This is a genomic window from Mycobacterium sp. IDUB_1, from assembly GCF_055419625.1.
Map to the genome: position 1 here is coordinate 170,777 of NZ_JBVAYA010000007.1, position 56,194 is coordinate 226,970.

Here is a 56,194-nt window from a genome sequence, read left to right on the forward strand (position 1 = left end):
TCGTTGATGATCGTCACGCCGTCGCTGCGGGTGGTGACGGCCATCCGCTGCCGCGACACCGGCCCGGCGGCGGCCAGCGCGTCCGCGATCTGTGCCAGCGTGGCTCCGCACTCCAGCGCCACCGCGGCCGCGCACAGCGCGTTGGAGACCTGGTGGTCACCGTGCACCGACAGCGAGACGCCGACCTCCCCGGCGGCGGTGTGCAACGTGAACTCCGGGCGCGCCAGCGCGTCCAGGCTCACGTCGTCGGCCCACACGTCGATCCCACTGGTGGCCGAGCCGGACCGTCCGACGCGCACGACGCGCGCCTCGGTCACCTCCGACATTTTTGCCACCACCGAGTCATCCGCGTTGAGGATCACCACACCGGACGCTGGAACTGATTGCGGCAGTTCGGATTTCGTTTCCGCGATTGCCTCCCGCGAGCCGAACTCGCCGAGGTGAGCGGTGCCGACGTTCAGCACGACGGCGATCGAGGGCCGCGCGATCCGCGCGAGCGCGGCGATGTTGCCGCGATGGCGCGCCGACATCTCCAGGACGAGGAAGTCGGTGTCGGCGGTCGCCCGCAGCACAGTCCACGGATGCCCGAGCTCGTTGTTGAACGACCCTGGAGGAGCGATCACCTCACCCAGCGGCGCGAGAACCGCGGCGATCAGATCCTTGGTGGAGGTCTTGCCCGAGGACCCGGTGATCCCGATGATCGTCAGGCCGCCGGCGGCCAGCTCGGCGGCGACCGCGGCCGCCAGTTTCGCCAGAGCGGCCAGCACCGCCGCACCCGAGCCGTCGGAGTCGTGTTCGAGCACACTGGCCGCGCCGTCCTCGGCGGTCACCGGGTCCACCACGACCGCGGGAACGCCGACAGGCCGAGCCGCGAGCACGCCGACCGCACCCGCATCGACCGCCGCCGCCGCGAAGTCATGGCCGTCGGACCTCGCGCCGGGTAGCGCGAGGAACAGGCTGCCCGGACCGATCGCGCGCGAGTCGAACTCGACGGTGCCGGTGACGCGCAGAGCGGCCGCCTCCTCGGCGGTGACATCGGCGAGCCGACCGCCCACGATGTCGGCGATCTGAGCCAGCGACAGGTCGATCATCGGCTCTCCGTCCCCGCGGTCAGCGCGTCGAGCGCCGCGCCGAGCTCGACGCGATCGTCGAACGGCCGGGTGACACCCTGGCTGGTCTGGCCCGCCTCGTGACCCTTACCGGCGATCAGCACCACATCGCCCTCGCGCGCCCACGCCACCGCATGGTCGATCGCGGCGCGGCGCTCACCGATCTCGACAACGTCGGCACGGGCGCCCTGCGCGGCCGCGACGATCGCGGCCCGGATCTGCGCGGGCTCCTCGTCGCGGGGATTGTCGTCGGTGACCACCACCAGGTCGGCCAGCTCCGCGGCCACCTCCCCCATAGGGCCCCGCTTGCCCGCGTCCCGGTTACCGCCCGCGCCGAACACCACGGCGATCCTCCCGGCGCACTGGCTGCGCAACGTCTCCAGCACCGCCTTGAGCGCACCCGGTTTGTGGGCGTAGTCGACGACCGCCAGGAACGGTTGTCCGCGGTCGACCTTCTCCAGCCGACCCGGCACCGTCGCCGTGCGCAGACCGGGCACCGCCTGCTCGGGTGACACCCCGACCGCGTCGAGCAACGCCAGCGCCAACGCGGCGTTGGCGATGTTGTACCGGCCGGGCAGGCCGATCTCGATGCCGTGGTGTACCCCGGCGGGGTCGACGACGACGAAATCCTGGATGCCGTCACCCTGAGAGCGGATCTGCTCGACCGCCCAGTCAGCGGTGCCCTCGACGGCGACCGTGACCGCGGTGTCGGCGCGGCGCGCCATCGCGCGGCCCCACTCGTCGTCGACGCAGATCACCGCCTCGGCGGCGCGTGTCGGCGAGGCAGGATCGAACAGCCTGGCCTTGGCCTCGAAGTAGTCCTCCATCGTGGGGTGGAAGTCGAGGTGGTCGCGGGACAGATTGGTGAATCCGCCGACAGCGAACTCGGTACCGTCGACCCGGCCCAGCGACAGCGCGTGACTGGACACCTCCATCACCACGGTGTCGACCCCGCGTTCGAGCATGACCGCGAACAGCGCCTGCAGGTCGGGAGCCTCGGGGGTGGTCAGTCCCCCCGTCTCGTCGCGACCGTCGATACGCACGCCCACGGTGCCGATCAGCCCGGCCACCCGCTCGGCCGCGCGCAGACCCGCCTCGATCAGATAGGTGGTGGTGGTCTTGCCGGATGTTCCGGTGACGCCGATGACCCGCAGACGCGTCGACGGATGCCCGTAGACGGCGGCCGCGGCCGCACCCAGCACCGTGCGCGGTTCGGCGTGCAGCAGCACCGGTACCCCGAGGTCGCCGGCTGCCGAGAGCTCGGCCAGCCCGTCGTGATCGGTCAGCACCGCGACCGCGCCGCGCGAAACCGCGTCGGCGGCGTAACGAGCCCCGTGGGACCGCGCGCCCGGCAATGCGGCGAACAGGTCACCCGGCTGCGCGTCCTGACCCCGCAGCGTCACACCCGTCAGGTGCACCTGCGGGAGCGGCTCGACCTGGGCGTGCACCGCGGAGATGAGACGGGCCACATCCTCGAGCGGCAGGCCAGCGGGATGGTCGGGGCGCAGATTCATGGCCATGCCACAGTACCCAGCCCCGCACCCGGCCCGTGCCCGCCCGCGAGCGTCACCCCGCCTGAAGGGTCAGCGGCGCACCGGGATCCTTGGACAGCGGCACGTTCTCCCGCTGCAGCAGCCACGACGCGATGTTGTGGAACAGCGGCGCGGCCGAGGAACCGGGTGAACCGTCGGCCGCCCGGTGCGGCGCGTCCATCATCACGCCCACCACGTAGCGGGGGTCATCAGCAGGCGCCATGCCCGCGAACGTGATCCAGTAGACGTCGTCGTAGTAGCAGCCGCAGGCGGGGTTGATCTGCTGCGCGGTACCCGTCTTGCCGGCGATCTGGTAGCCCTCGACGGCCGCCGCGGGGCCGGTGCCCTGCTGGATGCCCATCGGGTCGCGCTGCACCACCGCCCGGAACATGTCGCGCACTGTGCGCGCGGTCTCCGGCGACACCACCCGGATACCTTCCGGTCGGGGTTCGTCGGTGCGGGTGCCGTCGGCGGCGATCGTCGCCTTGAGGATCCGGGGCGGGATGCGCACACCGTCGTTGGCGATGGCCTGGTAGATGCCCGACATCTGCAACAGGGTCATCGAGAGACCCTGTCCGATCGGCAGATTGGAGAACGTGCTGCCTGACCACTGGTCGATGGGCGGAACCAGACCCGCGCTCTCGCCCGGCAAGCCGACGCCGGTGCGCTGACCGAGCCCGAACTTGCGCAGCATCTCGGCATACTTCTGCGGCCCCACGCGCTGGGCCAGCATCAACGTGCCGACGTTCGACGACTTCCCGAACACGCCGGTGGTGGTGTACGGCATCACTCCGTGGTTCCACGCGTCGCGGACCGTGACGCCGCCCATGTCGATCGAACCGGGCACCTGCAGCACCTCGTCCGGCGTGGACAGGTGGTTCTCGATGACCGACGCCGCGGTGATGATCTTGTTGACCGAGCCCGGCTCGAACGGCGAGGAGACCGACAGGTTGCCCAGTTCCCGGGTGGACTGCTTGCTGATGTCCTGGGAGGGGTTGAACGTATTGTCGTTCGACATCGCCAGCACCTCACCGGTTTTGGCATCGAGCACGACGGCGGAGACGTTCTTGGCCCCGGAGGCCTCCTTGGCCATCTGGACCTGCTGCTGGACGTAGAACTGGATGTCGTCGTCCAGCGTCAGCATCACCGTCGACCCGTTCACCGCATCGTGGCGGTTGCGCAGGCTGCCCGGGATCATCACGCCGTCGGAGCCGCGGTCGTAGGTGACCGAGCCGTCGGTACCCGCGAGGACGGAGTCCATCGAGTCCTCGAGGCCGAGAAGGCCGTGACCGTCCCAGTCGATGCCGCCGACGATGTTGGCCGCCAGCGATCCGCCCGGATACTGCCGCAGATCCTGCCGTTCGGCGCCGACCTCCGGGAAGTCGGTGGTGATCGCGTCGGCGATCGCGGGGTCGACGGCACGGGCCAGGTAGACGAACGTCTCGTTGCTGCGCAGCTTCTTGAGCACCGTGGCGCTGTCGGGGCTGTTGCCCAGCCGCTTCGCCACGCCATCGGCGATCTCCCGCAAGCGGGCGTCGGGTTTCGGCACCGCTGGTCCACCGTCGCTGCCGCCGTCCTCGCTCTCGGCGGCCTTCGCCTTGGCTGTGGCGTTTTCGTAGGCCTCCTGCAGTTGCTTGCGCACCCGCTGCGGCTGGAACGTCAGCGCGCGGGCCTCCGTGGTGAAGGCCAGCTTGTCGCTGTTGCGGTCCACGATCGAGCCGCGCAGCGCGGCGTCGATGTCGGTGACCTTGAGCTGGCTGGCGGCCTCGGCGCGCAACCCGTCGGCTCGCGGCACCTGAAGGGTGAACAGCTGGGCCGCGGCGAGCACGAGGAGCAGAAAGATCACCGCGTTGCCGGTGCGGTGCCGGAAGACGAAGGACGCGCTGCGCAGCCCGCTCGCGGCGGTGTGGCTGGGCTGACGCACCCGGCGCGACCGCGCCGAGCGTTCGGCACCGGCCGCGCGCGTCGTTCGGCGCGCGGGCTGCGCCTTGCGACTCATGCCGGCGGGCCCGGCACCGGTGCGGCGGGGTCGACGGGCGGGGCGGGCTGTGCGGGGACGGCCAAATCGACGGGTGCCGGGATCGGGCCCGGCAGCGCACCGGCGACCGCGTGCGGCACCTCGGCGCCGGGAGCGGCAACGGGAAGCGGCGGCACCTGGCCCGGAAGCAACGGCGCCTGGCCGGGCAGCGGCGCAGTGAGGGGCATGATTTGCGACGGTAGCCGGACCGGGACCTCAGATGGCGTTACGACGCGCGGGGCAGGCGGCGCGGGCGGAGCCGGCTCGGGCAGCGGGGCGTTGAGCGGCGGTGGCGGCACACCCTCGGCAGGCTTGGGAGTGCCGACGACGACCCAGTTGCCCGACGCGTCCTGCACCAGATGGGCGGTGTCGCGCGACGGGATCATCCCCAGATTGCGGGCCGCCTCGGCCAGCGCGGGCGCCGCCTGCGCCTGCAGCACATCGCGTTCCAGCGCCTCTTTCTGCTGCAGCAGAGCCTGATTGACCTGGCGCGCATGGCCCAGCTGGTACGACCGCTCGGCGGCGTCGGTGGACAGCCACAGCGTGACGCCCAGACCCAGGCCAAGGCAGCCGATGACGAGGACGACGAACGGAACCCGGGCGACGAGGCGGCGCGGGTTGAGATCGATCGAGGCGAGACGAACGAGGATGCGTTGCCGCAGTGGCGGCCGGACGATCTTGGGAGCCTTGGCCTTCCGCGCTTTCGCACGGGCCTTGGCCTGGCTCGCGGTCTTGGGCCGGGCCGGTGTGTCGGTGAGCCGTGTGATCGGCGTCGTGCGCGGCGCCGGCCGCTGCCGACGCGACTCGCGCTCCGCGGCACGTGCGCGCGGTGACGCGTCGACGGGCGCACGCCCGGCATCGCGGACCGGGCGGCGTCCGGCCTTCTTGGCCGTTCCCGATGCCTTGCCCGCGCCGCGGGAGGACGTACGGGCCTTGTCGGATTGGCTGGGCTTCGGGCCCGCCTTGGCTGTTCTCTGGGTCTTCATGAGTGTTACTGCCCCCCAACTTTCTCCAACGCGCGCAGCCGAACCGGAGCGCTTCTGGGATTGCGGTCGATCTCCTGCTCACTCGCGCGTTCGGCGCCCCGGGTCAGCGCGACGAATTCCGGTCCGTGGCCGGGTAATTCGATCGGCAGACCGGGAGGTGTCCGTGACGCCGTCGCCGCGGCGAACTCGCCCTTGACGATGCGGTCCTCCAGGGACTGGTAGGCCATCACGGCGATGCGTCCGCCGGACCGTAATGCGCGCAACGCTTTCGGGATGGCCAACCGCAGCGCGTCGAGCTCGGCGTTGACCGCGATGCGCAGCGCCTGGAAGGTCCGCTTACCGGGGTGCCCGCCGGTGCGGCGAGCAGGTGCCGGGATCGCCTGGTAGAGCAACTCGACCAATTCGCCGGTCGTCGTGAACGGGGTGACGGCGCGGCGACGCACGACGTGCGCGGCGATGCGCCCGGCGAAGCGCTCCTCGCCGTACTCGCGGAGAATCCGCGCGATCTGCTTCTCCTCGTAGGTGTTGAGGATGTCGGCGGCTGTCAGCGACGCATCGGAGTCCATCCGCATGTCCAGCGGCGCGTCGGTCGAATAGGAGAATCCGCGCTCGCGCTGGTCGAGCTGCATCGAGGACACCCCCAGGTCGAACAGGAACGCGTCGACCTCGGTCAGCGCGAACCCGTCGTAGCGGGTGCGCACCGCGGTGAACCGATCCCCGAACGGGGCGAGCCGCTCGCCGGCGATCCGGAGCGCCTCGGGGTCGCGGTCCAGTCCGACGACATGCAACGCGGGGAAGTCGGTCAGGAATCGTTCGGTGTGCCCTCCGGCACCCAGGGTGGCGTCGACGAGCGTCGCACCGGCGCCGTCGGCGCTGAGCCGGGTCAACGCCGGCGCGAGCAGCTCGACGCAGCGGTCGAGCAGAACCGGAACGTGCGGCTCGTCGGTCATCGCGGCACCCTCAGCGATCGGGGCGGCCCCTGCGGCGAGGTCCCTGTCCGAGAGCACGGACCTGACGTCGGGGAAGTACGTCAGGGCCGGTTCGGGCAGAGGCCGCGCCGCACGGGCCTGCGGGGCCAGGTCAAATAATGTCGCCGAGTGCTTCATCGCTGGCCGCGGAGAAGTTCTCTTCGTGGAGCTCCTGGTAGTCCTGCCATGCCTGGGCGTCCCAGATCTCGAGGAAGTCGATCGAGCCGATGACCACGCACTCCTTGCTGAGGTTCGCGTAGCGGCGATGATCGGCGGACAGCGTGATACGGCCCTGGGCGTCCGGATACTGCTCGTCGGTGCTGGCGGCCAGGTTGCGCAAGTACGCGCGTGCCTGCGGATTGCCCCGCTTGGCCCGGCCGGAGATCTCGGTGACCATCTCCTCGAACTCCGCCCGCGGATAGACAGCCAGGCTGTGATCTTGGCTCTTGGTGACCATCAACCCTCCTGCCAGTGCGTCGCGGAACTTGGCGGGCAACGTCAGTCGCCCCTTGTCGTCGAGCTTGGGCGTGTAGGTGCCGAAGAACATCTCGCCACCTCGCTCAGATCTCGCCCTGGCGGAACCCCGGTCGCTCCGTTGTCCGCCACTTTACCCCACATTCCCCCACTTTGCGCCGAACCGCGGACGACATGTCGCGCGCATCCCCACTCGTGCCAGGTCAGCATGGATGGACGAGAGCCTCAAGCGATACGACGGGCAGCTCGTCTGTGCATGAAAGCGCAGCTCAGCGCACTCGAAACCCAAGCCGAAGGGGCGCGGTGGGGGGTCGTGGGGCAAAAAAGAGGGGCAGCCCTGATGGGCTGCCCCTTGTAAGCGCGGAACGCTATTCGTCGAAACGACGGCGGAAGCGGTCTTCCATCCGACTGGTGAACGAACCGCCACCACCCTTGGCCCGCTTCTGCCGATTCACCGGGCCTGCGTCGGCCGCCGGACGTTCACCGGCGACGCCGACCCGCGGGCCGGTGATGGCGAACACGACACCACCGAACATCACGATGAACCCGATCACCGACAGGATCGGGAAGCTGCCGATCATCGTCGCCTTGAACGCCACACCCGACACCAGCATCGCGAGACCGACCACGAACAGAGCCGCGCCCTGCAGGCGGCGTCGCGTCGACGGCGCCCGCAAGGTCCCGCCACGAACGCTCGACGCGAACTTGGGGTCCTCGGCATAGAGCGCGCTCTCGATCTGATCGAGCATGCGCTGCTCATGATCGGAGAGTGGCATTCGTCCCTCCCTCTTGCCGTGGGGGCGTCTCAGTCGTTCAAACATCAGGGTGTGCCCGCATGGACGGGCACTCAACGTCAATGATACGAGCAGAATCTGAGCCGTACCACCTAGTTCGGTCCCTGATTCTATGACGAGGGACTGTCGACGTACGACGCGCGTCATGGTTCGCTGCGATCCATCCGATAATGGTGACGGCCACCGGGTCCTCGCAGGGAAAGGCAGATACTTGGCGACGCATCTGATCGAGCTGTCGCCCGTCGATATGCAGCGCCGTCTGCGCGACGCCCTGTCCATCTACGTCGACGCCATGCACTACCCCCGCGGCACCGAGGAACAGCGCGCCTCGATGTGGGTAGAGCACACCCGCAGGCACGGCTGGAAGGCGGTCGCCGCAGTCCAGACGAGCGATGATCCCGGCGAAACGGACCTGGCCGACGCCCCCATGGTCGGCGTCGCCTACGGCTACTGCGGCGCACCAGACCAGTGGTGGCAGCAGCAGGTGGTCGCGGGGCTGCGCCGCAGCGGAGCCAGCGCCGCGCACATCGCGACGCTGATGACCAGCTATTTCGAGTTGACCGAGCTGCACATCCTGCCGATGGCCCAGGGCCGTGGGTTGGGTGAGGCGCTGATCCGGCGGCTGCTCGACGACCGCGACGAGGACCACGTCTTGCTATCCACCCCCGAGATCAATGGCGAGGCGAACCGGGCCTGGCGGCTCTACCGCCGGTTGGGCTTCGGCGACGTCATCCGTGGCTACCACTTCTCCGGAGATCCGCGGGCGTTCGCGATCCTCGGCCGCGCTCTGCCGCTGTAGGGCACCTCCCCGTGGTCGTCTGGCACGATGACCGGGTGCGCAACCGCCGCCGGACCTCCAGGCGTGTCCTTTCCATGGTGCTCGTGCTACTGGTGCTGGCCCCCTCGCTGATCGGGTGCGTCCGGGTACGCACGTCGCTGACCGTCTCCCCCGACGACCGGGTGTCCGGTCAGATCGTCGCCGCCGCAAAACCGCGCGACGACAGCGACAGAGGTCCGCAACTGCTCAACAACCTGCCGTTCGCGCAGAAAGTCGCGGTGTCGGACTACGACCGCGACGACTACGTGGGCTCCGAGGCCGTCTTCTCCGACCTGACCTTCGCCGAGCTCCCGCAGCTGGCCGGGATGAACCGCGACGCCGCCGGCGTCGACATCTCGCTGCGTCGGGCCGGAGACCTCGTCATCCTCGAGGGCCGAGCGGACCTGACCTCGCTCAGTGACCCCGAGGCCGACGTGTCGCTGTCCGTGTCGTTCCCCGGCGAGGTCACCTCCACCAACGGCGACCAGGTGTCGTCGGAGGTGGTCGAGTGGAAACTGCGGCCCGGCGTCGTCAGCACCATGAACGCCCAGGCCCGCTACACCGATCCCAGTGCGCGCTCGTTCACCGGTGCCGCCATCTGGCTCGGCGTCGCCTCGGTGATCGTCGCCGGCATCATCGGCGCACTCGCCTACAACAGCCGGGACCGCTCGCCGAAGCCCGGGCAACCCGAAGAACAGCCCCGCTAGACGCTGCGGCGACCACCGACCGGTCGCAGGCTCTACGCTGAGCACTGCAGACGATCGCAAGAAAGGGGCGCCCGCTGAGCGTGGATGCTAATGCCACTACGGCACCGTCGGCCGTCGAGCTGGCCGCGGCCGTCACCGAACAGCTTCGCGGCTACCTGCAGGAACGGCGCCGCGATGCGGCCTACATCGGTGCCGACTACGCAGTACTGACCGAAGCCCTCGAAGAATTTGTGTTGCGCGGCGGCAAGCGGCTGCGCCCCGCGTTCGCCTACTGGGGGTGGCGCGCCGTTGCAGGCACCGAGCCCGATGCCGCGGTTCTGCGCCTCTTCTCGGCGCTGGAACTGCTCCACGCGTGCGCCCTGGTGCACGACGACGTGATCGATGCGTCGGCGACCCGGCGTGGCCTGCCGACCGTGCACCGCATCTTCACCGACCGGCACCGCGACCAGCGCTGGCACGGCTCCCCCGAGCAGTTCGGGCTGTCGGCAGCCATCCTGCTCGGCGACCTGTCTCTGGTGTGGGCTGACGACATCGTCGCCACCGCGCCCATCGGAGCCGACGCGCAGCGGCGAGTCCATCGGGTGTGGGCGGCGATCAGGACCGAGGTGCTCGGCGGGCAGTACCTCGACATCGTCAACGAGGCCAGCGGCGCCGACACGGTGGCCGCGGCCCTGACCGTCAACACCTACAAGACGGCCTCCTACACCATCTCCCGTCCGCTGCAGCTCGGCGCCGCAGCGGCCGCGGACCGCCCCGAGATCCAGGACGCCTTCCACGAGGTGGGCACCGGTCTCGGCATCGCGTTCCAGCTGCGCGACGACGTGCTCGGCGTGTTCGGCGATCCGGCGATCACCGGGAAACCGTCCGGGGACGACCTGCGCTCCGGCAAGCGCACCGTCCTGTTGGCCGAGGCCATCGCGCTGGCCGAGGAGCGGGACCCGGTCGCGGCCAAACTGTTACGCACCTCCATCGGCACCGATCTGTCCGACGACGCGGTCACCGAGCTGCGCGCGCTGATCGAATCCGTCGGGGCGCTGGCCGCCGTCGAGAACCGCATCGAGACCATGACCGCGACGGCGATCGGCATCCTCGACTCCGCGCCCATCGACGCGCAGGCCCGAGCGGGGCTGACCGAGCTCGCCAGATTGGCCGCGAACCGCACCGCGTAGGCATGACGACACCCGCGCTCTCCCCCGCACCGCCGCTACCGCGGTTCCGCGCCTTCGCGGCGTCGCAACAGGCCAAGCCCGCCTGGATCGGAGCACTCGGGGCACTGTTGGTCACCGCCGGTGGGCTCGGCGCCGGCAGCACCCGGCTGCACGATCCGGTGCTCGAGTCGATGCACCTGTCCTGGCTCAGATTCGGGCACGGCCTGGTGCTCTCGTCGCTGCTGCTGTGGAGCGGCGTGGTGCTGATGCTCCTGGCCTGGCTGTGGCTGGGCCGCGACGTGATCGCCCGTACCGCAACGCACTACACGATGGTGGTCACCACCGGCTTTTGGCTGGCCCCTCTGCTGCTGAGCGTGCCGCTGTTCAGCCGCGACACCTACTCCTACCTCGCCCAGGGCGCGCTGCTGCGCGACGGGTTCGACCCCTACCTCGTCGGCCCGATCGCAAACGCGAACTCGTTGCTGGACAACGTCAGTCCGATCTGGACGACGACGACGGCGCCGTACGGGCCCGCCTTCATCCTGATCGCCAAGTTCGTGACCCTGCTGGTCGGCAACGACGTCGTCGCCGGCACCATGCTGCTGCGGCTGTGCATGCTGCCCGGTCTGGCCCTGCTGATCTGGGCGGTCCCGCGGGTGGCCCGCCACGTCGGCGCGAACACGGCAGCGGCGCTGTGGATCTGCGTGCTCAACCCGCTGGTGATCATCCAGTTGATGGGCGGCGTGCACAACGAGATGCTCATGGTCGGCCTGATGATGGCCGGGATCGCGCTGTGCTTCGGCGGACGGTGCGTGGCAGGCGTGACGCTCATCGGGGTGGCCGTCGCAGTGAAAGCCACCGCGGGCCTGGCCCTTCCGTTCATGGTGTGGGTGTGGGCGCGCGCCCTGCAGCAGCGGCGCGGATTCTCGGCCGTCAAGGCGTTCCTGGTCGCCACCGCCTCCTGTGTCGTGGTGTTCGCGGCCGTGTTCGCCGTGCTCTCCCTGGCCGCCGGCGTGGGTCTGGGCTGGCTGACCGCGCTGGCAGGCTCGGTGAAGATCATCAACTGGCTGACCGTCCCCACGGCCATCGCGAACTTCGCCAACGCCGTGATCGGCCTTGTGATCCCCGTCAACTTCTATGCGGTGCTGGACATCCTGCGCATCATCGGCATCGGGATCATCGCCGTCTCGGCGCCCCTGCTGTGGTGGCGCTACCGGCGCACCGACCGCGACAACCTGATGGGCATCGCCACGCTGATGGTGATCGTGGTGCTGTTCGTCCCGGCGGCGCTGCCCTGGTACTACACCTGGCCGCTCGCGGTGATGGCCGCCCTGGCCCAGTCGCCGCGGGCGATCGCCCTGATCGCCGGCTTCTCGACGTGGATCACGGTGATCTGGCGGCCCGACGGGGCCCACGGCATGTACTCGTGGTTCCACGTCGCGCTCTCGACCGCGTGTGCGGTGGGCGCGTGGTACTGGCTGCACCGAGCGGCCGCAGGGCTCAGTACGCCATCGCCTGCGCCCGGCGAACCACCTCTCGAGCCTGATGCGAATGCAGCGCGTCCACCGGGCGCGCATTAGGCAGCCCCTCGGACGCCCCGTCACGCCGGATCGTCAGTGACGGATCCGGGGTGAACAGCCACCGCACGATCTCGGTCGCGTGATACCCGCCGTCGTGCAGCACGGAGAGCAACCCCGGCAGCAGCTTGACCACATTGCCCTTGTCGTCGAAGAACGCCGTCGGGATCACCACCTCACGCCCGCGGCGCACGGCGACCAGGTGACGCTCCCGCAGGTGCTGGTGCACCTTGCTCACCGGAACCTTCAACAGCCGCGCGACAGTGGGCACGTCGTAGACGTCCTCGTCGGGTGACAACACATCCTCGGCAGTCGGAATGCTGCTCATCGCACAGAGTCTAGGCCCACGACGGCACCTGATGATGCCGCTTGGCGGGTCGGCGGCGACGCGGCTCGTACCATGAGTCCGATGGAAACCTTCCAGCCGACCGGCGGGCTGACCGGGGCAGTGCTGGACGGCCGCTACCGGGTCGGCGCACTGATCGCCACCGGCGGCATGTCCGCGGTGTACCGCGGGGTCGATCTGCGGCTGGACCGCCCGGTCGCGTTGAAGGTCATGGACAGCCGCTACGCCGGCGACGAGCACTTCCTCACCCGGTTCCAGCGCGAGGCCCGTGCGGTGGCACGGCTGAAGGACCCCGGCCTGGTCGCGGTGTACGACCAGGGTGGCGGCACCCCGGGTGGTGAACCCCCCTACCTGGCGATGGAACTCGTCGAAGGCGGCACGCTGCGCGAACTGCTGCGAGAGCGCGGCCCGATGCCGCCGCATGCCGTCGCGGCGGTGCTGCGGCCGGTGCTGTCCGGCCTGGCCGCGGCCCACCGCGCCGGACTCGTGCATCGCGACGTCAAACCCGAGAACGTGCTCATCAGCGACGACGGCGAGGTCAAGATCGCCGACTTCGGCCTGGTGCGGGCACTGGCCGAGGCGAAGATCACCGCGACCAGCGTGATCCTGGGCACCGCCGCGTATCTCGCGCCCGAACAGGTGTCCGCCGGCGACACCGACGCCCGCGGCGACGTGTACGCCGCCGGCGTGCTCGTCTACGAATTGCTCACCGGCAGTACACCGTTCACCGGCGACAATCCGCTCGCGGTGGCCTACCAGCGGCTGGACCACGACGTACCCCCGCCGAGCAGCCGAATCGCCGGTGTGCCACGGCAATTCGATGAGCTCGTCACGTGCGCGACGTCTCGGGACCCGGCGGGCCGCTTCGCCGACGCTGCCGAGATGGCCGAGGAACTCGACGTCATCGCGACCGAACTGGGACTACCCCGATTCACGGTGCCCGCCCCGCGCAACTCCGCGATGCACCAGTCGGCGTCCGTCGTCGACGCACCGACGACGAACCTCGCAGGCCCGCGGCACACCCGGGTGATGGAACGCGACGATTCGATCGAACCCGACGACGAATCTGCGGACTACGAATCAGAGCTCGACTCGGATTTCGGTGACGAATACCGGCCCCTGACAGGGCGATTCGCCGGGATCGACCTCGAGGAGTTCTACTGGGCCCGCCAGCGCGCGAGGCGGACGCTGCTGTTCTGGGTCATCGCGGTGGTGACACTGGCGGGGCTGGCCGGCGCCGGCGCGTGGACGCTCGGCACCAACCTGCCCAACCTGCTCTAATCCCCTGCGCTAATCCCGGAGCATCTCCGCCCCTGCCTAATCGCGGAGCATCTCCGCCACCAAGAACGCGAGCTCCAGCGACTGCTGCGTGTTCAGTCGCGGATCGCACGCCGTCTCGTACCGGCCCGCGAGGTCCGTATCCGAGATGTCCTGCGCGCCACCGAGACACTCGGTGACGTTCTCGCCCGTGATCTCGACGTGGATGCCGCCCGGGTGGGTGCCCAGCGCGTGGTGCACCTCGAAAAAGCCCTGCACCTCGTCGACGATGCGGTCGAAGTGACGCGTCTTGTAGCCCGTCGAGGACTCGTGGGTGTTGCCGTGCATCGGGTCGCACTGCCAGATCACCTGGTGCCCCGACGCCTGCACCTTCTCGATGATCGCCGGCAGCACATCGCGGACCTTGTGATTGCCCATGCGGCTGACCAGCGTCAACCGGCCCGGCTCGTTGTTGGGGTCCAGCCGCTCGACGTACTCGACGGCGAGCTCGGGTGACGTCGACGGCCCGATCTTGATGCCGATCGGGTTGGCGATCACCTCGGCGAGCGCGACATGGGCACCGTCGAGCTGGCGCGTGCGCTCCCCGATCCACAGGTAGTGCGCGGACAGGTCGTACAGCTTGGGCCCGGTCGGTGACTCGGTGTCCATCCGCAGCATCGCGCGCTCGTAGTCGAGCACCAGCGCCTCGTGGCTGGCGAAGATCTCGGCCGTGTCGAGGTTGCGGTCGTCGACGCGGCAGGCGCTCATGAACCGCAGACCGCGATCGATCTCCCCGGCCAACGCCTCGTAGCGCGCGCCGGCGGGCGAGGTCCGCACGAACTCGCGGTTCCACTCGTGCACGTGATGCAGCGAGGCCATCCCCGACGACGTCAGCGCGCGGACCAGATTCATCGCGGCGCTGGCATTGGCGTAAGCCCGCACCAGCCGCGACGGATCGTGTTGGCGGACCGCGGCATCGGGGGCGAACCCGTTGACCATGTCGCCGCGGTAGGACTTCAGACCCAACGCGTCAGTGTCCGACGAGCGCGGTTTGGCGTACTGCCCGGCGATGCGGGCCACCTTGACCACCGGCATGCTCGCGCCGTAGGTCAGCACCACCGCCATCTGCAGCAGCGTGCGGATGTTGGCCCGGATGTGCGGTTCGGTGTTGTCGACGAACGTCTCCGCGCAGTCACCGCCCTGCAGCAGGAACGCCTTGCCCCGCGCCACGTCGGCCAGCTGCGCCTTGAGCTTCTCGACCTCCGACGGCACGGTGACCGGCGGCACGCTCTCGAGCACGGTGCGCATCGCGGCGGCCTGCCCGGCGTCCCAGCTCGGCTGCTGCAGTGCTTCGCGGGCCAGCGCCGCGTCCAGGCGCGCGCGGAGATCCTCGGGCAGCGGCGGCAGCGCAGGCAGCTGGTCGATGGGTACGTCGACGGTCCAGTTCACCCGTCCATCGTAACGACGGGTCAAAACCGCTTTTCGTCGGTGATCAGCCGGTAGCGGACCAGGTTGTGCTTCGCGTCGACCAGCGCGTCATGAGCGTCACGCGGCCGGGGCGGCATCCGCGGGCTGCCGGCGTCCTCCCAGTACTGACGCAACTCGCGGGTGAACCGCGGCATCGCCGGCGGCAGATCCGTCATCGGACCCCAGAGCTGGCACAGCACCACATGGTCGTAGGCGCCCACCCAGGCCCACAGCTCGATCGGCTCGTCGCCGTCGACGCCGAAGAAGTCCTCCAGCTCCGAACGGATCTGGCGCCGGGACCGCCACAGCTTCGACGCCGGGGACGGGAGCTTGGGCAGCACGTTCTTGCGTACCCACCGGCCGGCGCGCTCCGGGTCGAACTCGGTGGAAATCGCGTAGTACTCGCGGCCGTCCTCGGCGGCGACGCCGATCGAGATCAGCTCGATCGTGCGCCCGTTGTCGATGAACTCCGTGTCGTAGAAGTACCGCACTACGCGACGTCCCTGCTGGGCGCCGGCGCGGCGTGGATCTCGCGATCGAGCTCCTGGTCGACCTTGGCGTCGTCGGGGAACTTCGGCATGCCTGAGATCGCGTCCTGCAGCCACAGTTTGGCCTGGATGACCGGCCGGCGCAGCCAGCGCTCCCGCTCCAGCGCGCGGTGCATCTTGCGCGGCCTTTTGGTGTACCGCCACCGCGCCCACGGCGCGTGCGGACGCGAGAGCCGGATGGCCCCGACGATCAGCAGCGGGGTGATGAACATGCCGACCAACCCCGTCCACACCTTTCCCTTGAGCAACACGATCACCGCGAGCAGCAGCGTGAGCACCGCCGTGCCGATCACGATCGCACGGGCGGCGACGGACTGGTCGTCACGCCAGATCGTGACGTCGAAGAACGACAGCGGATTGAAGCCGAGGATCAGCAGACCCGCCACCGCGACGGCGACGAACACCGCATCCACCGACGCCCGGCCGTCTTCGGACCAGTACACGTCGGACAGGTGCAGGATCAGCGCGAACTCGTCGAGCACCAGCGCGGAGCCGATCCCGAAGACGATCGACGCGGCCGTGAACTCGGGTACTCCCCCGTCGACAGCCAGCGTGACCATCGCGACCCCGGAGACCATGACCAGGATCACACCGATCACCACGTGGTGGATGTGCAGCCCGCTGCCACCGGAGATGTTGCGCGGCTGCCACCACTTGCGGGGCGCATCGCTGTCGGCGTGGCTACGGATGTACCGCACGATCGTGCGGGTCACGAAGAACGTCAGGATGAACGCGACCAGGCAGCACACCAGCGGCAACCGGGAGTACGGAATGCCGTCGGGGAGCCCGAAGTCGAAGTCCAGCGTCGGGTGCACGTGGAGAACGTACGCCAAAAGTCCCGTCGACCTGCGCGTGTCGCGGCCCGGGGTCGCGCCGGTGCCGCGGTGCGCACCGATAGTCTGGTCGGCGATATGAGGACGTTGCGGGGGGGTTGGGTGCCGGCGCTGGCCTGGCGGCTGTTCTGCCTGCTGGCGGCGATCGCGCTGGTCGGAGTGGGCTGGCGGCTGCTGGGCCATGTCCCCTACCGGATCGACATCGACGTCTACCGCATGGGGGGGCGGGCCTGGCTGGACGGTCAGCCCCTCTACGCCGACGGCGCGATGTTCCACACCCGCGGCGGCATCGACCTGCCCTTCACTTATCCGCCGCTGGCCGCGGTCGTGTTTTCGCCGTTCGCGATGCTGAGTCTGGAGGCGGCAAGCGTCGCGATCACCGTGACGACGCTGATCCTGCTGCTGGTGTCGGCGGTGATCCTGCTGACCCGCCTGGACGTGTGGCCGACGACGCAGATCACCGCTCAGCCGGCCTGGCTGCGCCGGTGCTTTCTCGCCGCGGCGATCGTCGCGCCCGCCGTGGTCTACCTGGAGCCGATCCGTGCGAACTTCGACTTCGGGCAGATCAACGTCGTGTTGATGACGCTGGTGATCGCCGATTGCGTGCCGCGGCGCACACCGTGGCCCCGCGGGATGCTGCTGGGCCTGGCGATCGCGCTGAAGCTCACCCCCGCGGTGTTCCTGCTGTACTTCCTGCTGCGCCGCGACACCCGCGCGCTGCTCGTGACCGTGGCCTCGGCAGTCGGCGCGACACTGCTGGGTTTCGCGTTCGCGTGGCGCGACTCGTGGGAGTACTGGACAGAGACCGTGCGCAACACCGACCGGATCGGCACCGCGACGCTGAACACCAACCAGAACATCGCGGGCGCGCTGGCCCGGCTGGGTCTCGGTGAGGACGTCCGCTTCGTGCTGTGGACAGTGCTGTGCTTCGCGGTGCTGGCGCTGACGGTGTGGGCGGTGCGACGGGCCTTGCGCGCCGAGCAGCCGGTGCTCGCGCTGATGTGCGTGGCGATGTTCGGCCTGGTGGTGTCACCGGTGTCCTGGTCGCACCACTGGGTGTGGACGTTGCCGGCGATGGTGACGACGGCCGTGCTCGCGGTCCGGTTGCGGCATGCCGGCCTGGCGGCGGTGTTCGTGGTGGGGTTGGCGTTGATGGTGTGGACGCCGATCACGCTGCTGCCCGAGCACCGCGAGACCACCGCGTCGCTGTGGCGGCAGCTCGCCGGTTCGTCCTACCTGTGGTGGGCGCTGGCGGCGATCGCCGTCACCGGGACCGTCACGGCCGGGGCGGCCCGCGGCCGGGCGGCGACCTCGGTGCCTGCCGTCGACGCGGTGCAGGCCTAGGCCGCGTCCCCCAACCGCCCAAACCGACGATTGAGCGGGTGAGTACGAGAAGCGCACGCCATTGCGTCGATCTCGGCGCCACCGCGGCGCAGGTAGGCCTCGTACACGCGCGCGATCACCTCGCGGGGCGGGTCCTCGTTGACGACGGTGACCACCTCCCACTCGAGCTCCGTGAGCGTCGGCAGCCGCCGCCTGTCCTTCAGGTACTGGGCGCGTTCGGTCTGGTGCTGGGCACCGTCGTACTCGACAGCCAGTCGCAGGTCACGCCACCCCATGTCCAGCACCGCCGCGAAGCCGTCGGTTGAGACGGCGATCTGCGTCTCGGGCATGCGAAAACCGTTGTCGATGAGCAGGAGACGCAATCTGCTCTCCCGAAGCGACTCCGCACCCGCGTCGACCAGTGGCAACAGCTCCCGCAGCTGGCGAACTCCTCGCACCGGACCGTAACGGGCGATGAGGCGCTGCACGTCAGCGTGGGTGAAGGGGGCCGCGCGCATCAACGCGTCGAGCCTGCCCAGAGCAAGTGCGCGGGGCTGGTGACGGCCGAGGTCGAACGCCGTCCGCGCCGCGGTGGTGACGGGCAGACCCGCCACCGCCGTGATCTCGTCGGGACGGTATCGGTCCATCCGGATCACCAGGCCGGGTTGTCGACGGCGTTCGGACACCAGCAGCTCGATCGGCTCGCGCGCGTCGATCCACTGGGCCCCGTGCAGCGCTGAGGCGGCGACGCCGGCGATGACGCCGCGCCGGTCGGACGTCAACCAGGCACCGAGAATCCGGTCGTCCAGCGTGGGCACGGCATTCTTGGGCATGTAGACCCCGCGGAACATCTGCGTGTACCAGCGACGCAGATCGTGGCGGGGAACGCCGTCACCCAGTGCGTCGCGGCCGAGAAAGACCTCTGTCATGACGGCATCGTGGCCGCGAGGTCCGACACGGCGCGCCCGCCGGCGTCGAGATCGACGAAATGGCGGGAATCACTCGCACTTTCCCGCCCAAACGTCGGTTTGGGCGGAGGGGGCGCTGACGGTCAGCCCGCGGCGGCTTCCGGGAAGCGGGTCGGCGGCTTGGTGGCCGCCTCACCTTTTCCCTCTTTGATGTCGGCCGCGTAGAGGTCGACGTACTCCTGGCCGGACAACTGCATCAGTTCGTACATGACCTCGTCGATGACCGCACGCTCGATGAAGCGGTTTCCAGCAAGGCCCTCGAAGCGGGAGAAGTCCATCGGGGCGCCGAACCGCACCGTGACCCGACCGAAGCGCCACATCTTGCTGCCCGGCGGATTGACGACGTCGGTGCCGATCATCGCGACCGGGATCACGGGCACCTGTGTCTCGAGCGCGAGCCGGGCCAGACCCGTCTTGCCCTTGTAGAGACGGCCGTCCGGCGAGCGCGTGCCCTCCGGGTACATGCCCAGCAGTTTGCCCTCCCCGAGGATCCGCTGTGCGGTCGTGAGCGCGCTCTGCGCACTGTCGGCGTCGGTGCGATCGATCGGCACCTGCCCGGCCGCGGTGTAAAACCAGCGGGTTAACCACCCTTTGAGCCCGGTTCCGGTGAAGTACTCGGCCTTGGCCAGGAACGTGATACGCCTGCTCACCACCAGCGGGAGATAGAAACTGTCCGCCACTGCCAGATGGTTACTGGCGAGGATCACCGCGCCGTTGGCCGGAACATGCTCCAAGCCTTCGACTTTGGGTCGGCCGAGCATGGTCAGCAGCGGTCCCATGAAGACGAACTTGAACAGCCAGTACCACATGGACCCTCCAGTTCACCCGACCGCGACGCTCTGTGCCAACTTTACCCACGCCGTGTGCCGGCGACCACAGCTGAGGCCTACTCCTCGACCGTGACCGGGATGTGCTGGTACCGGCCGGGCGGTGGTGGCCCCTCCGGAGCACCGTCCGGTGGCAGCGTCGACTCGGGTGGCGCGGCAGGCGCAGCTGCCCCCGCGGCCTGATCGTTGACGATCGCACGGACCACCGTCAGCAGCGAGACGCTGTGCTCGGCGACCACCGAGAGCAGCGGATGCTGCTCCCCGGAGACCAGCGCCGCGAGCGCGCAGACCGGGCACCACACCTGCTGGCAGCGGCCGGGGCTGTCCGGCGCGCTGGCCGCACGCGCCGCGGCCAGCCGAATCGCCGGCTCTACGCGATCGAGGATCGACTGGGCCAGCGCCCGCAATTCCGGGCCCGGATCAGGGTGAGCGCCGCTCATGCTGGCCACACCTCCGGATTGGGTCGAAAACGGACTGTCAGCTCGGTGCCGCGGAGCTGGGCGTCGACGACGATGCATCGTCGCAGCACAGAGGCCAGTCGCACGCGGCGGCGCATCCCGCCGACGCCGATGATCAGGTCTTCGTCGACCCTACCCAACGACAGCGACGACGAGTCGACCTGAGGCAGATCCACCCGCAGTCGGTACACCGCCTCCACACCGCTTCCCGACTCGCGGTCGACGATCGGGCGCAACGGGCCCGGCGGCGGCGAGCCGTCGCGCCGGCGGGCGTTGTCGAGCAACTCGCCGAGCGCCTTGGGTCCGATCGGTTCACCGGCAAGATGCGGCACCAGAACCAGCGCGACGTCCCCGATCACCCGATCCAAGTCGTCGAGCACCGCCCGCTGCTCCCCGATGCGTTCGGAATACCAGTCGAACGCGGGATGCTCGGGCAGGTTGCGGTATTCGAACGAATCGTCTTGCACCAGAACCTGATTGACGATCAGCTCGGCGACCTGCACTCCCATCAGCGCCAGCGAACCCAGCGTGCGGGCCGCCTCGGCGGCCACCACCCGTTCCGGCGTCATCACGAGATGGGCACTGACACGCGCCGAATCGGTCAGCATCGTGGCGAGCCGGTCGGTGCCGCCCCCGATGCGCTCCAGCAGCTGCACCACCGCCACCGACCGCGGATCGTCGAAGGTAGACAGCCGGCGATGCCGGGGCCACGCCCGCTCCAGGTACAGCCCGAACGTGGCGGGCAGGGTGAGCATGCGCATCGCATCGGCGGTCGAGGCGCAGTCGACGACGACCAGATCCCAGCTGCCCGAGTCGGCCAGCTCCGCCACTTCGTGCAGGCCGAGCACCTCCTGCACCCCGGGTAGAGCCGAAAGTTCTTCTGGCGCAAGGTCACTGATGTCTGATTCCGGGAAACGCCCGGCGAGCAGCACCGACGTATCGCGCCAATGCGCCGCCAGCAGGGCCAACGTGTCCAGCGCCAGCGCGTCCAGCGACCCTCCGCCGCCGTCGGCAGTGTCGAGCTCGGCCAGCACGCGGGTCGGAGTCCGCTCGCCCGTCGGCGTGATCGTCACCCCGAGCACGTCACCGGTGGAGTGCGCCTGGTCTGTCGACACGATCAGCACGCGCAGCCCGGAGCGCGCCGCGCGCACAGCTGTCGCAGTCGCCAGCGTCGACTTCCCCACGCCACCCTTGCCGACGAACAGGCTGATCTTCGTCGTCCCGGACGACCGGGTGGCGTCCGTGCCCTCAGTCAGCCTCGACTCGTTTCTTCAGATCTTTCAACGCGGTGTCCGTCAGCCTGCGTTCGGCCTTGCGCTTGAGCAGACCGATCATCGGGATCATCAGATCGACGGACAGCTCATAGGTGACGTCGGTCCCGGATCCCTTCGGCGCCAACCGGTATGCCCCTTCGAGCGATTTGAGCAACGTGCTCGACACCAGCGACCACGTCACCGACCCATGATCGGCCGGCCACGTGTAGGCCAGCACCATGGCGTCCTTGAGCACCGCGGCGTCGAGCACCAACCGGGCCACCAGCGGATAACCCTCGTCGTCGGCCTCGAGGATCTCGGCCTCTTTGTACTCGGCCACCCAATCGGGATAGGAACCGATGTCGGCGATGACGTCCATCACCGTCGAGGGGTCGGCGTCGATGTATATCGTCTGTGCCGTCTTGTCCGCCACTGAAGTCTTCTCCAGTCCTTCCGGTGCTGAGCCGAGCCGCACATCCCCCGCCGTTGGCGGCGAATCTACCCTCCCGACGCCTGGTATAGCCGCTATCGCTCAGGCCAACCGCGACACGCCGACAGGGCGGCCCGCCTCCAGCGTCTGTTTCACTTCGAACGCCATCGCCTTGCCCGCCACCCGCCGCTGATGATTCATCTTCGCGAGGTTCATCTTTTCCAGCTCCCAGGCCGCAGCGCCCGACGGCTCGGCGTGCATGAAGTAGTGCAGCACCACCCCGTCGAGCACCTTCTCCAACCAGATCTCCATGGAACCCGTCAGTGCACCCGTCACCGTCCAGCGGTGACCCAGCTCGCCGCGGTCCTCGACCACGGTGAGCCGCAGATCCGGCCACCAGCGGGCCCAGCTCGCCGGGTCGGCGACAGCGGCACCCACCGCCGCGGGATCCGCGGCGACGAACGTCTCGTCCGCGATCTGGATGCTGTTCATGACTGTCCACCTTCACACATGCTCCGGTGCCGCCTCAGTGGGGCCGACTACTCTGTACACGGCATAGCGGCATGTCAAGCGAGAGGGCATTCATCGTGCGCGAGTACACCGAACCGGCATCGTTCACCGTCGGCGAACACGACAACGTGGCAGCTGCGGTGTACCAGCACGAGACCGCCGATCCCGACCACGTGATCTTCCAGCGACTGGTCGGCGGCCAGTGGACGGATGTGACGTGCCGACAGGCAGCTCAGCAGATCCGTTCGGCAGCAAGAGGTTTGATCGCCGAAGGGGTGCAGCCCGGGGACCGGGTGGCGGTGCTGTCGGCAACCCGCTACGAGTGGGTGATCCTCGACTACGCGATCCTGTCGATCGGCGCGGTCACCGTACCCATCTACGAGACGTCCTCGGCCGACCAGGTGCAGTGGGTGCTCCAGGACTCCGGCGCCGTGCTGGCGTTCGTGGAGACCGACGCGCACGCGCAGACGGTCAAGGAACTGCAGGCCACCCTCTCCCATGGCCTTCCCGACCTCCGTAAGGTCTTCACGATCGACTCCGCGCCCTCGGCGCTCGATCAGCTGGCCGACGCCGGCGCGGCCACCGATGCTGCGGAGGTCGACCGCCGCCGCGACGCCATCGTCTCCAGCGATCCCGCCACGCTGATCTACACCTCGGGCACCACCGGCAGGCCCAAGGGGTGCCAGCTCACCCACGCCAACCTGCTCTCCGAAAGCCGCGGCGCCGCCCATTGCTTCCCGAGCCTGCTGCGCAAGGGCGGGCGGCTGCTGGTGTTCCTGCCGCTGGCCCACGTGCTCGCCCGGGCCCTGTCGATGACCGCCTTTGCCAACGGTGTCACCGTCGGCTACACGAGCGACATCAAGAATCTCGTGCCGATGTTCGGCCAGTTCAAGCCGACGGTCATCGTGTCAGTGCCCCGCGTGTTCGAAAAGGTGTACAACACAGCCGAACTCAACGCTCGCGAGGGCGGCAAGGGGGCGATCTTCGCCCGCGCCGCCGAGACCGCGATCGAGTGGAGCACGGCGCAGGACACGGGCGGCGCCGGCCTGCTGTTGCGCGCCAAGCACGCGCTGTTCGACCGTCTGGTCTACGGCAAACTGCGGGCAGCCATGGGCGGGGACTGCACCGCATCGATCTCCGGTGGCGCACCGCTGGGCGCACGGCTCGGCCACTTCTACCGCGGGATCGGCCTGACCATCTACGAGGGCTACGGCCTCACCGAGACCAGCGCGGCGATCACCGCCAACCGCATCGGCCAGCTGAAGGTCGGCACCGTCGGAAAGTTGTTGCCCGGCAACAGCATGGCGATCGCCGAGGACGGCGAGCTGCTGGTGCGCGGCGGTGTGGTGTTCGACGGGTACTGGCGTAACGAGACCGCGACCGCCGAGGCGATCGTCGACGGCTGGTTCCACACCGGTGATCTCGGCAGCGTCGACGGTGACGGGTTCCTGTCGATCGTGGGCCGCAAGAAGGAGATCATCGTCACCGCGGGCGGCAAGAACGTCGCACCCGCAGTGCTCGAGGATCAATTGCGTGCGCACCCGCTGATCAGTCAGGCGATGGCCGTCGGCGATGCGAAGCCGTTCATCGCGGCGCTGATCGCGATCGATCCCGAAGCGTTCGAGGGGTGGAAGCAGAGTCACGGCAAGCCGGCCGGCGCGTCGGTGGGCGAGCTGGCCGAGGACCCCGACCTGACTGCCGAGATCGACGCCGCGGTGAAGAAGGCCAACCAGGCGGTGTCGAAGGCCGAAGCGATACGCAAGTTCCGCATCCTGCCGTTGGACTTCACCGTCGAGACCGGGGAGCTCACCCCGACGCTGAAGGTGAAGCGCAAGGTCGTCGCCGAGAAATTCGCCGCGGAGATCGAAGCGCTCTACGCCAAGAGTTAGAGCAGCCGCGCCAGCCGCGCGGCCTGCATCTGCCACTGCCAGTTCTCGACGGCCCAGGTGCGCCCGGCTGCGCCCATCGCCGCAGCCCGGGTGCGGTCGGCGAGCAGATCACCGACCGCCGCGGCGATAGCGCCGACGTCCCAGCCGTCGACCACCAACCCCGTCTCCCCGTCGACCACCGTCTCCGGCGCGCCGCCTGAGCGGCCTGCCACCACCGGCACGCCGGTCGCCGACGCCTCCAGGTACACGATGCCCAGGCCCTCGACGTCCAGCCCGGCGCCGCGGGTGCGGCACGGCATCGCGAACACGTCGGCCATCGCGTGGTGGTCCGGCAGTTCCTCTCCCGGCACCCCACCGGTGAACACCACGTGCTCGGCCACTCCGAAACTGTGGGCCAGCCGCTGCAGCGTGGTGCGATACGGCCCGCCGCCGACGATCACCAGTGCAGCGCCGGGCACCCGGTCACGGATCGTGGGCAACGCCCGGATCAGCATGTCCTGACCCTTGCGCGGCACCAGCCGCGAGACACACACGATCACGGGCCGATTTCCGAGGCGGTAGCGGGCGCGCAGTTCGGCGCGGGCCACCTCGTTAGGGGCGAACCGGTCGACGTCGACTCCGGGCGGTACGTGCTCGAGAGCCGCGTTGCGCCCGAACGCCGCGGCGAACCTGCGCCGTGTGTAGGCGCTGATGTAGGTCACCACATCAGTGTCGTTTCCGATGCGCCGCAATGCTGTTCGCGCAAGCGGGAGCATCGACCAGCCCACCTCGTGCCCATGTGTGCTGGCGATGACGCGGCGCGCACCGGCGGCGCGCGCCAGCGGCGCCAGCAGCGCGAGCGGCGCCGCGGCACCGAACCAGACAGTGTCGATGTCGTGCTCGGAGATCAACCGCCGCATCCGCCACGCGACGCTGGGCTCGGGCAGCATCAGCGTCGTGGGGTGACGCACGACCTGGTAGCCGGACACCGCGGCCACCGCGTCGTAGTCCTCGGCGCCCTTCCACGTCGGGGCGTACACCGTCAACGCCTCCACCGACGAGCCGGGCGAACCCACGAGATGGTCGACGAGCGCCTCCAGGTAGGACTGGATGCCTCCGCGACGCGGCGGATAGTCGTTGGTGACGAGCAGGACGCGGCTCATGCGGGCAGGTCGATCCCGAGCACCGTGCGCACCGCGGTCGCGGCGTCCGGATGGCCGGGGGCGCACGCCGCGACGTAGAGCTCCCGCAACCGGGGCGGACCGTAGGTCTGCGCGACAAAGGTGGCGAATGACCAAGCGCGGTCGTAGGCCTGCGACCGGTCGGGGCCCGGCGTGCTCAGCTCCGCGTCCGTGGGCAGCCGCGCGGGCGCGTCGACGCGGCCCGTGGGCGCCGGTCGGCCGACGTAATCGGCCACCCCCTCGGTCAGCCACACCGGGGCGTCCGCCGCCGTGGCGGAGCGTGCGGCGTAGTGAAAGAGCTCATGGCGCAGCACGATTCGCAGATCGTCGGCATTCATCGCGCTGGCTGCGGGCGAGAACGTGATGCGTTCGGCGGTGGTGGTCGCGGCGGTGTCCGGGCCCGCGCCGGCGAGTGCGGCGAACTGCTCCGGCGAGCCGGCCACGACGATCGGGATGTCCTTCGGCCACTGTGGGCCCCAGAAGATCGTGACGGCCTGTTCGGCCGCGGGAAGTTCAGCGGCGATCCGGTCGAGCAGCGGCGCCGCGCCGCCGCCGAGGTCGATCAGCTGGGCTCTGCGACCGTCCGGAGTGGTGAGGGTGCGTAGTGCGGGAGAATCCGCCGTCGATTCACCCGAGGCCGACGGCGGAGCCGCCAGAGCAGGTGCTGTGGGCGCCGTGGGGTAAGCGCCGCCGATCACCAGGACGGCGCACAGAGCTTCAGCACACAGGAGCGCCGCGAGACGGTGCCGCGAGCGGGCCCGATCAGTAGCGGCGGACGTTGTAGATCGGCGCATTGTCCACCGGAGCGACTCGCACCGGCGTGCCGTAGGTGGACGCATGCACCATCATGCCGTCACCGATGTAGATGCCGACGTGTGAGGCATCCGAGTAGTAGGTGACGAGATCGCCAGGCTGCATCTGATCGCGCGACACCGGCTGTCCGCCTGCAGCCAGCGCCTGGCTGGAGTGCGGCAGCGAGATGCCCGCCTGCTGGAAGGACCACATCACCAGACCGGAGCAGTCGAAGGCGCTCGGGCCGGCAGCGCCCCACGAGTACGGCGAGCCGATCCGGCTCAGTGCAGCCTGGATCACGGTGGTCGCTTCGGGAGACCCGGGCGGGGCGATATCGCCGGGGGGGACCGCTCCTGGCAACGGCGGCGCGGGCGGAGCGGCGAGCACTGCCGGGTCCTGACCAGGTGCAGGCGGGGCCGGTGGCGCCGCGGCAGGCGGGACGGGCGGGGCCGGCGGCATGGCGGCCAGCGCCTCGCGCTGAGGCGGAGTCAGCGCGTCGTACTGCGACTTGACGACGGCGATCTGCACCTGGAGCTGGCTCTGCTTGGACTGCAGGTCGGCACGCACGGCAGCGGCCTGTTCCGCGGCGGTCTTGGCCTCCGAGGCCGACACCGCCGACGCCTTCTCTGCGTCCTGGGTCTGCTTGCCCACCTCGAGATAGCGCGACATCTGCGCCGACATCTCGTGGGCCATCACGCGCTGGATCGACAGTTGGTCGATCAGGCCCTGCGGCGAGGACGCCGTCAGCATGGCCTGGAAACCGGACGGCCGCCCTCCCATGTACTGGGCGGCGGCCAGATCGTCGACCTTGCGCTGGAAGTCGGCCAGCTGCGCTTTGGCGGAGTCCACCGCCGCAACATCGTTGGCGTGCTTGACTTCTGCGGCCTGCTGGATCTCCAGCTTCTTGTTCAGGTCGAGCTGCGCGGAGTGCATGGCCTCCGTCGTCTGCTCGGCCTGGCGCGACAACTCGTTCAGTTTGGTCAGCGCGTCACTGGCCGGGTCGGCGTAGCCGGTACCCACAGCGAGCGCGCCGGCAACTGCCACCGAGGCCAGGGCACTGATTGCGGGTCGCCAGAAACGGCTCATGCTCCGATGCGCGCGGTCGAGCGTCAAGATTTATGCGTCCTTCAACTGGCGTTACGAGCCGTCTCGAACTCTCTTAGGTCTCAGACAGGTTACGAAACGGCATCGGCCTTGTCCAACAGGAGACGCAAATTTAACAGTTACTCCTGTGAAGGATGGGACGGCGGTGACGCCACGCACCGTCAGGCAACTCCCGGCGTCCCGTGCCGATGCAGCGGAACGAGCCTCAATCGCGGCGCCAGGCCCACGTCAGCGAGGACTTCCAGGGCGCGCTGCTCGTCCACCAGCAAATTTTCGGGAATTCCGAGAAGCACGCTGACGACGCAGTCCTGGCAGCCCGGTCCGCGCACCGCGCAGTCGTCGCAGTCGATGGTCACCGTGCCGGAATCGCCGGCGTCCTCGTCCTGTCGTGGCTGGTCATAACCCATGGCCTTGGTCCTCTCAGTCGCAGTCAGGGGCACGGTATCGACAGTGACCGACAAGTGAGGGCGACCGACAAGCGAGGGCGACCGACAAGTAAGGGCGACCGACTCCCGCGTGGCTGTCGACGACTTGTCGGCCCACCGTCCTACGGTCAGCGCATGGGTCAGCTGAGCTTCGCCGATGTCGATCCGGCGGCCGACCTGACGCTGCGCGAGACCACCTTCGTCGTCGTCGACCTGGAAACCACGGGAGGACGGTCCAGCGGCGAGCACCACGACCAGATCACCGAGATCGGTGCGGTCAAGGTGCGCGGGGGCGAGGTTCTCGGCGAGTTCGCCACCCTGGTCGACCCGGGCCGGGCCATCCCGCCGCAGATCGTCGCGCTGACCGGCATCACCACCGCTATGGTCTACGACGCGCCGCGCATCGACGAGGTGCTGCCCGCGTTCCTCGAATTCGCGCGCGGCGCGGTGCTGGTCGCCCACAACGCCGGTTTCGACGTCGGGTTCCTGCGCGCGGCCGCCGAGCGCAACAACGTCCCGTGGCCCAAGCCGCCGGTGCTGTGCACGGTGCGGCTGGCACGCCGGGTACTGACCCGCGACGAGGCGCCCAGCGTGCGCCTCTCAGCGCTCGCGCAGCTGTTCGGGGCGGACACCACGCCCAACCACCGCGCGCTGGCCGATGCCCGGGCCACGGTCGACGTCCTCCACGGCCTGATCGAGCGGGTGGGCAATCAGGGCATCCAGACCTACACCGAGCTGCGGTCCTACCTGCCCGACGTGACCCCGGCCCAACGCCGCAACCGCCGCCTGGCCACGTCTGTGCCGCACGCCCCAGGGGTGTACCTGTTCCGCGGGCCGTCGAACGAGGTGCTCTACGTCGGCACCGCCAAGGACCTGCGGCGCCGGGTGAATCAGTACTTCACCGGGGCGGACCCCCGCACCCGGATGAAGGAGATGGCGTCGCTGGCCACCGGCGTCGACCACGTCGAGTGCGCCCACGATCTGGAAGCCGGCGTGCGCGAACTCCGTCTGCTGGCCGCGCACGCACCCCCGTACAACCGCCGCTCCAAGTTCCCGCACCGCTGGTGGTGGGTGGCCCTCACCGACGAGGCGTTCCCCCGCTTCTCCGCGGTGCGCAGCCCGCGCACGGACACCGCGATCGGTCCGTTCCGCGCCCGCGCCGACGCCGTCGACGCGGGCGCACTGATCGCCCGGTTCACCGGCATCCGAACCTGCACCAAGCGGCTCTCCCGCAGCGCCACGCACGGGCCTGCGTGCCCCGACGTCGAGGTCTCCCCCTGCCCCGCCGAGCGCGGCATGAGCGCCGGAGACTACGCCGCCGCGGTCGAAGCAGCCCACGCGCTGATCGACGGACACAGCGGCGAGGTGATCGGCGACATCCTGGCCCACATCGACGATCTCGCGCAGCGGCACCGCTACGAGACCGCGGCCCGGATGCGGGACCGGGCGTCCGCTGCCATCGACGTGCTCTGGCGCGGCCAGCGGCTGCGCGCACTGTCGGCGATCAGCGAACTGATCGCGGCACGGCCCGACGGCGAGCGTGGATGGCATCTGGCCGTGATCCGGCACGGCCAACTCGCCGCCGCCGGCGTGGCACCTCGCGGAGTGCCACCGATGCCTGTGGTCGAGGCCCTCTGCGCGGCCGCCCAGACCGTACTGCCGAGCGCGGCCCCGCACGGCGGCGCACTGATCGAGGAGATCGCGCTCATCGCGCGCTGGCTGACCCACCCCGGTGTGCGGATCGTGCGCACCGACACCGGGTACTGCTCGCCGGTCGGCGCCGCCGGACGTTGGGCCGGGTGGGCGGCGTCGGCACGCTCGGCCCGGGTCGCTGCCGAGCAGCTCGCCGAGCAGTTCGACTCCTCAGAGCTCCTGAGTGAACCGAGCCCAACGCGCGAGCAGCTGTTCGGCCGCCCCGGAGTCGATCGCCTCCTTGGCGCGAGCGAGCCCGGACTCCCACGCCGGGACCCACTTGGCGTCGCTGGATAGGCCGGCGTGGGACACCAGAGCCCCGGCGGCGTTGAGCAGCACGGCGTCGCGCACCGGGCCGCTCGCCCCGCCCAGGACCGCGCGGGCCTCGGCGGCATTGGACTCGGCGTCCCCGCCGACCAGCTCGGAGATGTGCGCGCGGGCGAAGCCGAACGCGGCCGGGTCGAAGCGCAGCCTGTCCACGGTGCCCGCCTGCACCCGCCAGATGGTGCTCGTCGTCGTCGTGGTCAGCTCGTCGAGACCGTCGTCCCCGTGCACCACCAGCACGCTGGACCCGCGGGTCGCGAACACCTCGGCCATCACCTCCGCAAGCTCGGCCCACGCGCAGCCGATCAACCCGGCGCGCGGTCCGGCCGGGTTGGTCAGAGGCCCGAGCAGGTTGAACACCGTCGGCACCCCGATCTCGCGGCGGGCCACCCCGGCGTGCCGGTAGGACGGGTGGAACTGCGGGGCGAAGGCGAACCCGATGCCCACCTCGGCGACACAGCGTGCGACCTCGTCCGGTCCCAGATCGATGCGCACCCCGAGCGCCTCGAGCGTGTCCGCGCCTCCGGACAGCGATGTCGCCGCGCGGTTGCCGTGTTTGACCACTTTGACGCCGGCGGCGGCCACCACGATCGAGGCCATCGTCGACAAGTTGACGGTGTTCGCGCCGTCGCCTCCGGTGCCGACGACGTCGACGGTGTCGGTGCCGATCGTCTCGGTGGGCACGCGGTGGGCGTGCTTGAGCATGATGTCGGCGAGCTCGCCCACCTCGGCGGAGGTGGGTCGCTTCATCTTCATCGACACGCCGAAGGCGGCGATCTGCGCCGGCGTGGCGGCGCCGGTCATGATCTCGTCCATCGCCCAGGCCGCCTGCCCCGGCAGAAGGGACTGATCGGTGGTCAGTCGACCGAGGATCACCGACCACGTCGGGGCGGCCACAGACGAGTCGTGCGCAGCGGAAGCAGGAGTCACGACGCGATTATGACGAATTGCTCGACCCGGGTGGAGTTTGACAACTACAAAGCGTCATACTTGCACCTGTGACGAGCGCTGTAGGGACTTCGGGAACCGCCATCACGTCGCGTGTGCATTCGCTGAACCGTCCGAACATGGTCAGTGTTGGCACCATCGTGTGGCTTTCCAGCGAGTTGATGTTCTTTGCTGGCCTGTTCGCGATGTACTTCACGGCCCGCGCCCAGGCCGGCGGTGACTGGCCGCCCCATCCGACCGAGCTGAACCTCTATCTCGCCGTGCCGGTGACGCTGGTGCTGATCGCCTCGTCGTTCACCTGCCAGATGGGCGTTTTCGCCGCCGAGCGCGGCGACGTGTTCGGGCTGCGTCGGTGGTACCTGCTGACCTTCGCGATGGGCGCCTTCTTCGTCGCCGGTCAGGGCTACGAGTACTACCACCTGGTGCACGAGGGCACGACGATCCCCGGCAGCGCGTACGGCACCGTCTTCTATCTGGCCACCGGCTTCCACGGCCTGCACGTCATCGGCGGTCTGGTGGCATTCATCCTGCTGCTGCTGCGCACCAGGATGAGCAAGTTCACCCCGGCGCAGGCCACCGCCGCGATCGTGGTCTCGTACTACTGGCACTTCGTCGACATCGTCTGGATCGCCCTGTTCGCCGTCATCTACTTCGTCCGATGACGGATTCGACGAGCACGCCGGGCAGCCCGCAGAAAAGAAGGGGTTCGATGACAAGCAAGTCCAAGCGCCGGTTGCGCCGGCGCGTCTCGGCGGCACTGTTGCTGCTGATCGGACTGGCAGTGGCAGGTGGCCTGGCGGCCACGTTCACGCCGACGCCGCAGGTGGCTGTCGCCGACGAGTCCGCCTCGGCGATGCTGCGCACCGGCCAACAGCTCTACGAGACGTCGTGTGTGTCCTGCCACGGAGCGAACCTGCAGGGTGTGGCCGACCGCGGTCCGAGCCTGATCGGTGTCGGCGAGGCCGCCGTGTACTTCCAGGTGGCCACCGGCCGCATGCCCGCGATGCGCGGCGAGGCGCAGGCGATGCGCAAGGATCCCGCCTTCGACGAGGCGCAGATCGACGCGCTGGGTGCCTACGTCCAGGCCAACGGCGGCGGCCCCGTCGTCCCGCGCGACGAGAACGGCGCGATCGCTTCGCAGTCGCTGATCGGCAACGACGTCGCCCGCGGTGGCGACCTGTTCCGGCTGAACTGCGCCTCCTGCCACAACTTCACCGGCAAGGGCGGCGCCCTGTCGTCGGGCAAGTACGCGCCCGATCTGGGTGAAGCCGCAGCGGTGCCCGCACAGGTCTACACCGCGATGCTGACCGGCCCGCAGAACATGCCGAAGTTCTCGGACCGCCAGCTGTCCCCTGACGAGAAGCGCGACATCGTCGCCTACGTGAAGGAAGCGGCCGAGACGCCGACGCCCGGTGGTCTCGGGCTGGGCGGCTTCGGGCCCACCTCCGAGGGCATGGTCGCGTGGATCATCGGCATGGTGGCCATCATCGCGGCCGCCCTCTGGATCGGAGCACGGGCATGAGCGACGCCACCAGCACCCACGAGAACACCGGCAAGGGCACTGATTCGCCCGGTCAGCAGGGTGAAGCGGGACAGCCCACCGACGCGCAGCTCGCCGAGATGTCTCGCGAGGAGCTGCTCGAACTCGGCGGCAAGCTCGACGGCGTCGAGATCGTCTACAAGGAGCCGCGCTGGCCCGTCCCGGGCACCAAGGCCGAGAAGCGCGCCGAGCGCACCGTCGCCTATTGGCTTCTGTTCGCCGGCTTCTGCGGTCTGGCACTGCTGCTGATCTTCTTGTTCTGGCCGTGGGAATACAAGCCGTTCGGCTCCGAGGGCGAGTGGCTGTACGCCCTGACGACGCCGCTGTACGGCCTGACGTTCGGCCTGTCGGTCCTCGCGATCGGTGTCGGCGCAGTGCTGTTCCAGAAGAAGTTCATCCCCGAGGAGATCTCGATCCAGGAGCGCCACGACGGCGCCTCCCCCGAACTGCACCGCCGCACCGTCGCCGCCAACCTCGGTGACGCCCTGGAGGGCTCGACGCTGAAGCGGCGCAAGCTGATCGGGCTCTCCCTCGGCATCGGGTTCGGCGCGTTCGGGCTCGGCACCGCGGTGGCCTTCATCGGTGGTCTGATCAAGAACCCGTGGAAGCCCGTCGTGCCGACGGCCGAGGGCATGAAGGCCGTCCTGTGGACGTCGGGGTGGACGCCCCGCTACAAGGGCGAGACCATCTACCTGGCGCGCGCCACCGGTCAGCCCGGCGAGTCGCCGTTCGTCAAGATGCGCCCGGAGGACATCGACGCCGGCGGCATGGAAACCGTGTTCCCGTGGCGCGAATCCGACGGCGACGGCACCACCGTCGAGTCCGAGCATCACCTGTTCGAGATCGCGATGGGTGTGCGCAACCCGGTCATGCTCATCCGTATCCGACCCGGCGACATGTCGCGCGTGGTCAAGCGGCAGGGCCAGGAGAGCTTCAACTTCGGCGAGCTGTTCGCCTACACCAAGGTGTGCTCCCACCTGGGCTGCCCGTCGTCGCTGTACGAGCAGCAGACCTACCGGATTCTGTGCCCGTGCCACCAGTCGCAGTTCGACGCGCTGCACTTCGCACGGCCCATCTTCGGACCGGCGGCCCGCGCGTTGGCGCAGCTACCGATCACCATCGATCAAGAGGGCTACCTTGTAGCCAACGGTGATTTCATCGAACCCGTCGGACCGGCATTCTGGGAGCGCAAGTCATGAGCCCACGACCCAACATGGCCGAGATCGCCGCCAAGCAGGGCGAAGCGATCGACTCGCGATACCACCCGTCGGCTGCGGTCCGCCGCCAGCTCAACAAAGTGTTCCCGACCCACTGGTCGTTCCTGCTCGGTGAGATCGCGATGTACAGCTTCATCGTGCTGCTCCTCACCGGTGTGTGGCTCACGCTGTTCTTCGATCCGTCCATGGCACACGTCACCTACGACGGCGTCTATCAGCCGCTGCGCGGCGTCGGGATGTCGCGGGCGTACGAGACGGCGCTCGACATCAGCTTCGAGATCAGGGGCGGTCTGTTCGTCCGGCAGGTGCACCACTGGGCGGCGCTGCTGTTCGCCGCGTCGATCATGGTCCACCTGGCACGCATCTTCTTCACCGGCGCGTTCCGCCGGCCGCGCGAGGCCAACTGGGTGATCGGCTCGTTGCTGCTGATCCTGGCGATGTTCGAGGGCTTCTTCGGTTACTCGCTGCCCGACGACCTCCTCTCGGGTACCGGTATCCGCGCCGCGCTGTCGGGCATCACGATGGGCATCCCGGTCGTCGGTACCTGGATGCACTGGGCGCTGTTCGGCGGTGACTTCCCGGGTGAGATCCTGATCCCCCGCCTCTACGCGCTGCACATCCTGCTGATCCCAGGGATCATCCTGGCGCTGATCGGTGTGCACCTCGCCCTGGTGTGGTTCCAGAAGCACACGCAGTTCCCGGGCCCCGGCCGCACCGAGACCAACGTCGTCGGCGTTCGCGTCATGCCGGTGTTCGCGGTGAAGTCCGGCGCGTTCTTCGCCGTCACCGTCGGCATCCTCGGCCTGATGGGTGGCCTGCTGCAGATCAACCCGATCTGGGTGCTGGGGCCCTACAAGCCGTCGCAGGTGTCAGCGGGTAGCCAGCCGGACTTCTACATGATGTGGACCGACGGACTCATCCGACTCTGGCCGGCGTGGGAGTTCTACCCCTTCGGCCACACCATCCCGCAGGGCGTGTGGGTGGCGCTGGGCATGGGCCTGGTGTTCATGCTGCTGATCGCCTACCCGTTCCTGGAGAAGAAGTTCTCCGGCGACGACGCCCACCACAACCTGTTGCAGCGCCCGCGTGACGCACCGACGCGCACGGCGATCGGGTCGGCAGCGATCGCGCTGTACATCGTGCTGACCTTCGCCTGCATGAACGACATCATCGCGCTGAAGTTCCACATCTCGCTGAACGCGACGACGTGGATCGGCCGCATCGGCATGGTGGTGCTGCCGGCGATCGTGTACTACCTCGCCTACCGCTGGGCGGTGGCCTTGCAGCGCAGCGACCGCGCGGTGCTCGAGCACGGCATCGAGACGGGCATCATCAAGCGGCTGCCGCACGGTGCCTACATCGAGTTGCACCAGCCGCTGGGTCCGGTCGACGAGCACGGTCACGCCATCCCGCTCGAGTACCAGGGCGCGGCTCTGCCGAAGCGCATGAACAAGCTCGGCTCGGCGGGCGCTCCCGGCTCGGGCAGCTTTCTCAGCGCAGATCCCGCGTCCGAGCGCGATGCGCTCGCCGAGGCGGCCCACGCGGCCGAGCATCGGGCTCTCACGGCGCTGCGTGAGCGGGTCGGCCACAACGGCTCGAACGGTCACGGATCGAACGGCCACGGGTCGTCGAACGGCCACTCCAACGGGTCGTCCGACAACGGTCATCACTGATCAGACACCAACGACGATGCGCCCCGGCTCCGGCCGGGGCGCATCGTTTTGTGCGGGCGCGGATACAGGCTCGGATTCGGGCTGCGCTCCGGGGCTGATCCGAGGCGATCAGGCGTCGGTGTGGCTCCGTAGCTCGCGCAGGAAGTACACCGGGAGACCGACCATCGCGACGGTGACGACGCCGGCGGCCCCGTAGAACACCCAGGACGTCACGTCGTTGTCGACGGCCATCAGGTAGGTCGCGGTCCCGATCAGCACGTAGGCAACGCCCATCGCGCAGCCGATCGAGGCAGCGCAGCGCAGCGTCAGCTGTTCGACCAGCGGAGAGGATGCCGCACTGGGAGTGACGACGGGCGGGGCGACAGCGCGGATCTTCTCGGTGGGCGCTTCGGCAGCCCGTGGCGGTGCACTCCCCTGCCCGCCGGCGGCCGCCGTCGGACGCGGTGTCGACTCGTGGGGCTCCCGGTCGCCGCGCGCATCGCGGCGGGCCCGCAGCAGCAGCGGAACAGCGGCGAGGATCACCGCAGCGGACACGCCGATCACGACGTAGAGAAACCAGGGTGTCCCGGAGTCCCCTGTCGACGCGGTGCGGCCGCCGCCGAGGTTGACCAGCGCCACCGTCGCGGCGACGCCGGCCCCCAGGGCGGCGAGCCAGGCGGCCGCGCAGCCGCCGAGCAGGATGCGGTCGGTGCGGTCCGGGGTGTAAAGAGCAGCGGGGGTCGTCATACCGGCTAGCAGTTGGTCTGGGCGGTGTTGTTGGTGTTCGAGGACAACACCGTGCCGTCGCTTGTGGTGATCGAGCAGTTCAGCCGGCTGACCAGGAAAAGGCTGGACGCTTGCACGGAGCCCACCTCGGACTGTGAGATCGGGGTGACCGTCAGCGACCACGGGATGTAGACGTTGCGCTGGGTGCGGCTGCGGCCGGAGGCATCGGTGTAGGTCACCGTGATGATGTCGCCGGGCGCCTTGGTGCCTGTCACGGAGTACGTGACCTGGCGTGGGCCTGCCCGCGTCGTGGTGGGCGGCGGGGGCGGCGCTTCGGTCGTGGTCGGCGGCGGGGGCGGAGGCTCCTCGGTGCTCGGCGGTGGCGGCGGCGGTTCGGTGACCGTCACCGTCTCCGGCGGGGGTGGAGGCGGTTCCTCGGTGGTCGGCGGCGGAGGCGGCGGGGGTGGCGGCGTCGTGGTGGTGATCTCGTCCTGCACGGGCGGCGGCGGCGCACTGGTGGTGGTCTCTGGCGTCGCGAGGTTGTCCGTGTCGGTGCGCGTCACCAGGACCGACACCGACACCACCAGCGCGATGGCGGCGATGATCGCGACGACGCCGACGACCCAGGGCCACCGCGGCGGATCGGGGGTCTCCCCGGCATCGGCCGGCGCGTCGTAGCTGTCGTAGTCGTAGAGCGATGATTCGGCGGGAACGTAGGGCGCGCTGACGAACTGTTCGGATTCCGGCGCGGAGTACGCCTGCGAGTACTGGTCGGTCGCACCGGTGCCGGACGCGCCGGCGTCACTGTCCGGGGTGAGACCCGAGACGTCCTGTGTCGGTTCGTCGGCTGAAGACCGGTCGCCCGGCTCGTCGCCTCTAGGCCCGCTCATGTGCGTCAATCCTTCTCAGCCAGCTTCTCGGGCGCCGATCACCGCCGATGGCGGCTCGCGGTGCGCCGGCAACACTACCCAACCGGGATGGCGCGGTGCGGGACAGGAAGGCGGTCACTGGCCAACTCATGCCGGATTGTGACCTTGCCCCGGACAGCGGCACGCAACGCCGAGGATGGCTAGTGCTTCTCGGGCCCGGTGTGGTACTCGAAGACAAGACCGGACACCGTGGTGAGCACGAAGCAGACACCCGCGACGATGAGCCACGGCAGCCACAGCGCCATGCCCACGGCGGTGACCGAGGCCGACAGCGCGATCATGACCGGCCACCAGCTGTGCGGGCTGTAGAAGCCCAGTTCGCCTGCGCCGTCCGCGATCTCGGCATCTTCGTAGTCCTCGGGGCGGGTGTCCAGCCGGCGGGCGACGAAGCGGAAGAACGTGCCGGTGATCAGCGTCAGGCCCGTGGTCAGGGCCAGTGCCGTGGTACCGGCCCACTCCACGCCGCCGGTGGCGAACAGCGCGGTGAGCACCGCGTACACAACTGTCGCCAGCGCGAAGAACGCCGTGAGGAACTCGAACAACCGGGCTTCGATATGCATGTGCTGTCCTACCTGCTCGCCTGGGGCGCCTGCTCACCGCGGCGCGTGTCGAACGGCTTGGTGGTGGTCGCGACCGGCGACTGGTTGATCGCCTGCAGCGCCTCGGCGTTGGTCTTACCGGCGATGCGCTGATCCATGTAGGCCTTGAAGTCGTTGGGCTCCACGACACGCAGCTCGAAGTTCATCATCGAGTGGTAGGTGCCGCACATCTCGGTGCAGCGGCCCACGAACGCACCGGTTTGATTGATCTCGCTGACCTGGAAGATGTTGTCGGAGTTGTTCGCCTTGGGGTCCGGCAGTACGTCGCGCTTGAACAGGAACTCCGGCACCCAGAAGCCGTGGATGACGTCGGCCGAGGCGATCTGGAACTCGATGCGCTTACCGGCCGGCACCACCAGCACCGGGATCTCGGTCGACGAACCGAGCGTCTCGACCTTGTCGAAGTTCAGGTAGGTGCGGTCCTCCGGGTTGAGGCCCCGGATCGCGCCGACGCGCTCCTCGCCGTTCTCGTAGGTGCCCTCCGGCTTGGAGGTCATGGCCTCTTTACGGGCGTTGTCGACGCCGTCGTAGGTGAAGGTGCCGTCACCGAAGTTGATCTTCTGGTAGCCGAATTTCCAGTTCCACTGGAAGGCGGTGACGTCGACGACGACCTCGGGATTGGGGTCCTTGTGCAGCATCTTCTCCTGCACGACGACGGTGAAGTAGAACAGCACCGAGATGATGAGGAACGGGGTGACCGTCAGCGCGAGTTCGAGCGGCATGTTGTAGCCGAACTGGCGGGGCAGTTCCTGCTCGCCCTTCTTTTTGCGGTGGAACACCACGGTCCAGAACAGCATCACGTAGACGATCGCGCCGACGACGAGCGCGGCGATCATGGAACCGATCCACAGCTCACGATTCAGGTGAGCTTCCGGGGTGATGCCCTTGGGCCATCCCAGGGCGAGAGCATCGGACCAGCTGCACCCACTGAGCAGGACCGTCGTCCCCCCCAGGAGCAGGGACAATGCCACCAACTTCAGGCCACGAGCGGGCACGTTGGCGCCTCCTACCAAGTCGATCGACCGCCGGACGGTCAGACGGCTGCATTGAATACTACGCAGCGTAGACCACGCTTCCCGCGCAGTTCCATGCGACCGGACCAATGTCAGGAAGTGCCCACACACGCCTGTCCGAGAGCGCGCGCGACATTAGGCATACTGACGCCGTGTGCGGACTGTTGGCGTTGGTGACCGATCCTGGCCATGAGGTCTCCCCCAGCCTCGTCGAGGCCGTCTCCGGCGCCAGCCATCTGATGCGCCATCGGGGCCCCGACGAGCCGGGGACCTGGAACGACGACCGTGTGGTGCTGGGCTTCAACCGCCTGTCGATCATCGACATCGCCCACAGCCACCAGCCGTTGCGCTGGGGGCCGGCCGAGGCGCCGGAACGCTATGCGCTGGTGTTCAACGGCGAGATCTACAACTACCTCGAACTGAGGGAGGCGTTGCGCGCCGAGCACGGCGCGGTCTTCCACACCGACGGTGACGGCGAGGCCATCGTGGCCGCCTTCCACTACTGGGGCGCCGAGGCGCTCACGCGGTTGCGCGGCATGTTCGCGTTCGCGCTGTGGGACACCGTCACCGAGGAGCTCTTCTGCGCCCGCGACCCGTTCGGCATCAAGCCGCTCTACATGGCCACCGGCCCCGGCGGCACCGCCGTCGGCAGTGAGAAGAAGTGCCTGCTCGACATCGCCGGGCAGCTGGGCATCGATCTGAGCATCGACAAGCGGGCCGTGCAGCACTACACCGTGCTGCAGTACGTGCCGGAGCCCGAGACGCTGCAGCGCGGTGTACGCCGGCTGGAATCGGGCAGCTATGCGCGGGTGCGGCCCGGTGCCGCGCCGGAGGTGACGCGGTACTTCACCCCGCGTTTTGCCCCGGTGCCGTTCGCGGCGGGCAGCGAACAGACCCGCTACGACGAGATCACCGCGGTGCTCGAGGACTCGGTGGCCAAGCACATGCGTGCCGACGTGACGGTCGGGGCGTTCCTGTCGGGCGGCATCGACTCCACGGCGATCGCGGCGCTGGCGATGCGGCACAACCCGCGGCTGATCACGTTCACGACGGGCTTCGAACGTGCCGGCTTCTCCGAGGTCGACGTCGCCGTCGCCTCGGCGGAGGCGATCGGCGCCCGGCATGTGACGAAGGTGGTGAGCCAGGCCGAATTCGTCGAGGCACTGCCCGAGATCGTCTGGTACCTCGACGAGCCGGTGGCCGACCCCGCCTTGGTGCCGTTGTTCTTCATCGCCCGCGAGGCGCGCAAGCACGTCAAGGTGGTGCTCTCGGGTGAGGGTGCCGACGAGTTGTTCGGCGGCTACACGATCTACCGAGAACCGTTGTCGCTGAAGCCGTTCGACTATCTGCCACGCGGACTGCGCAAGTCCGTCGGCCGGATGGCCGGTCCGCTGCCCGAGGGCATGCGGGGCAAGAGTCTGCTGCACCGCGGGTCGCTGACGCTCGAGGAGCGCTACTACGGCAATGCGCGCAGCTTCTCCGACGCGCAGCTGCGGGCGGTCCTGGCGCGGTTCCGCCCCGAGTGGACGCACACCGACGTGACCGCGCCGGTGTATGCGCAGTCGGCCGGTTGGGATCCGGTGGCGCGGATGCAGCACATCGACCTGTTCACCTGGCTGCGCGGCGACATCCTGGTCAAGGCCGACAAGATGACGATGGCGAACTCACTGGAGCTGCGGGTGCCGTTCCTGGATCCCGAGGTGTTCGCGGTCGCGTCCCGGTTGCCGTATGACCAGAAGATCACCCGGTCGACGACGAAGTACGCCTTGCGCAGGGCGCTGGAGCCGGTCATTCCCGCGCATGTGCTGCACCGTCCGAAGCTGGGCTTCCCGGTGCCCATCAGGCACTGGCTGAGGGCCGGCGAGCTGCTGGACTGGGCGTACGCGATGATCGCGTCGTCGGGCGCGGGCGAGATGATCGACCTGGCGGCGGTGCGGGCGATGCTCGACGAGCACCGGATGGGCGGCGCCGATCACAGTCGCCGGCTGTGGACGGTGCTGATCTTCCTGCTGTGGCACGCGATCTTCATCGAGAACAGCGTGACGCCGACGATCAGCGAGCCGACCTACCCCGTACAGCTCTAGGCGAGCGCCTGAGCGATCTCGCGGCCCGCCTCGTCGCCGTAGGCATCGTTCAGCCGCGCGATCGCGTCGTCCCGGTCCCACGTCCACTCCTGCGGACCCGGCGCCTCGAGCACCAGCGTCGCGACCAGCGAGGCCAGCTGCGCGGCCCGCTCCAGCGACAACCCTGCGTCGCGGCCGGTGAGGAACCCCGCACGGAACGCGTCGCCGATGCCCGTCGGGTCTTCGCGGCGCCGCTCGGGCACGACGTCGACGTGGACGAACGTCCCGTCCCGACCGACCAGGTCGACACCCTTCTCGCCCAGCGTGGTGACCCGCAGCTGGATCTGCTGCATCACCTCGGCCTCCGACCAGCCGGACTTCTGCAGCAGCAGGTCCCACTCGTAGTCGTTGGTGAACAGGTACGTGGCGCCGTCGATCAGCCGCCGGATCTCGTCGCCGGAGAGGCGGGCCAGCTGCTGGCTCGGGTCAGCTGCGAACGCCAGGCCCAGCGCGCGGCATTCCTCGGTGTAGAGGAACATCGCCTCGGGGTCGTTCGCCCCGATGATCACCAGATCTGGTGTGCCGGTGCGGGATACGACATCGGCGAGCTTGATGTTGCGAGACTCCGACATGGCGCCGGGGTAGAACGACGCAATCTGCGCCATGTCTTCGTCGGTGGTGCAGACGAACCGGGCGGTGTAGGCGGAGTCCGACACCAGCACCGCATCGCAGTTGACGCCCGCCGCGGTCAGCCACTCGCGGTAGTCGTCGAAGTCGGCACCGACCGCACCGATCAGCGTCGGCCGGCCACCCAGGACGCCCATCGCGAAGGCCATGTTCCCGGCGACGCCACCCCGGTGCATCACCAGATCGTCGACGAGGAAGCTCAGCGACACCTTCTGCAGGTGGTCGGCCAGCAATTGCTCGGAGAAGCGGCCGGGAAAGCGCATCAGATGATCGGTGGCGATCGATCCGGTCACGGCAATGGTCACGCAGCTACACCCTTCGTGAAGTCGTCAGACACCCTAGTCGGGCCTCGTCGGCGGAGTCTTCGCCGGCCGGAGCAGCCTGCGCACGTGCGCTAACCTGCCTATGAGTGCCCCTACTGGGCCACTGTAGAGGCAACACAATCCCTGAACGCAATCCACAGACTGCAACCCACCGACCTGCCCGGGAGTTCATGTATGACTGGTCCCTACCCGCCCCACTACGGAGCCGGACCAGCAGGACCGCAGGACTACCCCGCAGGTTACGGCCAGCCGCACCCGCAGGCGCAGCCCCAGCCCTACCCCGATTCCGGCTTCGCCGCCGCCTATCCGGGCGCGCTGCCGCCGCCGGTGCCCTACCCTCCGCGCAGACGGCGCTGGGTCGCGATCGTGGCGGCTGTCATCGCGGTGCTCGCGGTCGCGGGCGTGGTGACAGCGGTCGTTCTCACCCGCGGTGGCAGTGACGACTCCCCCGGCGGCGCGTTGACCGAGGCGTCGGCGCGCTCGGCGATCCAGAACTATCTCGATGCGCTGTCGGGCGGCGACGCCGAGACGGTGGCGCGCCACAGCCTGTGCGGATTGTTCGACGCGGTCAAGGAGCGCCGTTCGGATCTGGCGCTGGCGAGCCTGTCGAGCGACGCGTTCCGCAAGCAGTACAGCAGCGCGCAGGTGAGCTCGATCGACAAGATGGTGCTGTCGTCCCCGACGCAGGCCCAGGTGTTGTTCACGATGAAGGTGACACCGGAGAGCCGCTCCTCGAGCACCAGGCCCGCCGATGCCGACGAGCAGGCGATCGCTCAGCTGGTCTCGGTCGACAACGACGTGCTGGTGTGCTCCTACCTGCCGCGCACGGCAGGCCAGTACTAGATCAGTTGAAGGAGTCGCCGCAGGCGCACGAGCCAGTGGCGTTGGGGTTGTCGATGGTGAACCCCTGCTTCTCGATCGTGTCGACGAAGTCGATGCTGGCACCCTGCACGTAGGGAGCGCTCATCCGGTCCACCGTGAGGTTCACCCCGCCAAACTCGACGGTGAGATCACCGTCGAGGGTGCGGTCGTCGAAGAACAGGTTGTAGCGCAAGCCCGCGCAGCCACCCGGCTGCACCGCGATCCGCAGTGCCAGGTCATCGCGACCCTCCTGGTCGAGCAGCGCTTTCGCCTTGCTCGCCGCGGCCTCCGTCAGGATCACGCCGTGTTGGGCGTCGGTGGCCTGCCCTGCCTGCACTGCCGACTCGTCCTGAACAGTCATGAATACTCCTGTGTGGATGTTCGTGGGTGAGGCCCCGAACGCCGTGACCCCACGCTTTCAACGGTACCTCGTTTGAACAGTATTCCCGCGGTCTGACCCCATTCTCCCCATCTACGTCCACGTGGCGGCGACCGCGGCAGCCAGGCTGGTGAGCTGCTCGGCCGCCTCGTCAATGGCCCGCCGCACCGACCCGGCGTGCTCGGCGATCGCGTGGGCTGCCGTGATTCCCGCGGCGCGGCGCTCCTGCTCCGACAGCGTGACCTGACCGGCCATGACGAGCACCGGCACGCCCCGGCGGCCTGCTCCCGCGGCCAGCGCGCTGACCACCTTGCCGTGCAGCGACTGATCGTCGAAACGCCCCTCACCGGTGATGACGAGGTCCGCCGCGTCGAGATCGGCGGCCAGGCCGGTGTGCTCGGCGATGATCGCGGCCCCGGATTCACGCCGCGCGCCCAGCGCGAGCAGCGCCGCCCCCAGACCGCCGGCCGCGCCCGCCCCCGGCTCGTCCCGAATGGCTCGGCCGGCGGCGTCGTCGAGATGCTGAGCCCACGCCGTCAGCCGGTCTTCGAGTGCGTCGACGGTGGCGGGATCGGCGCCCTTCTGGGGCCCGAACACCGTGGCCGCGCCTCGGGGGCCGAGCAGCGGGTGTTCGACGTCACTGGCGGCGATCAGGTCGACGTCGGCCAACAGATCGCGCGCGGCCGTGAGCCCGCCGAGCGCCTCGACCATGCCGCGTCCGCCGTCGGTGCTGCCGCTGCCGCCGAGCCCGACGACGATGCGGCGCGCCCCTGCCTCCAGCGCAGCGGCGATCAGCGTTCCGACCCCGCGGGTGTGGGCGTCCACGGCGGTACGCACCGTGGGACCGCCGCCGAGCAGCGCCAGTCCGCACGCCTGCGCGCATTCGATGTAGGCCGTCGCCGGCGGGCCCGAGTCGAACACCCAGTCGGCGTCGACGTCGACGGTCAGTGGCCCGCTGACCCGCGTGGTGCGACGCTCCCCCAGCCGGCTGGCCAGGACGTCGACGAAGCCGGGTCCGCCGTCGGACTGCGGCGCCAAGATGAGCTGATCGTCCGGCCGTGCGCTTTCCCATCCGGTCGCGACGGCGCGGGCCGCGGCGACCGCGGTGAGGCTGTCGCCGAAGGAGTCCGGCGCGATCAGGACGGTCCGGGTCATCTTCGGAAGATTAGGTCGCAGTCGGGGGTGCTGCACGGCGGGCTGGGTCGATCCGACCCGCGCGAAGTAACCTGGCACGTGTGAAACTGCTGGGCCGCAAGAACGACGACTCCGGGGATGATCGTCCGGGTTCGACCTCCACCCACGACACCGCCGCGGAGGCCGCGCAGAGTGGGCGCGTGACGACGGCGCCCAAGGGCAGGCCCACCCCGAAACGCAACGAGGCGAGCCGCCGCCGCGGACCGGTCGCGCCGGCGCCGATGACGAGCGCCGAGGCTCGCCGGCGCCGCAAGGAGCTGCGCGGCCCGAAGCTCTCCCGAGAGGAGCGCAAGGCCGAGAAGCTCGAGCGCCGCGCCACCATGTCGGAGCGCCGCGAGAAGATGATGGCCGGCGACGACTCCTACCTGCTGCCGCGGGACAAGGGCCCGGTGCGCCGCTACGTGCGTGATCTGGTCGACTCCCGGCGCAACATCCTCGGTCTGTTCATGCCGGCCGCGCTGGGGCTGATCCTGGTCATGCTGGCGGTGCCGTCGGTCCAGGTGCAGCAGATGATCTCCCCGGCGATGCTGGTACTGGTGCTGATCATGGTCGTCGACGGCATCTTCCTAGGCCGCCGGGCGAACCGAATGGTCGACCAGAAGTTCCCCGGCAACACCGAGTCCGGATGGAAGCTCGGCTTCTACGCCGCCAGCCGCGCGTCGCAGCTGCGGCGGATGCGCGCACCGCGCCCGCAGGTCGAGCGTGGCACGAAAATCGACTGACGCCGTCGGTGTCCTACTTCCCTGATATCGCCGCCCCAGATTCCGACGCAGCGGCCGCCGCACGGACCCGGCAGGCGCAGCTGACCAAACCCACCGGGGCGCTGGGGCGCCTCGAAGACCTCTCCGTGTGGGTGGCGTCGTGCCAAAGCGCTTGCCCGCCAGAGCAATTCCACCGTGCCAGGGTCGTGGTGTTCGCCGGCGACCACGGGGTCACCGCGGCGGGAGTATCGGCCTATCCGGCCGAGGTCACCGCGGCGATGATGGCCAATTTCGCCGCCGGCGGCGCCGCGGTCAACGTGCTGGCCTCCCTCGCCGACGCCGGAGTGCGCGTCGTCGACATCGCGGTCGACGTCGAGGAGCCGCTGTCGCCGGATGTCGGCGCGCACAAGGTGCGCCGCTCGAGCGGCAACATCGCCGTCGAGGACGCGCTGACGCCCGACGAGGTGGTCGCGGCCATCGAGGCCGGCAGACGCATCGCCGACGAGGAGGTCGACGCCGGCGCCGACCTCCTGATCGCGGGCGACATGGGCATCGGCAACACCACGCCGGCCACCACGCTGGTGGCCGCCCTGACCGGGGCGGAACCGGTTGCCGTGGTCGGCCGTGGCACCGGCGTCGACGACGCAGGCTGGGCGCGCAAGACCGCCGCGATCCGCGACGCGCTCTACCGCACCAAACGGCTGTCCGCGGATCCGATTGCGCTGCTTCGCATCTGCGGGGGTGCTGATCTCGCGGCGATGACGGGGTTCTGCGCCCAGGCCGCGCTGCGGCGCACCCCGGTGCTGCTCGACGGCGTGGTGGTGACCGCGGCGGCGTTGGCCGCCGAGCGGCTGGCGCCCGGCGCCCGGCTGTGGTGGCAGGCCGGGCACCGCTCCACCGAACCCGCGCACGGTATGGCGCTCACCGAGCTGGGGTTGACGCCGATCGTCGATCTCGGGATGCGCCTCGGCGAGGGCTCGGGCGCCCTGGTGGCGCTGCCGGTGCTGCGCGCCGCGGTCGCGACACTCGCATCGATGGCCACTTTCGAAGAGGCCGGGATCTCCGAGGGCTGACCGTGATCCGTTCACTGGCAGGCGCTTTCGCGTTCTCGACGATCCTGCCGGTTCCAGCCTCACGCACCGCGCTCGTCGGTCGCGGTGTGGTCACCGCGCTGCCCGTCGCCGGCGCAGCGTTGGGCGCGGTGGCAGCCGCGGTGCTGGCCGCAGGGTTCTGGGCGTTCGGCACAGGCAGTCCGCTGTCAGGTGCGCTGGTGGTGGCGACGCTGCTGCTGGGGACCCGCGGCCTGCACATCGACGGCCTCGCCGACACCACCGATGCGCTCGGCTGCTACGGCCCGCCTGAGCGAGCGCTCGCAGTGATGCGGGAAGGTACGGCGGGCCCGTTCGGGGTGGCCGCCGTGGCGGCGACGATCCTGATCCAGGGGCTTGCATTCGCGCAGGCGGGCTGGGCCGCCGTGGTCGTCGCGGTCATGGCGGGACGCGTCGCGGTGGTGCTGGCGTGCCGCCGTGGCGTGCCTGCGGCAGCGGGCAGCGCGCTGGGCGGCGCGGTCGCGGGGACACAACCGGCGTGGGTGCCGGGCCTGTGGGCCGTGGCTGCGGCGACCGCGGCCGCGCTGGTGTGTGATCGGCCGTGGCAGGGGGCGCTGGCGGTGCTGGCGGCGATCGCGTGCAGCACCCTGCTCGTCGCACACTGCGTGCGCCGGTTCGGCGGTATCACCGGCGACGTGCTGGGTGCCGCGGTCGAGGTGACGACGACGATCGCAGCCCTCGGCCTCGCGATCCGCTAGCCCAGTCGCGTCATCCAACCGTGGGTGTCGGCGAAGGTGCCGCGCTGGATGCCGGTCAGCGTGTCGCGCAGCGCCATGGTGATCTCGCCGGGTTCGCCGTCGGCGATCGTGAACTCGCCGTCGCTGTGCTTGACGTGGGAGACCGGGGTGATGACGGCGGCCGTGCCGCAGGCGAACACCTCGGTGATCTCGCCGGCCGCGGCCTTCTTCTGCCATTCGTCGACGTCGATCTTGCGCTCCTCGACCGCGAAGCCGGCGTCAGTAGCCAACTGCAGCAACGAGTCCCGCGTGATGCCGGGCAGCAGCGAACCCGACAGCTCGGGGGTGACCAGCCGCGCGGTGCCACCGCTGCCGAAGACGAAGAACAGGTTCATCCCGCCCATTTCTTCGACGTAGCGGCGCTCGATCGCGTCGAGCCACACCACCTGGTCGCAGCCGTGGTCGGCGGCTTCGGCCTGCGCGAGCAGCGACGCCGCGTAGTTGCCGCCGAACTTGGCGGCGCCGGTGCCACCCGGTGATGCCCGCACGTATTCGTGGGACAGCCACACGCTTACGGGCTTGATGCCGCGCGGGAAGTAGGCGCCGGCAGGTGAGCCGATGACCAGGTAGCGGTACTGGTCGGCGGGGCGCACACCCAGACCGGATTCGGTCGCGATGACGAACGGCCGCAGGTAGAGCGACTCCTCCCCGCCGGCCGGCGGCACCCACTGCCCGTCGACCGCGATGAGCTGGCGCAGTGACTCGAGGAACACCTCGGTCGGCAGTTCGGGTATCGCGAGCCGGCGCGCCGAGGTCTGCAGCCGTGCGGCGTTGGCCTCCGGCCGGAACGACACGATGGAGCCGTCGTTCCAGCGGTAGGCCTTCAGCCCCTCGAAGATCTCCTGCGCGTAGTGCAGGACGACCGCCGACGGGTCGAGCTCGATGGGCCCGTACGGCAGCACCCGGGCGTCGTGCCACCCCTGCTCGGCGGTGTAGTCGACCGACACCATGTGGTCGGTGAAGAACTTCCCGAAGCCGGGGTTGGCCAGCACCTGGGCCCGTACCTCGTCACTCGCCGGATTCGCGGTGCGATCGACGGTGAACGAGAGGCCTTCAGTCATGCAGGCGATTGTATAACCGCCTGGGAAGAGATTTATCGCGTGCGGGTGTCCACGAACGGGGGCTTGACCACCTCACACTCGACGGCGCGGCCCCGAACGTCCACCGTCACGCGGGCTCCGTCGGCGACGCCCGCGGCGGTGTCGATCAGCGCCAGCGCGATACCGACTTTGAGTGTGGGAGAAAACGTTCCGGACGTGGTGACGCCGATGGGGGTGTCACCGTCGAGCACGGTCAGCTCGCCGCGCAGCACGCCGCGACCGACGGCGCGCAGGCCGCGCAGCGTGCGCCGCGGCCCAGCCTCCTTCTCTGCGAGCAGTGCGTCACGCCCCCAGAAGGCGTCCTTCTTCCAGCCGACCGCCCATCCGCACCGCGCCTGCAGCGGCGAGATGTCGCGCGAGAGTTCGTGGCCGTGCAGCGGATAGCCCATCTCGGTGCGCAGTGTGTCGCGGGCACCGAGCCCGGCGAGCTCACCGCCGGCGGCCCGCACCTTCTCGACCAGTGCGTCGAACACCACTGCGGCCTCATCCCAGGTCGGCAGCAGCTCGTAGCCCTGCTCGCCGGTGTAGCCGGTGCGGCACACCCGCACGTCGACGCCGTTGAACACCGCGTCGGCGTACCCCATGTAGTCCATGTCGGTCGGCAGCCCGAGCCCCCCGACCACGTCGCCCGAGCGGGGCCCCTGCACGGCGAGCACCGCGCGTGACCGGTGCTCGTCGGTGACCGTCACCCCGGCGGGGGCGCGCTCGACCAGCGCGGCGACGACGTCGGCGGTGTTGGCGGCGTTGGGCACGAGGAAGATCTCGTCGTCGGAGACGTAGTAGGCGATGAGGTCGTCGATCACGCCGCCGTCGTCGGTGCAGCACAGCGTGTACTGCGCCTTACCCGGGCCGATGCGGCCCAGGTCGTTGGTGAACGCGGCGTTGACGTAGGAGGCCGAGCCGGGGCCGCTCACCAGCGCCTTGCCGAGGTGGCTGACGTCGAACAGGCCGACCGTCGTGCGGGTGGCGGTGTGCTCGGCGACGGTACCTGCGTAGGACACCGGCATGAGCCAGCCCCCGAATTCGGCGAAGGTGGCCCCGAGCTCGCGGTGCCGGTCTTCGAGCGGGCCGGTCAACGGTGTGTCACTCACGCCGAACCACACTAGTAGGCAGTGGCTAGGGTGAATGTCCGTGAGCACCTCAGTCGGTTACCAGTCCCCTGCCGTCACCGTCGCCAGCGCGCTGCCCAAGCGCAAGGTCACCTCGTCGGTGCTGATCGTGCCGGTCGTCAGCGCGGTGAACACCGCAGATGACGAACCCCGCGCAACCCTCGTCGCGACGCAGCATCTCGACGCAGCCGTGGTCGCTGACATCGAGGCCGCCCTGGCCGCACTGGGCGCCAAGGGCAGTGCGGAACAGGTGACCCGCATTCCGGTCGCGTCGTTACCGGTCGGCAGTGTGCTCGCGGTCGGGCTGGGCAAGAGCCGTGACGAGTACCCCGCCGAGACGATCCGCCGGGCGGCCGGCGCGGCCGCGCGATCGCTCTCCGGTGTGGAGTCGGTGCTGACCACGTTGTCGGTGCTGGACACCGAAGCCGCCGTCGAAGGCCTGATCCTGGGTTCCTACCGCTTCACCGACTTCCGCAGCGACAAGACCGCGCCGAAAGACACCGGCCTGCGCAAGATCACGGCGCTGGCCGCGGACACCAAGTCGGCCACCAAGGAGGCCGCCGCTCGCGGTGAGGCCATCGCGACGGCCGTCAACACGGCGCGCGATTTCGTCAACACTCCCCCGAGCCACCTGTTCCCTGACGAATTCGCCAAGCGGGCAAAGTCTTTGGGCGAGGACGCTGGTCTCGAGGTGGAGGTGCTCGACGACAAGGCGCTGACCAAGGGCGGGTACGGCGGCATCATCGGCGTGGGCAAGGGCTCGTCGCGGCTGCCCCGGCTGGTGCGCCTGGCACACCGCGGCGGCAAGGGCCGCAAGGCCAAGACCGTGGCTCTGGTCGGCAAGGGCATCACGTTCGACACCGGCGGCATCTCGATCAAGCCGGCGGCCAACATGCACCACATGACCTCCGACATGGGTGGGGCGGCCGCGGTCATCGCGACCGTGGTGCTGGCTGCCCGCCTGCGCCTGCCGATCGACGTGATCGCGACGGTGCCGATGGCCGAGAACATGCCGTCGGGCACCGCACAGCGCCCCGGCGATGTGCTGACCCAGTACGGCGGCATCACGGTCGAGGTGCTCAACACCGACGCCGAGGGCCGGTTGATCCTGGCCGATGCGATCGTGCGCGCCTGCGAGGACGAGCCCGATTATCTGATCGAGACGTCGACGCTGACCGGGGCGCAGATGGTCGCGCTCGGTGCGCGCACCCCCGGGGTGATGGGTAGCGACGAGTTCCGCGACCGGGTCGCCGAGATCTCCCAGTCGGTGGGTGAGAACGGTTGGGCGATGCCGCTTCCCGAGGAGTTGAAGGACGATCTCAAGTCGACGGTGGCGGATCTGGCGAACGTGAGCGCGTCGCGCAACGCCGGGATGCTGGTGGCCGGCACGTATCTGCGGGAGTTCGTCGCCGACGGCGTCGCCTGGGCGCACATCGACGTCGCGGTGCCGGCCTACAACTCGGGCGGGCCATGGGGCTACACGCCTAAGGGCGGAACCGGCGTGCCGACGCGGACGATGTTCGCGGTCCTGGAGGACATCGCAGCGAATGGCTGAGCAGTAAACGGCTGAGCAGTCAACGGCTGAGCAGCGCGCCTCAGACGAAGTTGCCGCCGCGGGCGGCGCTGCGCATGGCCGGCGGCGCGGCGTGGGCGATCGCGTAGACCACGCGGGCTTCGAGCGTGACCGGCTCGACGGCCTTGTTCTTGAGGACGGCAGTCACGATCGCGCGGGCGACTTTGTCGGGCCCGTAGCGGCGCAGCGAGAACCCGCGTCGGGCGCGCGCCCGCAGCGCCTCGGTCTCGCCTCGACGCGAGTCGGGCAGCGAGAAGCGGGTGGCGTCGACGATGTTGGTGCCGATCACGCCCGGGCAGATGGTCGTCACCCCGATGCCGGCCGAATCCAGTTCTGCGCGAAGGCAATCGGAGAACATGAATACCGCCGCCTTCGAGGTGCAGTAGGCGTTCATCATGTTGACCGGCGTGTAGGACGCCATCGAGGCGATGTTGACGATGTGCCCGCCGGCCCCCCGTTCGACGAGCCGCCGACCGAAGGAGCGGCACCCGTTGACCACGCCGCCGAAGTTGATGTCGAGCACGCGGTCGAACTCCTCGGCGGGGGTGTCGAGGAAGTAGCCGGCATGCCCGACGCCCGCGTTGTTGACCACGATGTCAGGCACCCCGTGCTCGCCGCAGACCTCGTCGGCGAATGACTCGACGGCGGCTGCGTCCGCCACGTCGACGACGTAGCGGTGCGCGGCGGCTCCGGCGTCTGCGAGCTGACGGGCGGTCTCGGCCAGTCCGTCGGCGTCGACGTCGCTGATCACCAGTTCGGCGCCGTCGCGTGCGAATGCCAGCGCCGTCTCGCGGCCGATCCCGCTGCCGGCACCGGTGACGGAGACCAGCGTGTCGTCGAACGGCCGCCGGCTCTGCCGCACCTCGGCGCGCCGCAACTCCCGGGCCGCGGGGGCGCCGTCGAGGTGCCCGACGAACTGGCTCACCGCGCGGGCGAAGAGCTCAGGGTGGGTGTCCGGGGCGGGCTGCCCGGTGGCGACTTCACGCCGCCACAGGCGCGGCACCGTCGCGGCGAGGTCGTCGGCGCGGCCGGCGGAAGCGATCAGTTGCACGGGGACGTCGACACGCCGCGCGGGGCCTGTCGTCCGCCGCCCGAACCGTCGCCGCCCCCGCTCCGACACCGTCACCGACGCGACCGCGGCGTCCGGCCGCGAGAGGGCCTCCCACACGGCGGGCACCGCGCGCCCGTGCGCGACGACGTGGACGGGGCGCTGCCCGGCGAGGGCGGCGGCCAGGCCGGCCGGGTCGGTGTGCACGATGCGCGCCTCGGCAAGCAGCGCTGCCATGTCGTCCCAGAGTCGGGGCGAGTCGGGGTGGGCGTGCACCGCCACGATGGTCGGCTCGTCGGTGTTCACGAGCCGCACGCTACTAGCGGTCCAACTCCTCGCGGGCGGCGCGTTTGCGCTCGATGCGGCGCCGCTCGTCGTAGTCGCGCATGCGCTGCGGGTAGCCGACCTTCTGCACGTCGTAGACGGGGATCTTCAACCGGTCCGACAGCTTGCGCGCGCCCGCGTAGCCGCCTGCGCGGCGCCGCGTCCATTCACCGTCGGCGGCCACGAGCACCACGGTCACGTCGGTGACGGTGGTCTTGGGTTCCACGAATGCCTCGACACCGGTGTGTTCGGCGACCCATTGCTGCAGGTAGCGCAGATCAGCTGCCGGATCGGTGCCGGCGCGCGCACCACGTCGCCGGCTCTTCAGCGCGTCGAACAATCCCACCTGGGGTCGCTCCTTCCCACTGCCGAACCCCTCGCTTTCGATAGTGCCAGAGCGGTCGGTGCACGCGTCTGCGGCGAAACGTCGCATCGGACGTGACAGGATGGGGAACGACACCTCGAGACCGTGAAATCGACCACGAACGACCGTGCAAGGGAGCCACGACACTATGGCCATCTCCGTCCAGATGCCCGCACTCGGAGAGAGCGTTACCGAAGGGACTGTCACCCGCTGGCTGAAGCAGGAGGGTGACACGGTCGAGGAGGACGAGCCACTGTTGGAGGTGTCGACGGACAAGGTCGACACCGAGATCCCGTCCCCGGCGTCCGGGGTGTTGAAGAAGATCGTCGCCCAGGAGGACGACACCGTCGAGGTCGGCGGCGAGCTCGCCGTGATCGGTGACGCGGACGAGTCCGACGACAGCGGCAGCTCCGACGAGGAGCCGGCCGAGGAGCCCGAGGCAGAAGAGCCCGAGGCGGAAGAGCCCGAGGCGGAGGCCGAGGCAGAGGAGCCCGCCGAGGAGCCTGAGGACAAGCCCGAGCCCAAGAAGTCGTCGGGCGGATCGGGCAAGTCGACGCCTGTGCTCATGCCGGAGCTCGGCGAGTCGGTCACCGAGGGCACCGTGACGCGCTGGCTGAAAGAGGTCGGCGACAGCGTGGAGGTCGACGAGCCGCTCGTCGAGGTCTCCACCGACAAGGTCGATACCGAGATCCCGTCCCCGGTCGCCGGCACGCTGCTGTCCATCACGGCCGAGGAAGACGACACCGTCGAGGTCGGCGGCGAGCTCGCGAAGATCGGCGATGCCAGTGAAGACGCCTCAGCGGAGGCCGACCCCGAGCCCGAACCGGAACCGGAGCCCGAGCCCGAGCCGGAACCCGAGCCCGAGCCCGAGGCCAAGGAAGAGCCGAAGCAGGAATCCAAGCCGGAGCCCAAGCCGGAGCCGAAGAAGGAACCCAAGCCCGAGCCCGAGAAGGAGCCAGAGCCGGCAGCCAGCTCGTCGTCCGGCGATTCGGGTCCCTATGTGACCCCGCTGGTGCGCAAGCTGGCCAACGAGCACAGTGTCGACCTGTCGTCGGTGAAGGGCACCGGTGTCGGCGGCCGCATCCGCAAGCAGGACGTGCTGGCCGCTGCAGAGGCCGCCAAGAAGCCGGCCGAGGAGTCGAAGCCGGCGGCCGCCGCCGAGGCTCCGGGCAAGACGTCCGCGCCGGCACCAGCACCCGAGGGCGCGCTGGCGCATCTGCGAGGAACCACGCAGAAGGCCAACCGCATCCGGCAGATCACCGCGAAGAAGACCCGCGAGTCGCTGCAGACCACCGCGCAGCTCACCCAGGTGCACGAAGTCGACATGACGAAGATCGTGTCGCTGCGTGCGAAGGCGAAGGCCGGCTTCAGCGAGCGCGAGGGCGTCAACCTGACCTACCTGCCGTTCATCGCGCGGGCGGTCATCGACGCACTCAAGCTGCACCCGAACGTCAACGCGAGCTACAACGAGGACTCCAAGGAGATCACCTACTACGACGCCGAGCACCTCGGCTTCGCGGTGGACACCGATCAGGGTCTGCTCTCGCCGGTGATCAAGAACGCCGGGGACCTGTCCTTGGGCGGGCTGGCACGGGCCATCGCCGACATCGCAGCGCGGGCCCGCTCGGGTGACCTCAAGCCCGACGAGCTCTCCGGCGGTACGTTCACGATCACCAACATCGGCAGCCAGGGCGCGCTGTTCGACACCCCGATCCTGGTGCCGCCGCAGGCGGCGATGCTGGGGACGGGCGCGATCGTCAAGCGGCCGCGGGTGATCGTCGACGAGTTCGGCAACGAGTCGATCGGTGTGCGCTCTGTCAGCTACCTGCCGCTGACCTACGACCACCGCCTCATCGACGGCGCCGACGCCGGCCGATTCGTCACCACGATCAAACGGCGTCTCGAAGAGGGTGCTTTCGAGGCCGACCTGGGGTTGTAGACGACGGTGTCTCTGCCCCCGGATTCGGTCATCGCGATTGCGGGTTCATCAGGTGTGATCGGGACGGCGCTGGTGTATGCGCTGCGCTCGGCAGACCACCGGGTGATCCGCATCGTGCGACGCGCGCCGTCGAATGCCGACGAGGTCTACTGGAACCCCGACACCGGTGAGTTCGACGCGAGCACCCTCGAGGGCGTGTCGGCCGTGGTGAACATGTGCGGCGTCAACGTCGGTGAGAAGCGATGGTCGGGCGCGTTCAAGCAGAGCCTGCGCGACAGCCGCATCGGCCCCACCGAGGTGCTCTCCCGCGCCGTGGTCGAAGCCGGGGTCCCGGTGCTGATCAACGCCAGCGCGGTCGGCTACTACGGTGACACCGGCTCACGGCCCGTCGACGAGACCGCCGCCCCCGGACGGACGTTCCTGGCGCACCTCACCGTGGATTGGGAGGCCGCCGCGATGGTCGCGTCCCGGGCGGGAGTCCGGGTCGTCCTGCCCCGGACGGGACTGGTGATGTCGCAGTCGGGTGGCATGCTCGGTCGTATCCGCCCCTTGTTCTCGCTGGGGCTGGGTGCACGGCTGGGCAACGGCCGCCAGTACATCTCGTGGATCAGCCTGGAGGACCAGATCCGCGCGCTGCTGTTCGCGATCACCCACGACGAGCTGGCCGGGCCGGTGAACTTCACGGGGCCCGCGCCGGTCACCAATGCGGAATTCACGACGGCGCTGGGACGCACAGTGAATCGCCCGACGCCGTTCGTGGTGCCCGGGTTCGCGTTGCGCACCGTGCTGGGCGAGTTCGCCGACGAGGGTGTGCTGGGTGGGCAACGTGCGATCCCGGCCGCGCTCGAGAACGCCGGCTTCCGGTTCCACCACAACACGATCGGCGAGGCGTTGAGGTTCGCCACCGACGACAGCCGTGAGTAACGTCGGTTCCATGGAATCGATCCGGTCGAGCAGCGCTCCAGTCGTGGTGCGCCGGCTCGGCACGGTGGACTATCAGGCGGCCTGGGACCTGCAGCGCGAGATCGTGACGGAGCGCCTGGCCGGCGGTCCGGACGAACTGCTGCTGCTGCAGCATCCCTCGGTGTACACGGCGGGTCGGCGCACGCTGCCCGAGGAACGCCCGTCCGACGGCACGCCCGTCATCGACACCGACCGCGGCGGCAAAATCACCTGGCATGGGCCCGGTCAGCTCGTCGGGTATCCGATCGTCGGCCTCGCCGAGCCGATGGACGTCGTCAACTTCGTGCGCCGCCTCGAGGAGGCGTTGATCACCGTGTGCGCCGGGTTCGGACTGGCCACCGGCCGCGTCGACGGCCGCTCCGGCGTCTGGCTCGCTGCCGACGGCCACCGGCCGGAACGCAAGATCGCCGCGATCGGCATCCGGGTGGCGCGCGGGGTCACCCAGCACGGTTTCGCCCTGAACTGCGACTGCGACCTGGGCGCGTACGGCTCGATCGTGCCGTGCGGGATCTCCGACGCCGGAGTCACGTCGCTGACGGCCGAACTCGGCCGCCGCGTCACCGTCGACGACGTCCTCACTCCCGTGGCCGACGCGGTGTGTGACGTGCTCGACGGCCGCCTCCGCGTGGCCGGTCACGCAGTAGCATCGATGCAGTGAGTGTCGATCCCGGTAACCGCAAACTCCTCCGGCTCGAGGTGCGCAACGCGCAGACGCCGATCGAGCGCAAGCCACCGTGGATCAAGACGCGGGCCAAGATGGGGCCCGAGTACACCGAGCTGAAATCTCTGGTCCGCCGCGAAGGTCTGCACACGGTGTGCGAGGAGGCGGGCTGCCCCAACATCTTCGAGTGCTGGGAAGACCGTGAGGCGACGTTCCTGATCGGCGGTGAGCAGTGCACCCGCCGCTGCGACTTCTGCCAGATCGACACCGGCAAGCCCGCCGAATTGGATCGCGACGAGCCGCGCCGCGTCGCCGAGAGCGTGCAGGCGATGGGGCTGCGCTACTCGACGGTGACGGGGGTGGCGCGCGACGATCTGCCCGACGGCGGCGCGTGGCTCTATGCCGAGACGGTCCGCCAGATCAAGGAGCTCAACCCGAACACCGGCGTGGAGCTGCTCATCCCCGACTTCAACGCCGACCCCGAGCAGCTGGCGCAGGTGTTCGAGACGCGTCCAGAAGTGTTGGCGCACAACGTCGAGACGGTGCCGCGCATCTTCAAGCGGATCCGTCCGGCGTTCCGCTACGAGCGCAGCCTGTCGGTGCTGACGATGGCCCGCGCCGATGGCCTGGTGACCAAGAGCAACCTGATCCTCGGCATGGGTGAGACGCCGGAGGAGGTGCGCGCCGCGCTGCGCGACCT

54 protein-coding genes and 1 pseudogene (2 of these 55 cut by a window edge) are annotated in these 56,194 nt (G+C 69.4%); 22 read left to right on the forward strand and 33 right to left on the reverse strand.

Annotation, left to right across the window (positions count from 1 at the left end; genetic code table 11):
• The 7 genes from ACZYYX_RS28630 to ACZYYX_RS28660 form a co-directional block, all read right to left on the reverse strand.
• Positions 1 to 1,091: the 5' portion of a UDP-N-acetylmuramoyl-tripeptide--D-alanyl-D-alanine ligase gene (locus ACZYYX_RS28630; protein WP_463818207.1), read on the reverse strand. The gene continues 406 nt to the left of window position 1, outside the view; only the first 1,091 of its 1,497 coding nucleotides appear in the window; it begins with the start codon at positions 1,089 to 1,091; its stop codon lies off the left edge, out of view.
• Positions 1,088 to 2,623 (reverse strand): UDP-N-acetylmuramoyl-L-alanyl-D-glutamate--2,6-diaminopimelate ligase, encoded by a 1,536-nt coding sequence (locus tag ACZYYX_RS28635; protein ID WP_463818208.1) that lies wholly within the window; start codon positions 2,621 to 2,623, stop codon positions 1,088 to 1,090. Before ACZYYX_RS28635 ends, ACZYYX_RS28630 begins: the two co-directional genes overlap by 4 nt.
• Positions 2,624 to 2,675: 52 nt before the next feature.
• Positions 2,676 to 4,640 (reverse strand): peptidoglycan D,D-transpeptidase FtsI family protein, encoded by a 1,965-nt coding sequence (locus ACZYYX_RS28640; RefSeq protein ID WP_463818209.1) that lies wholly within the window; start codon positions 4,638 to 4,640, stop codon positions 2,676 to 2,678.
• Positions 4,637 to 5,644: a cell division protein FtsL gene (gene ftsL, locus ACZYYX_RS28645; protein WP_463818210.1), complete on the reverse strand. Its 1,008-nt coding sequence runs from the start codon at positions 5,642 to 5,644 to the stop codon at positions 4,637 to 4,639. Before ftsL ends, ACZYYX_RS28640 begins: the two co-directional genes overlap by 4 nt.
• Positions 5,645 to 5,649: 5 nt before the next feature.
• A complete protein-coding gene (gene rsmH, locus ACZYYX_RS28650; protein ID WP_463818211.1) occupies positions 5,650 to 6,750 on the reverse strand; it encodes a 16S rRNA (cytosine(1402)-N(4))-methyltransferase RsmH in 1,101 nt (366 codons plus the stop codon).
• Complete coding sequence (locus ACZYYX_RS28655; protein ID WP_463818212.1) at positions 6,725 to 7,159, reverse strand: division/cell wall cluster transcriptional repressor MraZ; 435 nt, start codon at positions 7,157 to 7,159, stop codon at positions 6,725 to 6,727. The genes rsmH and ACZYYX_RS28655 overlap by 26 nt, the downstream gene beginning before the upstream one ends.
• 295 nt (positions 7,160 to 7,454) lie before the next feature.
• On the reverse strand, positions 7,455 to 7,862 hold the full coding sequence (locus tag ACZYYX_RS28660) for a DUF3040 domain-containing protein (protein WP_463818213.1): 408 nt from the start codon (positions 7,860 to 7,862) through the stop codon (positions 7,455 to 7,457).
• A 229-nt stretch (positions 7,863 to 8,091) separates the two neighbouring features.
• On the opposite strand from ACZYYX_RS28660, the gene ACZYYX_RS28665 reads away from it, so the two are divergent.
• From ACZYYX_RS28665 to ACZYYX_RS28680, 4 genes are all read left to right on the forward strand, one after another.
• Positions 8,092 to 8,679 (forward strand): GNAT family N-acetyltransferase, encoded by a 588-nt coding sequence (locus tag ACZYYX_RS28665; RefSeq protein ID WP_463818214.1) that lies wholly within the window; start codon positions 8,092 to 8,094, stop codon positions 8,677 to 8,679.
• Between the two features lie 74 nt (positions 8,680 to 8,753).
• A complete protein-coding gene (locus ACZYYX_RS28670) occupies positions 8,754 to 9,404 on the forward strand; it encodes an LppM family (lipo)protein (protein ID WP_463818215.1) in 651 nt (216 codons plus the stop codon).
• Positions 9,405 to 9,484: 80 nt separating this feature from the next.
• On the forward strand, positions 9,485 to 10,573 hold the full coding sequence (gene idsA2 / locus ACZYYX_RS28675) for a bifunctional (2E,6E)-farnesyl/geranyl diphosphate synthase (RefSeq protein WP_463818216.1): 1,089 nt from the start codon (positions 9,485 to 9,487) through the stop codon (positions 10,571 to 10,573).
• Positions 10,574 to 10,575: 2 nt separating this feature from the next.
• Positions 10,576 to 12,132 (forward strand): alpha-(1->6)-mannopyranosyltransferase A, encoded by a 1,557-nt coding sequence (locus ACZYYX_RS28680; RefSeq protein WP_463818217.1) that lies wholly within the window; start codon positions 10,576 to 10,578, stop codon positions 12,130 to 12,132.
• Here ACZYYX_RS28680 and ACZYYX_RS28685 read toward each other — a convergent pair.
• The gene (locus ACZYYX_RS28685) at positions 12,053 to 12,457 is read right to left on the reverse strand and encodes an Rv2175c family DNA-binding protein (RefSeq protein WP_463818218.1); all 405 of its coding nucleotides are present in this window, start codon (positions 12,455 to 12,457) and stop codon (positions 12,053 to 12,055) included. The genes ACZYYX_RS28680 and ACZYYX_RS28685 overlap by 80 nt on opposite strands.
• Positions 12,458 to 12,529: 72 nt before the next feature.
• On the opposite strand from ACZYYX_RS28685, the gene ACZYYX_RS28690 reads away from it, so the two are divergent.
• Entirely contained in the window at positions 12,530 to 13,756 is a 1,227-nt protein-coding gene (locus ACZYYX_RS28690; RefSeq protein ID WP_463818219.1) for a protein kinase domain-containing protein, read from the forward strand.
• A gap of 36 nt (positions 13,757 to 13,792) precedes the next feature.
• Here the strand turns inward: ACZYYX_RS28690 and ACZYYX_RS28695 are convergent, their stop codons facing one another.
• The 3 genes from ACZYYX_RS28695 to ACZYYX_RS28705 are packed head-to-tail and all read right to left on the reverse strand — an operon-like array spanning position 13,793 to position 16,562.
• Positions 13,793 to 15,181 carry a class II 3-deoxy-7-phosphoheptulonate synthase gene (locus ACZYYX_RS28695; protein WP_463818220.1) on the reverse strand — a complete coding sequence of 463 codons (1,389 nt, stop codon included), beginning with the start codon at positions 15,179 to 15,181 and terminating at the stop codon, positions 13,793 to 13,795.
• A gap of 20 nt (positions 15,182 to 15,201) precedes the next feature.
• Positions 15,202 to 15,690, reverse strand: a complete 489-nt coding sequence (locus tag ACZYYX_RS28700) for a polyadenylate-specific 3'-exoribonuclease AS (RefSeq protein ID WP_335330574.1) — start codon at positions 15,688 to 15,690, stop codon at positions 15,202 to 15,204.
• On the reverse strand, positions 15,690 to 16,562 hold the full coding sequence (locus ACZYYX_RS28705; protein WP_463818221.1) for a hypothetical protein: 873 nt from the start codon (positions 16,560 to 16,562) through the stop codon (positions 15,690 to 15,692). The genes ACZYYX_RS28700 and ACZYYX_RS28705 overlap by 1 nt, the downstream gene beginning before the upstream one ends.
• A gap of 96 nt (positions 16,563 to 16,658) precedes the next feature.
• Here ACZYYX_RS28705 and ACZYYX_RS28710 point away from each other — a divergent pair, with 96 nt between their 5' ends.
• Positions 16,659 to 17,924, forward strand: coding sequence for a glycosyltransferase 87 family protein (locus tag ACZYYX_RS28710; RefSeq protein ID WP_463818222.1), 1,266 nt, complete (start codon positions 16,659 to 16,661; stop codon positions 17,922 to 17,924).
• Here ACZYYX_RS28710 and ACZYYX_RS28715 read toward each other — a convergent pair.
• The 6 genes from ACZYYX_RS28715 to ACZYYX_RS28740 form a co-directional block, all read right to left on the reverse strand.
• On the reverse strand, positions 17,921 to 18,832 hold the full coding sequence (locus ACZYYX_RS28715; protein ID WP_463818223.1) for a hypothetical protein: 912 nt from the start codon (positions 18,830 to 18,832) through the stop codon (positions 17,921 to 17,923). The genes ACZYYX_RS28710 and ACZYYX_RS28715 overlap by 4 nt on opposite strands.
• 122 nt (positions 18,833 to 18,954) lie before the next feature.
• On the reverse strand, positions 18,955 to 19,680 hold the full coding sequence (locus ACZYYX_RS28720) for a lysophospholipid acyltransferase family protein (protein ID WP_463818224.1): 726 nt from the start codon (positions 19,678 to 19,680) through the stop codon (positions 18,955 to 18,957).
• A 77-nt stretch (positions 19,681 to 19,757) separates the two neighbouring features.
• Complete coding sequence (locus ACZYYX_RS28725; RefSeq protein WP_463818225.1) at positions 19,758 to 20,138, reverse strand: hypothetical protein; 381 nt, start codon at positions 20,136 to 20,138, stop codon at positions 19,758 to 19,760.
• A complete protein-coding gene (locus ACZYYX_RS28730) occupies positions 20,135 to 21,412 on the reverse strand; it encodes an ArsA family ATPase (RefSeq protein WP_463818288.1) in 1,278 nt (425 codons plus the stop codon). Before ACZYYX_RS28730 ends, ACZYYX_RS28725 begins: the two co-directional genes overlap by 4 nt.
• Positions 21,405 to 21,842 (reverse strand): SRPBCC family protein, encoded by a 438-nt coding sequence (locus ACZYYX_RS28735; RefSeq protein ID WP_463818226.1) that lies wholly within the window; start codon positions 21,840 to 21,842, stop codon positions 21,405 to 21,407. The genes ACZYYX_RS28730 and ACZYYX_RS28735 overlap by 8 nt, the downstream gene beginning before the upstream one ends.
• A gap of 99 nt (positions 21,843 to 21,941) precedes the next feature.
• Positions 21,942 to 22,331: a polyketide cyclase / dehydrase and lipid transport gene (locus tag ACZYYX_RS28740; protein ID WP_463818227.1), complete on the reverse strand. Its 390-nt coding sequence runs from the start codon at positions 22,329 to 22,331 to the stop codon at positions 21,942 to 21,944.
• 95 nt (positions 22,332 to 22,426) lie between these two features.
• On the opposite strand from ACZYYX_RS28740, the gene ACZYYX_RS28745 reads away from it, so the two are divergent.
• On the forward strand, positions 22,427 to 24,238 hold the full coding sequence (locus ACZYYX_RS28745) for an AMP-dependent synthetase/ligase (protein WP_463818289.1): 1,812 nt from the start codon (positions 22,427 to 22,429) through the stop codon (positions 24,236 to 24,238).
• On the opposite strand, the gene ACZYYX_RS28750 is transcribed toward ACZYYX_RS28745, so the two are convergent.
• The 4 genes from ACZYYX_RS28750 to ACZYYX_RS28765 all read right to left on the reverse strand — a co-directional run bounded on the left by ACZYYX_RS28750 (position 24,235) and on the right by ACZYYX_RS28765 (position 27,701).
• A complete protein-coding gene (locus ACZYYX_RS28750; protein ID WP_463818228.1) occupies positions 24,235 to 25,380 on the reverse strand; it encodes a glycosyltransferase family 4 protein in 1,146 nt (381 codons plus the stop codon). The genes ACZYYX_RS28745 and ACZYYX_RS28750 overlap by 4 nt on opposite strands.
• Positions 25,377 to 26,192, reverse strand: a complete 816-nt coding sequence (locus ACZYYX_RS28755; RefSeq protein WP_463818229.1) for a peptidase — start codon at positions 26,190 to 26,192, stop codon at positions 25,377 to 25,379. Before ACZYYX_RS28755 ends, ACZYYX_RS28750 begins: the two co-directional genes overlap by 4 nt.
• Complete coding sequence (gene ripC / locus ACZYYX_RS28760) at positions 26,161 to 27,303, reverse strand: peptidoglycan hydrolase RipC (RefSeq protein WP_463818230.1); 1,143 nt, start codon at positions 27,301 to 27,303, stop codon at positions 26,161 to 26,163. Before ripC ends, ACZYYX_RS28755 begins: the two co-directional genes overlap by 32 nt.
• A gap of 152 nt (positions 27,304 to 27,455) precedes the next feature.
• Positions 27,456 to 27,701: a hypothetical protein gene (locus ACZYYX_RS28765; RefSeq protein ID WP_463818231.1), complete on the reverse strand. Its 246-nt coding sequence runs from the start codon at positions 27,699 to 27,701 to the stop codon at positions 27,456 to 27,458.
• A gap of 153 nt (positions 27,702 to 27,854) precedes the next feature.
• Here ACZYYX_RS28765 and ACZYYX_RS28770 point away from each other — a divergent pair.
• Positions 27,855 to 29,645, forward strand: a pseudogene (locus tag ACZYYX_RS28770) (DEDD exonuclease domain-containing protein); the annotation flags it as partial.
• Here the strand turns inward: ACZYYX_RS28770 and trpD are convergent.
• Positions 29,583 to 30,665 (reverse strand): anthranilate phosphoribosyltransferase, encoded by a 1,083-nt coding sequence (gene trpD / locus ACZYYX_RS28775; RefSeq protein WP_463818232.1) that lies wholly within the window; start codon positions 30,663 to 30,665, stop codon positions 29,583 to 29,585. The pseudogene ACZYYX_RS28770 and the gene trpD overlap by 63 nt on opposite strands.
• Positions 30,666 to 30,733: 68 nt before the next feature.
• Here trpD and ctaE point away from each other — a divergent pair, with 68 nt between their 5' ends.
• The 4 genes from ctaE to qcrB are packed head-to-tail and all read left to right on the forward strand — an operon-like array spanning position 30,734 to position 35,113.
• Positions 30,734 to 31,345, forward strand: coding sequence for an aa3-type cytochrome oxidase subunit III (ctaE, locus tag ACZYYX_RS28780; protein ID WP_335330519.1), 612 nt, complete (start codon positions 30,734 to 30,736; stop codon positions 31,343 to 31,345).
• A gap of 47 nt (positions 31,346 to 31,392) precedes the next feature.
• A complete protein-coding gene (qcrC, locus tag ACZYYX_RS28785) occupies positions 31,393 to 32,205 on the forward strand; it encodes a cytochrome bc1 complex diheme cytochrome c subunit (RefSeq protein WP_463818233.1) in 813 nt (270 codons plus the stop codon).
• A complete protein-coding gene (qcrA, locus tag ACZYYX_RS28790) occupies positions 32,202 to 33,422 on the forward strand; it encodes a cytochrome bc1 complex Rieske iron-sulfur subunit (protein ID WP_463818234.1) in 1,221 nt (406 codons plus the stop codon). Before qcrC ends, qcrA begins: the two co-directional genes overlap by 4 nt.
• On the forward strand, positions 33,419 to 35,113 hold the full coding sequence (gene qcrB, locus ACZYYX_RS28795) for a cytochrome bc1 complex cytochrome b subunit (RefSeq protein WP_463818235.1): 1,695 nt from the start codon (positions 33,419 to 33,421) through the stop codon (positions 35,111 to 35,113). Before qcrA ends, qcrB begins: the two co-directional genes overlap by 4 nt.
• Before the next feature lie 108 nt (positions 35,114 to 35,221).
• Here the strand turns inward: qcrB and ACZYYX_RS28800 are convergent, their stop codons facing one another.
• The 4 genes from ACZYYX_RS28800 to ctaC all read right to left on the reverse strand — a co-directional run bounded on the left by ACZYYX_RS28800 (position 35,222) and on the right by ctaC (position 38,341).
• Positions 35,222 to 35,839, reverse strand: coding sequence for a DUF2561 family protein (locus ACZYYX_RS28800; protein WP_463818236.1), 618 nt, complete (start codon positions 35,837 to 35,839; stop codon positions 35,222 to 35,224).
• Positions 35,840 to 35,844: 5 nt separating this feature from the next.
• Positions 35,845 to 36,708 (reverse strand): MmpS family transport accessory protein, encoded by an 864-nt coding sequence (locus ACZYYX_RS28805; RefSeq protein WP_463818237.1) that lies wholly within the window; start codon positions 36,706 to 36,708, stop codon positions 35,845 to 35,847.
• A gap of 179 nt (positions 36,709 to 36,887) precedes the next feature.
• Entirely contained in the window at positions 36,888 to 37,307 is a 420-nt protein-coding gene (locus tag ACZYYX_RS28810; protein WP_335330525.1) for a cytochrome c oxidase subunit 4, read from the reverse strand.
• Between the two features lie 8 nt (positions 37,308 to 37,315).
• On the reverse strand, positions 37,316 to 38,341 hold the full coding sequence (gene ctaC / locus ACZYYX_RS28815; RefSeq protein ID WP_463818238.1) for an aa3-type cytochrome oxidase subunit II: 1,026 nt from the start codon (positions 38,339 to 38,341) through the stop codon (positions 37,316 to 37,318).
• A gap of 170 nt (positions 38,342 to 38,511) precedes the next feature.
• Here ctaC and asnB point away from each other — a divergent pair, with 170 nt between their 5' ends.
• A complete protein-coding gene (asnB, locus tag ACZYYX_RS28820) occupies positions 38,512 to 40,443 on the forward strand; it encodes an asparagine synthase (glutamine-hydrolyzing) (protein WP_463818239.1) in 1,932 nt (643 codons plus the stop codon).
• Here asnB and ACZYYX_RS28825 read toward each other — a convergent pair.
• Positions 40,440 to 41,414, reverse strand: a complete 975-nt coding sequence (locus tag ACZYYX_RS28825; RefSeq protein ID WP_463818240.1) for a carbohydrate kinase family protein — start codon at positions 41,412 to 41,414, stop codon at positions 40,440 to 40,442. The two genes, asnB and ACZYYX_RS28825, sit on opposite strands and share 4 nt — an antisense overlap.
• Positions 41,415 to 41,606: 192 nt before the next feature.
• On the opposite strand from ACZYYX_RS28825, the gene ACZYYX_RS28830 reads away from it, so the two are divergent.
• Positions 41,607 to 42,275 (forward strand): Rv0361 family membrane protein, encoded by a 669-nt coding sequence (locus tag ACZYYX_RS28830; protein ID WP_463818241.1) that lies wholly within the window; start codon positions 41,607 to 41,609, stop codon positions 42,273 to 42,275.
• 1 nt (position 42,276) lies between these two features.
• On the opposite strand, the gene ACZYYX_RS28835 is transcribed toward ACZYYX_RS28830, so the two are convergent.
• Positions 42,277 to 42,654, reverse strand: coding sequence for a HesB/IscA family protein (locus ACZYYX_RS28835; RefSeq protein WP_463818242.1), 378 nt, complete (start codon positions 42,652 to 42,654; stop codon positions 42,277 to 42,279).
• 111 nt (positions 42,655 to 42,765) lie between these two features.
• Entirely contained in the window at positions 42,766 to 43,827 is a 1,062-nt protein-coding gene (locus ACZYYX_RS28840) for a glycerate kinase family protein (RefSeq protein ID WP_463818243.1), read from the reverse strand.
• An 80-nt stretch (positions 43,828 to 43,907) separates the two neighbouring features.
• Here ACZYYX_RS28840 and ACZYYX_RS28845 point away from each other — a divergent pair, with 80 nt between their 5' ends.
• The 3 genes from ACZYYX_RS28845 to ACZYYX_RS28855 are packed head-to-tail and all read left to right on the forward strand — an operon-like array spanning position 43,908 to position 46,374.
• Positions 43,908 to 44,588, forward strand: a complete 681-nt coding sequence (locus ACZYYX_RS28845; RefSeq protein WP_463818244.1) for a DUF3043 domain-containing protein — start codon at positions 43,908 to 43,910, stop codon at positions 44,586 to 44,588.
• Positions 44,589 to 44,596: 8 nt separating this feature from the next.
• On the forward strand, positions 44,597 to 45,640 hold the full coding sequence (cobT, locus tag ACZYYX_RS28850; protein WP_463818245.1) for a nicotinate-nucleotide--dimethylbenzimidazole phosphoribosyltransferase: 1,044 nt from the start codon (positions 44,597 to 44,599) through the stop codon (positions 45,638 to 45,640).
• 2 nt (positions 45,641 to 45,642) lie between these two features.
• Positions 45,643 to 46,374, forward strand: coding sequence for an adenosylcobinamide-GDP ribazoletransferase (locus ACZYYX_RS28855; protein ID WP_463818246.1), 732 nt, complete (start codon positions 45,643 to 45,645; stop codon positions 46,372 to 46,374).
• Here ACZYYX_RS28855 and ACZYYX_RS28860 read toward each other — a convergent pair.
• Entirely contained in the window at positions 46,371 to 47,474 is a 1,104-nt protein-coding gene (locus tag ACZYYX_RS28860; RefSeq protein WP_463818247.1) for a branched-chain amino acid aminotransferase, read from the reverse strand. The genes ACZYYX_RS28855 and ACZYYX_RS28860 overlap by 4 nt on opposite strands.
• A 32-nt stretch (positions 47,475 to 47,506) precedes the next feature.
• Complete coding sequence (gene gcvT / locus ACZYYX_RS28865) at positions 47,507 to 48,604, reverse strand: glycine cleavage system aminomethyltransferase GcvT (RefSeq protein ID WP_463818248.1); 1,098 nt, start codon at positions 48,602 to 48,604, stop codon at positions 47,507 to 47,509.
• Positions 48,605 to 48,644: 40 nt separating this feature from the next.
• Between gcvT and ACZYYX_RS28870 the strand changes: the two genes are divergently transcribed.
• Positions 48,645 to 50,177, forward strand: coding sequence for a leucyl aminopeptidase (locus ACZYYX_RS28870; protein WP_463818249.1), 1,533 nt, complete (start codon positions 48,645 to 48,647; stop codon positions 50,175 to 50,177).
• 40 nt (positions 50,178 to 50,217) lie between these two features.
• Here ACZYYX_RS28870 and ACZYYX_RS28875 read toward each other — a convergent pair whose 3' ends face one another.
• Both ACZYYX_RS28875 and ACZYYX_RS28880 read right to left on the reverse strand, forming a co-directional pair.
• The gene (locus ACZYYX_RS28875; protein ID WP_463818250.1) at positions 50,218 to 51,558 is read right to left on the reverse strand and encodes an SDR family oxidoreductase; all 1,341 of its coding nucleotides are present in this window, start codon (positions 51,556 to 51,558) and stop codon (positions 50,218 to 50,220) included.
• A 4-nt stretch (positions 51,559 to 51,562) separates the two neighbouring features.
• A complete protein-coding gene (locus tag ACZYYX_RS28880) occupies positions 51,563 to 51,913 on the reverse strand; it encodes an oxidoreductase (protein ID WP_463818251.1) in 351 nt (116 codons plus the stop codon).
• Positions 51,914 to 52,079: 166 nt separating this feature from the next.
• Between ACZYYX_RS28880 and sucB the strand changes: the two genes are divergently transcribed.
• The 4 genes in view from sucB to lipA are tightly spaced (at most 12 nt apart) and all read left to right on the forward strand, a layout consistent with a single transcriptional unit that may run on beyond the window.
• Complete coding sequence (gene sucB / locus ACZYYX_RS28885) at positions 52,080 to 53,870, forward strand: 2-oxoglutarate dehydrogenase, E2 component, dihydrolipoamide succinyltransferase (protein ID WP_463818252.1); 1,791 nt, start codon at positions 52,080 to 52,082, stop codon at positions 53,868 to 53,870.
• A gap of 12 nt (positions 53,871 to 53,882) precedes the next feature.
• A complete protein-coding gene (locus ACZYYX_RS28890) occupies positions 53,883 to 54,794 on the forward strand; it encodes a TIGR01777 family oxidoreductase (RefSeq protein ID WP_463818290.1) in 912 nt (303 codons plus the stop codon).
• A gap of 10 nt (positions 54,795 to 54,804) precedes the next feature.
• Complete coding sequence (gene lipB / locus ACZYYX_RS28895) at positions 54,805 to 55,491, forward strand: lipoyl(octanoyl) transferase LipB (RefSeq protein WP_463818253.1); 687 nt, start codon at positions 54,805 to 54,807, stop codon at positions 55,489 to 55,491.
• Positions 55,488 to 56,194 carry the 5' portion of a lipoyl synthase gene (gene lipA / locus ACZYYX_RS28900; protein WP_463818254.1) on the forward strand. It continues 238 nt past the right edge of the window, so 707 of the gene's 945 nt are visible here — the first part of the coding sequence; the start codon lies at positions 55,488 to 55,490; its stop codon lies beyond the right edge, outside the window. Before lipB ends, lipA begins: the two co-directional genes overlap by 4 nt.

Coding starts and splice junctions, on each gene's coding strand:
- ACZYYX_RS28635 (WP_463818208.1), bottom strand. CDS start 2,623: ATGAATCTGCGCCCCGACCATCCCGCTGGCCTGCCGCTCGAGGATGTG.
- ACZYYX_RS28640 (WP_463818209.1), bottom strand. CDS start 4,640: ATGAGTCGCAAGGCGCAGCCCGCGCGCCGAACGACGCGCGCGGCCGGT.
- ftsL (WP_463818210.1), bottom strand. CDS start 5,644: ATGAAGACCCAGAGAACAGCCAAGGCGGGCCCGAAGCCCAGCCAATCC.
- rsmH (WP_463818211.1), bottom strand. CDS start 6,750: ATGAAGCACTCGGCGACATTATTTGACCTGGCCCCGCAGGCCCGTGCG.
- ACZYYX_RS28655 (WP_463818212.1), bottom strand. CDS start 7,159: ATGTTCTTCGGCACCTACACGCCCAAGCTCGACGACAAGGGGCGACTG.
- ACZYYX_RS28660 (WP_463818213.1), bottom strand. CDS start 7,862: ATGCCACTCTCCGATCATGAGCAGCGCATGCTCGATCAGATCGAGAGC.
- ACZYYX_RS28670 (WP_463818215.1), top strand. CDS start 8,754: ATGGTGCTCGTGCTACTGGTGCTGGCCCCCTCGCTGATCGGGTGCGTC.
- ACZYYX_RS28680 (WP_463818217.1), top strand. CDS start 10,576: ATGACGACACCCGCGCTCTCCCCCGCACCGCCGCTACCGCGGTTCCGC.
- ACZYYX_RS28685 (WP_463818218.1), bottom strand. CDS start 12,457: ATGAGCAGCATTCCGACTGCCGAGGATGTGTTGTCACCCGACGAGGAC.
- ACZYYX_RS28690 (WP_463818219.1), top strand. CDS start 12,530: ATGAGTCCGATGGAAACCTTCCAGCCGACCGGCGGGCTGACCGGGGCA.
- ACZYYX_RS28710 (WP_463818222.1), top strand. CDS start 16,659: ATGAGGACGTTGCGGGGGGGTTGGGTGCCGGCGCTGGCCTGGCGGCTG.
- ACZYYX_RS28715 (WP_463818223.1), bottom strand. CDS start 18,832: ATGACAGAGGTCTTTCTCGGCCGCGACGCACTGGGTGACGGCGTTCCC.
- ACZYYX_RS28720 (WP_463818224.1), bottom strand. CDS start 19,680: ATGTGGTACTGGCTGTTCAAGTTCGTCTTCATGGGACCGCTGCTGACC.
- ACZYYX_RS28725 (WP_463818225.1), bottom strand. CDS start 20,138: ATGAGCGGCGCTCACCCTGATCCGGGCCCGGAATTGCGGGCGCTGGCC.
- ACZYYX_RS28740 (WP_463818227.1), bottom strand. CDS start 22,331: ATGAACAGCATCCAGATCGCGGACGAGACGTTCGTCGCCGCGGATCCC.
- ACZYYX_RS28750 (WP_463818228.1), bottom strand. CDS start 25,380: ATGAGCCGCGTCCTGCTCGTCACCAACGACTATCCGCCGCGTCGCGGA.
- ACZYYX_RS28755 (WP_463818229.1), bottom strand. CDS start 26,192: ATGCGCCGATCTACAACGTCCGCCGCTACTGATCGGGCCCGCTCGCGG.
- ACZYYX_RS28765 (WP_463818231.1), bottom strand. CDS start 27,701: ATGGGTTATGACCAGCCACGACAGGACGAGGACGCCGGCGATTCCGGC.
- qcrC (WP_463818233.1), top strand. CDS start 31,393: ATGACAAGCAAGTCCAAGCGCCGGTTGCGCCGGCGCGTCTCGGCGGCA.
- qcrA (WP_463818234.1), top strand. CDS start 32,202: ATGAGCGACGCCACCAGCACCCACGAGAACACCGGCAAGGGCACTGAT.
- qcrB (WP_463818235.1), top strand. CDS start 33,419: ATGAGCCCACGACCCAACATGGCCGAGATCGCCGCCAAGCAGGGCGAA.
- ACZYYX_RS28800 (WP_463818236.1), bottom strand. CDS start 35,839: ATGACGACCCCCGCTGCTCTTTACACCCCGGACCGCACCGACCGCATC.
- ACZYYX_RS28805 (WP_463818237.1), bottom strand. CDS start 36,708: ATGAGCGGGCCTAGAGGCGACGAGCCGGGCGACCGGTCTTCAGCCGAC.
- ACZYYX_RS28810 (WP_335330525.1), bottom strand. CDS start 37,307: ATGCATATCGAAGCCCGGTTGTTCGAGTTCCTCACGGCGTTCTTCGCG.
- ACZYYX_RS28830 (WP_463818241.1), top strand. CDS start 41,607: ATGACTGGTCCCTACCCGCCCCACTACGGAGCCGGACCAGCAGGACCG.
- ACZYYX_RS28835 (WP_463818242.1), bottom strand. CDS start 42,654: ATGACTGTTCAGGACGAGTCGGCAGTGCAGGCAGGGCAGGCCACCGAC.
- ACZYYX_RS28840 (WP_463818243.1), bottom strand. CDS start 43,827: ATGACCCGGACCGTCCTGATCGCGCCGGACTCCTTCGGCGACAGCCTC.
- ACZYYX_RS28860 (WP_463818247.1), bottom strand. CDS start 47,474: ATGACTGAAGGCCTCTCGTTCACCGTCGATCGCACCGCGAATCCGGCG.
- sucB (WP_463818252.1), top strand. CDS start 52,080: ATGGCCATCTCCGTCCAGATGCCCGCACTCGGAGAGAGCGTTACCGAA.
- lipB (WP_463818253.1), top strand. CDS start 54,805: ATGGAATCGATCCGGTCGAGCAGCGCTCCAGTCGTGGTGCGCCGGCTC.